The sequence below is a fragment of the Bradyrhizobium cosmicum genome (genome assembly GCF_032290525.1).
GTDB lineage: Bacteria > Pseudomonadota > Alphaproteobacteria > Rhizobiales > Xanthobacteraceae > Bradyrhizobium > Bradyrhizobium cosmicum_A.
Genome location: NZ_JASXTA010000004.1, coordinates 342,253 through 398,343 on the forward strand (window position 1 = coordinate 342,253; position 56,091 = coordinate 398,343).

The 56,091-nt window shown below is 65.3% G+C and carries 52 protein-coding genes and 1 pseudogene (2 of these 53 cut by a window edge); 26 read left to right on the forward strand and 27 right to left on the reverse strand.

Features of this window, described 5'->3' with window-relative positions; translation table 11 throughout:
- A protein-coding gene (locus tag QSV46_RS10045; protein WP_314949830.1) for a CusA/CzcA family heavy metal efflux RND transporter crosses the window boundary here: on the forward strand, positions 1-1,162 show its 3' portion. 1,955 nt of this gene lie to the left of the window's left edge; only the last 1,162 of its 3,117 coding nucleotides appear in the window; its start codon lies off the left edge, out of view; it ends in the stop codon at positions 1,160-1,162.
- A gap of 65 nt (positions 1,163-1,227) precedes the next feature.
- Here QSV46_RS10045 and QSV46_RS10050 read toward each other — a convergent pair whose 3' ends face one another.
- The 5 genes from QSV46_RS10050 to QSV46_RS10070 form a co-directional block, all read right to left on the reverse strand.
- Positions 1,228-1,854 (reverse strand): LysE family translocator, encoded by a 627-nt coding sequence (locus QSV46_RS10050; protein ID WP_314949831.1) that lies wholly within the window; start codon positions 1,852-1,854, stop codon positions 1,228-1,230.
- Positions 1,855-2,054: 200 nt separating this feature from the next.
- The gene (locus QSV46_RS10055) at positions 2,055-3,017 is read right to left on the reverse strand and encodes an amidohydrolase family protein (protein ID WP_314949833.1); all 963 of its coding nucleotides are present in this window, start codon (positions 3,015-3,017) and stop codon (positions 2,055-2,057) included.
- A 138-nt stretch (positions 3,018-3,155) separates the two neighbouring features.
- Complete coding sequence (locus QSV46_RS10060) at positions 3,156-4,586, reverse strand: TolC family outer membrane protein (RefSeq protein WP_409997161.1); 1,431 nt, start codon at positions 4,584-4,586, stop codon at positions 3,156-3,158.
- Between the two features lie 190 nt (positions 4,587-4,776).
- Complete coding sequence (locus QSV46_RS10065; protein WP_314949836.1) at positions 4,777-5,556, reverse strand: enoyl-CoA hydratase; 780 nt, start codon at positions 5,554-5,556, stop codon at positions 4,777-4,779.
- 182 nt (positions 5,557-5,738) lie between these two features.
- Positions 5,739-6,389 (reverse strand): hypothetical protein, encoded by a 651-nt coding sequence (locus QSV46_RS10070; RefSeq protein ID WP_314949837.1) that lies wholly within the window; start codon positions 6,387-6,389, stop codon positions 5,739-5,741.
- Between the two features lie 289 nt (positions 6,390-6,678).
- Between QSV46_RS10070 and QSV46_RS10075 the strand changes: the two genes are divergently transcribed.
- The 5 genes from QSV46_RS10075 (at position 6,679) to paoC (ending at position 11,878) form a co-directional block, all read left to right on the forward strand.
- Complete coding sequence (locus tag QSV46_RS10075; RefSeq protein ID WP_314949838.1) at positions 6,679-7,221, forward strand: sigma-70 family RNA polymerase sigma factor; 543 nt, start codon at positions 6,679-6,681, stop codon at positions 7,219-7,221.
- 2 nt (positions 7,222-7,223) lie between these two features.
- Positions 7,224-7,862 carry a DUF1109 domain-containing protein gene (locus QSV46_RS10080; RefSeq protein WP_314949839.1) on the forward strand — a complete coding sequence of 213 codons (639 nt, stop codon included), beginning with the start codon at positions 7,224-7,226 and terminating at the stop codon, positions 7,860-7,862.
- 204 nt (positions 7,863-8,066) lie between these two features.
- Positions 8,067-8,723, forward strand: a complete 657-nt coding sequence (gene paoA / locus QSV46_RS10085; RefSeq protein WP_314949841.1) for an aldehyde dehydrogenase iron-sulfur subunit PaoA — start codon at positions 8,067-8,069, stop codon at positions 8,721-8,723.
- Positions 8,720-9,670 (forward strand): xanthine dehydrogenase family protein subunit M, encoded by a 951-nt coding sequence (locus tag QSV46_RS10090; RefSeq protein ID WP_314949842.1) that lies wholly within the window; start codon positions 8,720-8,722, stop codon positions 9,668-9,670. Before paoA ends, QSV46_RS10090 begins: the two co-directional genes overlap by 4 nt.
- A 3-nt stretch (positions 9,671-9,673) precedes the next feature.
- Positions 9,674-11,878, forward strand: coding sequence for an aldehyde oxidoreductase molybdenum-binding subunit PaoC (paoC, locus tag QSV46_RS10095; protein WP_314949844.1), 2,205 nt, complete (start codon positions 9,674-9,676; stop codon positions 11,876-11,878).
- Between the two features lie 21 nt (positions 11,879-11,899).
- Here paoC and QSV46_RS10100 read toward each other — a convergent pair whose 3' ends face one another.
- Together QSV46_RS10100 and QSV46_RS10105 are read right to left on the reverse strand one after the other, a co-directional pair.
- Positions 11,900-13,003 carry a DUF2336 domain-containing protein gene (locus QSV46_RS10100; RefSeq protein WP_314949846.1) on the reverse strand — a complete coding sequence of 368 codons (1,104 nt, stop codon included), beginning with the start codon at positions 13,001-13,003 and terminating at the stop codon, positions 11,900-11,902.
- A gap of 63 nt (positions 13,004-13,066) precedes the next feature.
- Positions 13,067-14,224, reverse strand: a complete 1,158-nt coding sequence (locus tag QSV46_RS10105) for a GGDEF domain-containing protein (RefSeq protein ID WP_314949847.1) — start codon at positions 14,222-14,224, stop codon at positions 13,067-13,069.
- A gap of 435 nt (positions 14,225-14,659) precedes the next feature.
- Here QSV46_RS10105 and QSV46_RS10110 point away from each other — a divergent pair, with 435 nt between their 5' ends.
- From QSV46_RS10110 to QSV46_RS10125, 4 genes are all read left to right on the forward strand, one after another.
- Entirely contained in the window at positions 14,660-15,229 is a 570-nt protein-coding gene (locus QSV46_RS10110; RefSeq protein WP_314949849.1) for a sigma-70 family RNA polymerase sigma factor, read from the forward strand.
- Positions 15,226-15,918 carry a hypothetical protein gene (locus tag QSV46_RS10115; protein ID WP_314949851.1) on the forward strand — a complete coding sequence of 231 codons (693 nt, stop codon included), beginning with the start codon at positions 15,226-15,228 and terminating at the stop codon, positions 15,916-15,918. Before QSV46_RS10110 ends, QSV46_RS10115 begins: the two co-directional genes overlap by 4 nt.
- A gap of 15 nt (positions 15,919-15,933) precedes the next feature.
- Complete coding sequence (locus QSV46_RS10120; RefSeq protein ID WP_314949853.1) at positions 15,934-17,643, forward strand: S8 family serine peptidase; 1,710 nt, start codon at positions 15,934-15,936, stop codon at positions 17,641-17,643.
- A 479-nt stretch (positions 17,644-18,122) separates the two neighbouring features.
- Entirely contained in the window at positions 18,123-18,836 is a 714-nt protein-coding gene (locus tag QSV46_RS10125; RefSeq protein WP_314949855.1) for a TIGR03809 family protein, read from the forward strand.
- A 122-nt stretch (positions 18,837-18,958) separates the two neighbouring features.
- Here the strand turns inward: QSV46_RS10125 and QSV46_RS10130 are convergent, their stop codons facing one another.
- The 15 genes and pseudogenes from QSV46_RS10130 to QSV46_RS10200 all read right to left on the reverse strand — a co-directional run bounded on the left by QSV46_RS10130 (position 18,959) and on the right by QSV46_RS10200 (position 33,131).
- Positions 18,959-20,329 (reverse strand): TIGR03808 family TAT-translocated repetitive protein, encoded by a 1,371-nt coding sequence (locus QSV46_RS10130; protein WP_314949856.1) that lies wholly within the window; start codon positions 20,327-20,329, stop codon positions 18,959-18,961.
- Between the two features lie 200 nt (positions 20,330-20,529).
- Positions 20,530-21,186: a pyroglutamyl-peptidase I gene (locus tag QSV46_RS10135; protein ID WP_314949857.1), complete on the reverse strand. Its 657-nt coding sequence runs from the start codon at positions 21,184-21,186 to the stop codon at positions 20,530-20,532.
- Complete coding sequence (gene meaB / locus QSV46_RS10140) at positions 21,183-22,172, reverse strand: methylmalonyl Co-A mutase-associated GTPase MeaB (RefSeq protein WP_314949858.1); 990 nt, start codon at positions 22,170-22,172, stop codon at positions 21,183-21,185. Before meaB ends, QSV46_RS10135 begins: the two co-directional genes overlap by 4 nt.
- A gap of 51 nt (positions 22,173-22,223) precedes the next feature.
- Positions 22,224-23,735 (reverse strand): tripartite tricarboxylate transporter permease, encoded by a 1,512-nt coding sequence (locus QSV46_RS10145; RefSeq protein ID WP_314949860.1) that lies wholly within the window; start codon positions 23,733-23,735, stop codon positions 22,224-22,226.
- A gap of 4 nt (positions 23,736-23,739) precedes the next feature.
- Positions 23,740-24,231, reverse strand: a complete 492-nt coding sequence (locus QSV46_RS10150) for a tripartite tricarboxylate transporter TctB family protein (protein ID WP_314949861.1) — start codon at positions 24,229-24,231, stop codon at positions 23,740-23,742.
- Positions 24,232-24,406: 175 nt separating this feature from the next.
- A complete protein-coding gene (locus tag QSV46_RS10155; RefSeq protein WP_314949863.1) occupies positions 24,407-25,402 on the reverse strand; it encodes a tripartite tricarboxylate transporter substrate binding protein in 996 nt (331 codons plus the stop codon).
- Positions 25,403-25,548: 146 nt separating this feature from the next.
- Positions 25,549-25,764 (reverse strand): annotated as a pseudogene (locus QSV46_RS10160) (hypothetical protein); the annotation flags it as partial.
- An 80-nt stretch (positions 25,765-25,844) separates the two neighbouring features.
- The gene (scpA, locus tag QSV46_RS10165) at positions 25,845-28,001 is read right to left on the reverse strand and encodes a methylmalonyl-CoA mutase (RefSeq protein ID WP_314949865.1); all 2,157 of its coding nucleotides are present in this window, start codon (positions 27,999-28,001) and stop codon (positions 25,845-25,847) included.
- Positions 28,002-28,022: 21 nt separating this feature from the next.
- Positions 28,023-28,487, reverse strand: a complete 465-nt coding sequence (locus tag QSV46_RS10170; protein ID WP_314949867.1) for a GFA family protein — start codon at positions 28,485-28,487, stop codon at positions 28,023-28,025.
- Entirely contained in the window at positions 28,484-30,349 is a 1,866-nt protein-coding gene (locus tag QSV46_RS10175; protein ID WP_314949869.1) for a methylmalonyl-CoA mutase family protein, read from the reverse strand. The genes QSV46_RS10170 and QSV46_RS10175 overlap by 4 nt, the downstream gene beginning before the upstream one ends.
- Before the next feature lie 81 nt (positions 30,350-30,430).
- Positions 30,431-30,922, reverse strand: a complete 492-nt coding sequence (gene folK / locus QSV46_RS10180; protein ID WP_314949871.1) for a 2-amino-4-hydroxy-6-hydroxymethyldihydropteridine diphosphokinase — start codon at positions 30,920-30,922, stop codon at positions 30,431-30,433.
- Between the two features lies 1 nt (position 30,923).
- A complete protein-coding gene (gene folB, locus QSV46_RS10185; protein ID WP_314949872.1) occupies positions 30,924-31,292 on the reverse strand; it encodes a dihydroneopterin aldolase in 369 nt (122 codons plus the stop codon).
- Positions 31,289-32,140 (reverse strand): dihydropteroate synthase, encoded by an 852-nt coding sequence (gene folP / locus QSV46_RS10190; RefSeq protein WP_314949985.1) that lies wholly within the window; start codon positions 32,138-32,140, stop codon positions 31,289-31,291. Before folP ends, folB begins: the two co-directional genes overlap by 4 nt.
- A 193-nt stretch (positions 32,141-32,333) precedes the next feature.
- Complete coding sequence (locus tag QSV46_RS10195; protein ID WP_314949873.1) at positions 32,334-32,741, reverse strand: DUF4332 domain-containing protein; 408 nt, start codon at positions 32,739-32,741, stop codon at positions 32,334-32,336.
- 24 nt (positions 32,742-32,765) lie between these two features.
- On the reverse strand, positions 32,766-33,131 hold the full coding sequence (locus tag QSV46_RS10200) for a DUF2267 domain-containing protein (protein ID WP_314949874.1): 366 nt from the start codon (positions 33,129-33,131) through the stop codon (positions 32,766-32,768).
- 348 nt (positions 33,132-33,479) lie between these two features.
- Between QSV46_RS10200 and QSV46_RS10205 the strand changes: the two genes are divergently transcribed.
- From QSV46_RS10205 to QSV46_RS10215, 3 genes are all read left to right on the forward strand, one after another.
- Positions 33,480-35,105, forward strand: coding sequence for a helicase HerA-like domain-containing protein (locus QSV46_RS10205; RefSeq protein WP_314949876.1), 1,626 nt, complete (start codon positions 33,480-33,482; stop codon positions 35,103-35,105).
- Positions 35,106-35,234: 129 nt separating this feature from the next.
- On the forward strand, positions 35,235-36,563 hold the full coding sequence (locus QSV46_RS10210) for a glycosyltransferase family 87 protein (protein ID WP_314949878.1): 1,329 nt from the start codon (positions 35,235-35,237) through the stop codon (positions 36,561-36,563).
- 39 nt (positions 36,564-36,602) lie between these two features.
- Entirely contained in the window at positions 36,603-37,997 is a 1,395-nt protein-coding gene (locus QSV46_RS10215; RefSeq protein WP_314949879.1) for a M20/M25/M40 family metallo-hydrolase, read from the forward strand.
- 204 nt (positions 37,998-38,201) lie between these two features.
- On the opposite strand, the gene QSV46_RS10220 is transcribed toward QSV46_RS10215, so the two are convergent.
- A complete protein-coding gene (locus QSV46_RS10220) occupies positions 38,202-38,981 on the reverse strand; it encodes a class II aldolase/adducin family protein (protein ID WP_314949881.1) in 780 nt (259 codons plus the stop codon).
- 193 nt (positions 38,982-39,174) lie between these two features.
- Positions 39,175-40,824 carry an ArnT family glycosyltransferase gene (locus QSV46_RS10225; RefSeq protein ID WP_314949883.1) on the reverse strand — a complete coding sequence of 550 codons (1,650 nt, stop codon included), beginning with the start codon at positions 40,822-40,824 and terminating at the stop codon, positions 39,175-39,177.
- A 312-nt stretch (positions 40,825-41,136) separates the two neighbouring features.
- Between QSV46_RS10225 and QSV46_RS10230 the strand changes: the two genes are divergently transcribed.
- Together QSV46_RS10230 and QSV46_RS10235 are read left to right on the forward strand one after the other, a co-directional pair.
- Positions 41,137-42,003: a DUF308 domain-containing protein gene (locus tag QSV46_RS10230; protein ID WP_314949885.1), complete on the forward strand. Its 867-nt coding sequence runs from the start codon at positions 41,137-41,139 to the stop codon at positions 42,001-42,003.
- 159 nt (positions 42,004-42,162) lie between these two features.
- Entirely contained in the window at positions 42,163-42,579 is a 417-nt protein-coding gene (locus tag QSV46_RS10235; protein WP_270169114.1) for a MucR family transcriptional regulator, read from the forward strand.
- Positions 42,580-42,685: 106 nt separating this feature from the next.
- On the opposite strand, the gene QSV46_RS10240 is transcribed toward QSV46_RS10235, so the two are convergent.
- Both QSV46_RS10240 and QSV46_RS10245 read right to left on the reverse strand, forming a co-directional pair.
- Positions 42,686-43,114, reverse strand: coding sequence for a SufE family protein (locus QSV46_RS10240; RefSeq protein WP_314949888.1), 429 nt, complete (start codon positions 43,112-43,114; stop codon positions 42,686-42,688).
- Between the two features lie 68 nt (positions 43,115-43,182).
- Complete coding sequence (locus QSV46_RS10245; RefSeq protein ID WP_314949890.1) at positions 43,183-43,611, reverse strand: DUF5330 domain-containing protein; 429 nt, start codon at positions 43,609-43,611, stop codon at positions 43,183-43,185.
- Positions 43,612-44,019: 408 nt separating this feature from the next.
- Here QSV46_RS10245 and QSV46_RS10250 point away from each other — a divergent pair, with 408 nt between their 5' ends.
- From QSV46_RS10250 to QSV46_RS10270, 5 genes are all read left to right on the forward strand, one after another.
- Positions 44,020-45,876, forward strand: a complete 1,857-nt coding sequence (locus QSV46_RS10250; RefSeq protein ID WP_314949891.1) for a PAS domain-containing sensor histidine kinase — start codon at positions 44,020-44,022, stop codon at positions 45,874-45,876.
- A complete protein-coding gene (locus tag QSV46_RS10255) occupies positions 45,869-46,579 on the forward strand; it encodes a peptidoglycan-binding domain-containing protein (protein ID WP_314949893.1) in 711 nt (236 codons plus the stop codon). Before QSV46_RS10250 ends, QSV46_RS10255 begins: the two co-directional genes overlap by 8 nt.
- Positions 46,580-46,685: 106 nt before the next feature.
- Entirely contained in the window at positions 46,686-46,946 is a 261-nt protein-coding gene (locus tag QSV46_RS10260) for a BrnT family toxin (RefSeq protein ID WP_314949895.1), read from the forward strand.
- Positions 46,927-47,220 (forward strand): BrnA antitoxin family protein, encoded by a 294-nt coding sequence (locus tag QSV46_RS10265; protein ID WP_314949897.1) that lies wholly within the window; start codon positions 46,927-46,929, stop codon positions 47,218-47,220. The genes QSV46_RS10260 and QSV46_RS10265 overlap by 20 nt, the downstream gene beginning before the upstream one ends.
- A 3-nt stretch (positions 47,221-47,223) precedes the next feature.
- Positions 47,224-47,568, forward strand: a complete 345-nt coding sequence (locus QSV46_RS10270; protein WP_314949899.1) for a DUF1491 family protein — start codon at positions 47,224-47,226, stop codon at positions 47,566-47,568.
- Here QSV46_RS10270 and QSV46_RS10275 read toward each other — a convergent pair.
- Entirely contained in the window at positions 47,565-48,542 is a 978-nt protein-coding gene (locus QSV46_RS10275; protein ID WP_314949901.1) for a DUF2336 domain-containing protein, read from the reverse strand. The two genes, QSV46_RS10270 and QSV46_RS10275, sit on opposite strands and share 4 nt — an antisense overlap.
- Before the next feature lie 255 nt (positions 48,543-48,797).
- Between QSV46_RS10275 and QSV46_RS10280 the strand changes: the two genes are divergently transcribed.
- From QSV46_RS10280 to QSV46_RS10305, 6 genes are all read left to right on the forward strand, one after another.
- Positions 48,798-48,986, forward strand: a complete 189-nt coding sequence (locus QSV46_RS10280) for a hypothetical protein (protein WP_314949903.1) — start codon at positions 48,798-48,800, stop codon at positions 48,984-48,986.
- A gap of 15 nt (positions 48,987-49,001) precedes the next feature.
- Positions 49,002-49,763: a hypothetical protein gene (locus QSV46_RS10285; protein ID WP_314949905.1), complete on the forward strand. Its 762-nt coding sequence runs from the start codon at positions 49,002-49,004 to the stop codon at positions 49,761-49,763.
- A gap of 164 nt (positions 49,764-49,927) precedes the next feature.
- Positions 49,928-50,893 carry a tripartite tricarboxylate transporter substrate-binding protein gene (locus tag QSV46_RS10290; protein ID WP_314949906.1) on the forward strand — a complete coding sequence of 322 codons (966 nt, stop codon included), beginning with the start codon at positions 49,928-49,930 and terminating at the stop codon, positions 50,891-50,893.
- A 374-nt stretch (positions 50,894-51,267) separates the two neighbouring features.
- Complete coding sequence (locus QSV46_RS10295; RefSeq protein WP_314949908.1) at positions 51,268-54,684, forward strand: CHAT domain-containing tetratricopeptide repeat protein; 3,417 nt, start codon at positions 51,268-51,270, stop codon at positions 54,682-54,684.
- 30 nt (positions 54,685-54,714) lie between these two features.
- Positions 54,715-55,173 carry a hypothetical protein gene (locus QSV46_RS10300; protein ID WP_314949910.1) on the forward strand — a complete coding sequence of 153 codons (459 nt, stop codon included), beginning with the start codon at positions 54,715-54,717 and terminating at the stop codon, positions 55,171-55,173.
- Between the two features lie 274 nt (positions 55,174-55,447).
- A protein-coding gene (locus QSV46_RS10305) for a hypothetical protein (RefSeq protein WP_314949986.1) crosses the window boundary here: on the forward strand, positions 55,448-56,091 show its 5' portion. Its footprint extends 43 nt past the window's final position; the window shows 644 of its 687 coding nt (coding positions 1-644); it begins with the start codon at positions 55,448-55,450; the stop codon falls past the right edge of the window.

Consider the following 56,091-nt stretch of genomic DNA (forward strand, 5'->3'; position numbering starts at 1 on the left):
CGACCGCTTCCCCGGCGTCGAGTTCAACTTCTCGCAATATCTCCAGGACAACGTCTCCGAAGCGGTCTCCGGCGTGAAGGGCGAGAACTCGATCAAGCTGTTCGGCAGCGATCTCCAGGCGCTCACCGATACCGCCAACAAGATCAAGTCGGTGCTGTCGACCGTGCAGGGCGTGACCGATCTGGCGGTGTTCACCTCGCTCGGCCAACCGACCGTCCAGATCGACATCGACCGCGCCAAGGCCGCCCGCTACGGGCTCGCGCCCGGCGACATCAACGCCACCATCAAGGTCGCGATCGGCGGCGATACCGCGGGCGATCTCTACGAGCCCGGCTCCGACCGCCACTTCCCGATCATCGTCCGCCTCGCGCCGGAATATCGCCGGAGCGCCGAAGCGATCCAGAATTTGCGCATCGGCGCGCCCGGCCCGAACGGCACCGTCACGCAGATTCCCCTGAGCGAGGTCGCCACCATCAGCCTCGTCTCCGGTGCGGCCTATGTCTACCGCGAGCAGCAGGAGCGCTATCTGCCGATCAAGTTCTCGGTGCGCGATCGCGACCTCGGCAGTGCGATCCGCGAGGCGCAGCGGAAGATCGCCGAGCAGGTGCATCTGCCGCCCGGTTCGCGCATGGAATGGGTCGGCGAGTTCGGCAATCTCCAGGACGCGATCCGCCGGCTCTCGATCGTGGTGCCGATCTCGCTGGCGCTGATCGGCGTCCTGCTCTGGTTCAATTTCGGCTCGATGACCGACACGCTGCTCGCCATGAGCGTGATCCCGATGGCGATCTTCGGCGGCGTGCTCGGCCTCTTGATCACCGGCACCGCCTTCAGCGTCTCCGCGGCGATCGGCTTCATCGCGCTGTTCGGCATCGCGGTAATGGACGGCATCATCATCCTGTCGCAGTTCAACCAGCTGATCGAAGAAGGCATGGACCGCGTGAGTGCGGTGATACGCACCGGCGAGCTGCAGCTCCGGCCCGTGCTGATGACTTGCGTCGTGGCGGGCGTCGGCCTGTTGCCGGCGGCGCTGTCGGAAGGCATCGGCTCGCAGGTGCAGAAGCCGCTCGCCGTCGTCGTCGTCACCGGCATGATGCTCGCGCCGGTCGTGATCCTGGTGACCTTGCCGGTGCTGATCTCCTTCTTCTCCCGCCGCGCGCGCTGACGCTCATTGTTTGAGCATGATCTTGTCGGACAAGCGCTACACACTTTTCCGGATCATGCTCTCTCTCACAACATCCGCTGCGCGATCCGTATCAGCATCGTGGTGCCGAGCCCGAGCAGCATCAGGCTCGCGAACCGGCTGCTCAACGACAGCATCCGCGGCGTCAGCCGTGATCGCGCGGTGGCGACGATCGTGCTGAGCATCATCCACCAGACCGCGGAGCCGACGAAAACTCCCGCGAGCAGCGGTGCCGCCGCGGCCTGCGCAGAGAATGCGTGCAGAGCCGCCAGAAACAGGATGACCGTCAGCGGATTGGTGAACCCGAGCGCCATGGCGCTGAGATAGGCGCGCGCCAGACGCACTTTGTCGATCTCGCCGGTCTCCTCAAGCGCGATGGAACCGCGATGGGCCCGCATCGCGAACCACAGCAGCGTGAGAGCGGAGACGATGCCTACGGCCGCCGCGTTCGCCTCGACCCATGGCTGTGCGAGCGAGCCGAGGCCCAGAACCGCAAAGGCGCTGTAGGTGAGATGCACAGTTGCTGCACCGAAACCTGTTGCGAGGCCTGTGGCCATGCCCGATGCCAATGTGCGCTGAATGCACAGCATGCCCATCGGCCCGATCGGGGCGGCGACGGTGAAACCAATTCCCATGCCGGAGAAAAGCGCGGCAAGATAATGCGATAAAGGCATGCGACCGCACGAACAGATGAAATCTGTGCATGTGCGTACCGACGAAAACGAATTGCCGCTTCAACCATACGGGTGAGAAGCGAAAGCAAACACGAACACGTTCGTGTGAGTCCATTGTCGTTGTGCTCTCGCGACAACGGTTCCACTGCTCAATGTGGAACCGGTCGCATGTCGTTGAACCTGATCGCCCGTGTCGCGACTCAGAACCCGTAAAGCCGCGCCGGATTGTCGGCCAGGATCTTCTTGCGCACGTCCGCATCCGGCGCCCACACCGGAAGCTGGTTGAGCAGGCGGCCATCATCGATCTGGTAGAGCGGCGCGATGTCGGTGGCCTTGCGTCCCTCGACCCGGCTCGAATCCGGATGTGGCCAGTCGGTACCCCAGACGATGCGGTCCGCGTTCGCCGCGATCAGCGCCTGCGCGAACGGCACCATGTCCTGATAGTCGGGTGCAAGCTTTGAAGACCGGTAGGCGCCGGAGATCTTCACATAGGCCTTTCCGGACTTCACCAGCGCGACGAGATCGGAGAAGCCCGGCTGCTCCAGGCCGCGCGCGGCTTCGAGGCCGCCGAAATGGTCGAACACGACGGGCACCGGCGCCGTCTCGACGAGATCCTTGATCGCCGAGATCATGGCAAGCGTGGTGTAGAGCTGCACGTGCCAGCCGCGCGCCTTCATGCGCTCGACGGCGGCGGTGAAGCGCGGCCGGCCGACATTGGGATCGTTGACGCCGCCGGTCGCGAGATTGAGGCGGATGCCGCGGAAGCCGTCCTGGTGCATCGCGTCGAGCTGGGCCTCCGACGTCTTGTCGTCGATCACCGCGACCCCGCGCGCGGTTGTGCCGCGCGCCTTCATGCCGAACAGCGTCGAGGAATTGTCGGTGCCGTAGACACTCGGCGTGACGATCACCACGCGCTCGATGTGCAAAGCCTTGTGCAGCGCGGCCATTTCTTCGGGGCTCGCCGGCTCCGGCGTGTAGACGCGCCCGGCGAAGAACGGAAACTTTTCGACGTCGCCATGGATGTGCGTGTGGCAGTCGCAGGCATGCGCCGGGACGTCGAAATTCACCGGCATCGCGGGCTGCGCCGCGCGGGCCTGGGCTTTGCTGGTCATGGCTACTCCGGCGGCCAAAGAGGCAAGCAGGATGCTGCGTCGATTGAGCATAGTTTCTCTCCCGGTTTTATCGTTGCCGGAAGGATAGCATATTTCGCCCGTCGAGGGGGTGGTGGATGCCCTGTCCCGCAACCCGGCTGCGTCGCGTCGAGATACGAGGACCCGGGCACAGCAAATGCCGGCGAACGTCTACTGCCCCGACGGGGTGCGCAAACCGTGCCAGGCGTCGCGGACCTGCTGGTAGTGCACTTCGGGCAGGTAGTCCGGCGTGTTCAGGTTCAAGGTCTTGACGTCGAGATGGCCGACCGCGCTGAGCAGGGTGTAGGACGCGATCACGCGGTCCCGCAGCGCGCCGATCAGGCGGGCCTTGGCCTGGATCAGATCGGCCTGCGAGTTCAGCACGTCGACCGTCGTGCGCTGTCCGCCGGTGGCCTCGCGCTGCACGCCCTGGAGCGCGACGGTCGCCGCCTTCACCTCGGACTCCGAGGCCGAGACTGCGATCTTGGCACCTTCATTGGCAACCCAGGCACTGGTCGCTGCGGTGCGCGCCTGGTTGCGAATCTGATCGAGCACGAGCCGGCTCTGCGCCGTGATCTCCTTGGCCTGCCGGGTCTGTGCGGCGGCCTGGCCGCCGTCGTAGATCGGCGCGGTGACGTTGGCGACGATCGAGGCCTGGTCTTCGGCGAAAGTGCCGAGCGTCGGGTCGTTGTTGCGACTCTTGCTGGCGCTGCCCTGGACGCTGGCGCTCGGCAGCAGCGCGCCCTCGGCGATGCGGATGTTGGTGGAGGCGACATCAACGTCGAAGCCCGCCGCCATCACGGCCGGATGCTGGCGGATCGCCATCGTCAGCGCATCCTCGCGGCTCTTCGGCAGATAGCGGTCGACCACTTCGGCGGCCCGAAGCTGCGACGGAGCATTGCCGATCACCTGCGCGTACACCGCCTGGCTCACCGCCAGCGCGACTTCGGCGGCGTTGAGATCGGCAAGGCCGCGATTGAGACGCGCCTCGGCCTGGGCACTGTCGGTCGGCGTGACATCGCCGGCGTTGAGGCGGCGCTGGGTGACGGCGAGGGTCTCGCGCAGGAACGCGACGTTGGAACGTTGCGCCTCGACCAGCGACTGGTTGGCCAGCACGTTGGTGTAGGCGGTCACCGCGTCGAGCAGCACGCCCTGGCCCACGTTGCGCAGCGCCTCGCGGCCGGACTGCACCTGGAGTTCGGCGGCGCGCACGCTGTTGGCGGTGCGGAAGCCGTTGAACAGGGTCTGCGTCACGGTGACGCCGATGATCCAGGGTTTCAGGTTTCCGGTCTGGATGGTGTTGTCGGGCAGCAGGTTGCGCACCGATTGCAGGCCGGCGCTCAGGCTCGCCACGATCTGCGGCCGGTAGCCGGCGAGCGCCTGCGGCACGTTCTCATCCGTGGCGCGTTGCCGCGCACGCTCGGCATTGAGCTGAGGATTGGTCTGGTACGCCTTGGCGAGCGCCTCCGGCAGGGCTTCCGCCCATGCAGTGGAGGGCAGGGCGCAACAGAGCGCCAGCGCGGTCCATGTCGCAAGCACGGGACCTGCGCCCGATCGACGCCGCGTCATCACGCGACCAGCTCTGGCGGCACGCCCAATCATGTAATCCCGCTAAATCCCGGCTGTCCGCCCCCGCCGACGACGGCCCTCTTAACTGTTTAACCAGCCGAGGTCCCGCAGGCAAACTGCCGCGGGGAAAACCCCCATCTATTCCGTGCTTGTTGCAGGTCCGTCACAGCGGTTCTGCCGCGGAAGCGGCAGTGTCTTACACCAGCCTGACCGTTCGCCGGATTTACCGGTTCTTGTTCACCGGCTTGCGCTTCTCGATGAAGGCGGCCATGCCTTCGGAGCGGTCTTCCAGCGCGAAGGTTGCGTGGAACAGGTTGCGCTCGACGCTCATGCCCTCGGCGAGCGTGGTTTCGAAGGCGCGATTGACCGCTTCCTTGGCCATCGCGACCGCGGGCCGCGACATCGCGGCGATCTTCTCCGCCGCCGCCATCACCTCGTCCATGAGCTTGTCAGCGGGTACAATGCGGCTGACGAGGCCGCTGCGCTCGGCTTCCGCCGCATCCATCATGCGGCCGGTGAGGCAGAGGTCCATCGCCTTGGACTTGCCGATGGCGCGGGTCAGGCGCTGGGTACCGCCGATACCCGGAATGGTGCCGAGCGTGATTTCGGGCTGGCCGAACTTGGCGGTGTCGGCGGCGATGATGAAGTCGCACATCATGGCGAGCTCGCAGCCGCCGCCGAGCGCGTAGCCCGCGACCGCGGCGATGGTCGGCTTGCGGCAGCGCGCGAGGCGGTCGCCGCCAATCGCGGCGAAATCCTCGGAGAACATGTCGATGAAGCCCTTCGGCTGCATCTCCTTGATGTCGGCGCCGGCGGCAAAGGCTTTCTCGCTGCCGGTCACGACGATGCAGCCGATGGCATCATCGCTCTCGAGATCGTCGACGGCCGCTGCAATCTCGCGGAAGACGCCGAAGGAGAGCGCGTTGAGCATCTTCGGCCGGTTCAGCTTGATGATGCCGACCGCACCGATGCCTTCGACGATGATGTGTTCGAACGTGCTCATGCTCCACCCACGCGTTTGATTGGGCGGGCAATGTGCCCGCTGCCGCGGATGCCTTCAAGGGGGACCAAAGCTGGGAACGAGCCCGCCGGAACGCGCGGTGGGCGCGTTCCGGACGAGGTCCGCCGGACCAAAGATCAGGCCAAGATCCAGGCCGAGATCCAGGTCAAGATCCAGGCCGCGATTCAGGCCATGAACATCCGCGCCGCAGAGGCCAGCGTCAGCAGCGTGCCGACGCCGATGAAGATCTTGCCGATCAGGGAGCTCTGGTCCCAGGCCGAGTTCTGGCTGCTCGCCATGACCGGAGCCGGCCGCGGCTGCAGCTCGGTTGCAGCAATCACCGCCTTCTGCGGCGGCGGGCTGTCCTGTTGCAGCGCGCGGTCGATGTCGTTGAGCTGGTCGGGCTCGACGACCTGACTGTCGGCATTCGGGGCGGCGGTATTGTCGGCGGCGGCCTGCAAATTGTCGTTGGCGCGGCCCGTCATCGCGGAAGCCGCGGCAGCCGTCGGCGTGTCGGTGGCGGCAAGCTGCGCATTGGCGTTGGCGACTTGCGGCGGCATCTGGCTGGAGGCCAGCGCGTCGGTGTTGGCCTTCGCCTCGTCGGTCTTGGCCGCGGCGTCCTTCTCGGCCTTGTCGCCGGATTTCTGCACCGCCTTGCCGCTGTCGCCTTGGCGCGCGGTGTGGCGCCGCTGCTTGCTGGGCTTGACTGTGTCGGCCTGTTTGCCCGCGCTGTCCGATTTGCCGGCCGAGTTCGGCGCTGCCTGTACGGTGCCTCCGAACAGCAAGAAAAGCCCGGCAAGAAGGATCAATGCCGCGTGTCCGCTGGCTTTCATCATGTTGACGATCTCCCCAATTCCGCCCGTCCCGAGGGCGAACTGAGACCCCGGGGCGTGACCACAGCGGGGCAGAAAATGGGAATCTTCGGGCCAGACCGGGCAAAACCGCGGCAAATCATTTCGCAGGGGCCGGCCGCCGGGTGCGGAACGGACCGATCGGTGTTATGAGCCTCGAGGTTTTGCGGCTGCATCGGACAGTGAGGCGCCCATCGGATCACGAATTCGTGATCGAATGGATTCAGGCGTAACAAATTGAAAGAGCGGCCGAATTGCAATGGTGAGGGCGCGCGTGCGCGGACGTGAGGACGAGTGGACCGGCCTGATGCGGTCGGCCATGGCAGGCGATGACGCGGCCTATCATCGCCTGTTGAAGGCGGTCACGCCGGTGCTGCGCGCTGCCGCGAGGCGGGGCCTGGCGCGGGCCGGGCAGCCTCCCGATCAGGCCGAGGATATCGTGCAGGAGATTCTGTTGGCGGTGCATCTGAAGCGGCACACCTGGGACAGCGAAGCCCCGTTCGCCCCGTGGCTGTTTGCGATCGCCCGCAACAAGCTGATCGATGCGCTGCGGCGGCGGGGCAGGCGGATCTTCGTCAACATCGACGATTTCGCCGAAACGCTGCCGGGCGAGGTGCCGCAGGAGACGGCCTCGGCGAACGAGGTCGCCAGCCAACTCGGTACCCTGCCGCAGCGCCAGCGCGACGTGTTGCAGTCGATTGCGGTCGATAGCGCCTCGATCAAGGACACGGCGGCAAAATATGCGATGAGCGAAGGTGCGGTGCGGGTCGCGCTGCATCGCGGACTTGCGGCACTGACTGCCAAACTGCGGGACTAGTCATGGATACCGATCAACTCATTCGCACGCTCGCGGCCGACAACGCCCATCGGGCGCCGCGCGTCGGCGCCGTGCTGACCATGGCGCTGCTGGTCGCCGCACCCCTGTCGATCCTGATCTTCGCGACCTTTCTCGGCGTACGGCCTGACGTGATGAGCGCCATGCACAATCCGTTCTTCGACATGAAATTCGCGGTCACGCTGTCGCTCGCGATCCCGGCGATCATCGTCAGCCTGCATCTGTCGCGGCCCGAAGCCTTGATGCGCGGCTGGGGCTGGCTGCTGCTGCTTCCCGTCGGGCTGCTGGCGGTTGCGATCGGCAGCGAGGCGATGATGGCGCCGGCGATGCCGATGACGATGCGAATGGTCGGCAAGAACTCGCGGGTGTGCCTGTTTGCGATCCCGGCGATGTCGCTGCCGCTGCTTGCGGGCGCGCTGTTCGGCCTGCGCCACGGCGCGCCGTCGCGCCCCGCGCTGGCAGGGGCGCTCGCCGGCCTGGTCTCGGCCGGGCTCGCCGCAACGCTCTACGCCTCGCACTGCACCGACGACTCGCCGCTGTTCGTCGCGACCTGGTACACGACCGCGACCGCGCTCGTGACCGCGATCGGCGCTGCGGTCGGCTCGAGGGTCCTGCGCTACTGAAGTAGCCCGTGCAAGTTGCGGTACGTTGCGCATCCGCAACGTCCGGCTTCGACGGCCCCATCGCGCCTGCATTCATGAATGACGCTAATAGGCTCATGCGCTCGTGAACGGCTAATCCCGCTCACGTCGGGAAACTAACTTCGGCTGGACGATTTCTATCCGGGGCGTCGATGGACGCTGCTGTAGCGAGGGATATGCCCAGCCATGCGAAAACCCAGCGCGTTAGAAATGTCGCGGCGGAACCTCCTGATCGGAACCGCCACGACGGTTGCGATCGGAGCCGGCGCGCGAGCGGCCAGCGCTCAGAATTCCGCGACCGGACTCCCACTGCCTTCCGGGGAGGCCCCGGCGTCGGCAACGGTTTCCTTCAGCGTCAACGGCGAGGCCCGGGCGTTGAAGCTGGACACGAGGACCACGCTCCTCGATGCCCTGCGTGAACATCTTCATCTCACCGGCACGAAGAAGGGTTGCGATCACGGCCAGTGCGGCGCCTGCACCGTGATCGTCGGCGGGCAGCGCATCAATTCATGCCTGACGCTCGCGGTCATGCATGAGGGCGACAGCGTCACGACGATCGAGGGACTCGGCTCGCCGGAGCAGATGCATCCGATGCAGGCGGCGTTCGTCAAGCACGACGGCTTTCAGTGCGGCTATTGCACGCCGGGACAGATCTGCTCGGCGGTTTCAGTGCTCCAGGAGATCAAGGCCGGAATTCCAAGCCACGTCACCGCCGATCTCAACGCGGCGCCGCAACTGACGAACGCCGAGCTTCGCGAGCGCATGAGCGGCAACATCTGCCGTTGCGGGGCCTATTCCAACATTGCCGAGGCGATCACCGAGGTCGCCGGGAGGCCCGCATGAAGTCCTTTACCTATGAGAAGGCGAATTCGCCTGCGGCGGCGGCATCCGCGGCCGTCAGCAACGGCAATGCAAAATTCATCGCCGGCGGCACCAATCTGCTCGATCTGATGAAGCTCGAGATCGAGACACCGTCCCATCTGGTGGACGTCAACGGCCTCGGATTCGACAAGATCGAACCGACGCCCGACGGCGGACTTCGCATCGGCGCGCTCGTGCGCAACACGACGCTGGCTGCCGACGAGCGGATCCGGCGCGACTATGCCCTGCTGTCGCGCGCGCTGCTAGCCGGCGCGTCCGGACAATTGCGCAACAAGGCGACCACCGCCGGCAATCTGCTGCAACGGACGCGTTGCCCCTATTTCTATGACACCAACCAGAAGTGCAACAAGCGCAGCCCCGGCAGCGGCTGTGCCGCCATCGGTGGCGCAACCCGCCAGCATGCGGTCATCGGCGCGAGCGCCGCCTGCATCGCGACGCATCCGAGCGACATGGCGATTGGCATGCGTGCGCTCGATGCGACCGTGCAGACGGTTCGACCGGACGGCTCCATTCGGGATATCCCGATTGCCGATCTCCACCGTCTGCCGGGCGACACCCCGCACATCGAGACGACACTGGCGTCAGGCGAGTTGATCACGTCCGTGACGCTGCCAAGGCCGGTTGGCGGAACGCATATCTACCGAAAGGTCCGTGACCGCGCGTCCTACGCGTTCGCCTTGGTCTCGGTCGGAGCAATCGTCCAGCGCGACGGAACAGGGCGGGTCGCCATCGGCGGTGTTGCTCACAAGCCGTGGCGGGTCGAGGCGGCCGATGCCGAAATGCCGCATGGGGCCAACGCCGTTGCCACGCGCCTGCTCGAAGGCGCGAGGCCGACCAAGGAGAACGCATTCAAGCTCTCGCTGGTGGAGCGGACCCTTGGCGCAGTGCTGACCGAAGCGAAAGGCTGAGCCATGAAGTTCGACACGCCTGCGACCACCAATCCGATCGACCAGCTCAAGGTCATCGGTCATGCGACCAGCCGGATCGACGGTCCGCTGAAGACCACCGGACGGGCGACCTATGCCTATGAATGGCACGACGGTGTCGTGAAGCCTGCCTATGGCTGGATTGTGGGCTCGGCCATTGCCAAGGGCCGGATCCTGTCGATGGATCTGTCTCGTGCCAAGACCGCACCCGGTGTCTTCGCGATCGTCACGGCGGAGAATGCCGGCAAGCTCGACAAAGGCAATTACAACACGGCGAAGCTGCTCGGCGGGCCCGACATCGACCACTACCACCAGGCCATTGCGGTCGTCGTTGCCGAGACCTTCGAGCAGGCCCGGTCCGCGGCACAACTCGTCAAGGTCGACTACGCCGCGGCGAAGGGCTCGTTCGATCTGTCAGCCGGACGGGACGGTGCTGCAAAACCTCCCGGTCGCGGCGATGCCCAGTCAGACACGGCTGTCGGTGATTTTTCCGCTGCCTTCGCGTCCGCGCCGGTGCAACTCGATGCGAGCTACACCACCCCGGACCAGGCCCATGCGATGATGGAGCCGCATGCGTCGATGGCGGCGTGGAATGGCGACAAGCTCACGCTCTGGACCTCCAACCAGATGATTGCCTGGACCACCGGCGACGTCGCGAAGGCGCTCGGCCTGCCCAAGGAGAATGTCCGGCTGATTTCGCCATTCATCGGCGGCGGCTTTGGCGGGAAGCTGTTCCTTCGATCGGATGCGGTGCTCGCGGCGCTCGGCGCGCGTGCCGCCAACCGCCCGGTCAAGGTGGCTTTGCAGCGTCCGCTGATGTTCAACAACACGACGCATCGTCCGGCGACGATCCAGCGCATTCGCATCGGTGCCAACAGGGACGGCAAGATCACCGCGATCGGACATGAGAGCTGGTCGGGTAATTTGCCGGAAGGCAGGCCGGAGACGGCGGTTCAGCAGACCCGTCTGCTCTATGCCGGCGAGAACCGGATGACGGCGATGCGTCTTGCCATGCTGGATCTGCCCGAAGGCAACGCGATGCGCGCGCCCGGCGAGGCACCCGGCATGATGGCACTCGAGATCGCCATGGACGAGATGGCGGAGCGGCTGGGGATCGACCCGATCGAATTCCGCGTCCGCAACGATACCCAGGTCGATCCCGAGCATCCGAACCGCCCGTTCTCGCAGCGGCAGCTCGTCGAATGCATGCGGATCGGTGCGGAGCGCTTCGGCTGGAACAAGCGACATGCCGAGCCGGGCAAGCAGCGCGACGGCCGCTGGCTGATCGGCATGGGCATGGCTGCCGCATTCCGCAACAATCTTCTGATGAAATCGGGCGCTCGCGTTCGCCTCGATGGACAGGGACGCATAACCGTCGAGACCGACATGACCGATATCGGAACCGGCAGCTATACGATCATCGCCCAGACCGCAGCGGAGATGATGGGAGTGCCGCTGGAGAAGGTTATCGTACGACTGGGCGACTCGAGCTTCCCGGTATCCGCCGGCTCCGGCGGGCAGTTCGGCGCGAACAATTCGACCTCGGGCGTCTATGCCGCCTGCGTCAAGCTGCGCGAGGCGGTGGCGCAGAAGCTCGGCCTCAACTCCGCGGACGTTGCTTTCGCGAATGGCCAGGTGTCGTCGGGCAACCGCAGCGTTCCATTGGGGCAGGCGGCGTCGGACGGCGAACTGAAAGCCGAGGATTCGATCGAGTACGGCGATCTCGCCAAGACCCACCAGCAATCGACCTTCGGTGCCCATTTCGTCGAGCTCGGCGTCGACGTCGCGACGGCGGAAATCCGCGTGCGCCGGATGCTCGCCGTCTGTGCCGCGGGCCGGATTCTCAACCCGAAGACCGCACGCAGCCAGGTCATTGGTGCCATGACCATGGGCGTAGGAGCCGCGCTCATGGAGGAACTCGTCGTGGACAAGCGCGTCGGCTTTTTCGTCAATCACGACCTGGCCGGCTACGAGGTGCCCGTCCATGCCGACATTCCGCATCAGGACACGATCTTCCTCGACGAGACTGACCCGATGTCCTCGCCAATGAAGGCCAAGGGCATCGCTGAGCTCGGGATTTGTGGCGTCGCCGCGGCTTTGGCCAACGCCATCTACAACGCGACCGGCATAAGGGTGCGGGACTACCCGATCACGCTCGACAAGCTGCTGGACCACATGCCCGACGCCTGACGTCGTCCGCGGCCGTTGAGGTCAGGCTGCCGGCGTCGTGCTCTGCTGCATGCGGTGGAAGCGCAGCACCTGCTGCGCGGTCGAGCCGCGCAGAGCCTCGTAGGTGTCGCGCAGCGTCAGTATGTCGGTCTGCGAGCCGCCCGAGAGATTTTCCCGCATGGCGATGATCGCGCGCACGCTCGGCCATTGCATGCCCGCGACCTTGGCGAGGATCATCACGCCCTCGGTGCGGCTCTCGATCATCATGGCCTCGGCGGTCTCGACCGCGACGCCGGCGAGCGCCGCGAGTCCGGCATTGGTCTCGTCGAACTTGCCCTGCTCGGCGAAGGTTGTGACCTGGAATTCGTTGAGACGGCCGTCCTCGTGCAGCGACTTCACCAGCGCGCGTGCCATCTCGGTCTGCCTCGTCGTGGCAGCGGCGCGGACCCGCTGGGCCGCTTCCTGGACCACGCTGGACACTTCGTCGGCGAGCTCCGGATGCGCAGCCTCAAGCTTCCTGCGCACGCTCAATGACGCCTTCGCGACCAGCTTCAAATAGTGATGGCGCGGCAGGTCGGGCCGCACGCCGATGCAGGCGGCGAGTTCATCGTCGCGTTCGGCGCGCGTGACGAGGTCGGTGAGGCTTCCTTCGGAGAGCCGCGCGCCTGGATTACTGACGGTGGATTGCACCACGTCTTCGTTGCCGCGCGTCACCAGCACGTCGGTCAGCGCTTCCGACAGCACCCGGCGCAGCGAGATCGCCTTGAGATGCGCCTGGCCTCGCGTTCGCGCGATCTCGATCAGGGTCGCCTCGTCCAGCCGTTCCGACTTCGACAGCACGGGTCCTGCGACCTCGACGATCTCGTCGAGCGCGAGCGTGCGGATGATGTTCGGCGGCGCGGCCGCGATCGGCGCGAGGCGACCGGCGAGCAGCGCACGCGCCGACGTCTCGATCTTCTCGGTCAGGCATTGGAACACGTCGTCGAACACCTTCAGGTGCTCGTCGGAATAGTCCACTGCGTTGCCCACGAAGAGATCGGTGACCCGGCGCAGCGTCTCGACCCGGCGCGCAACGGTGCCGTTCGAGAGCGCGGCCTGCAATTCCTCCAGCAGGTTCTCGGATGGTTTGGCGGATTTGGATCTCATTGCCCTGTCCTGGAGCGTTCGGCCCGGCGGCGGATTCTCACGCGCCGGAAGAAAATGGATTGGTCAGCCCGTTGCAATTCGATCGCGCCCTTGCGCCTTGGCGGAATAGAGCGCGCGATCGGCGCGTGCGAGAAACGTGTCGGCAGTATCGTCGTCGCGCAGCGTCACGACGCCCGCGGAAATCGTCACCTGCATGCCCGGGGAAAATGCGCTCCAGTCGAGATCGGCGACGATGCCGCGCAACCGCTCGAGCATGCGCGAGGCGGCGTCGCCACCCGTACCGGGCAGCAGCAGCAGGAATTCCTCGCCGCCGTAGCGGCCGAAGCTGTCGGCCGGGCGGATATTGGCAAAAATGGTGATGGCGAAGGTGCGCAGCACCTCGTCACCGACGGGGTGGCCGTGGGCGTCGTTGATGCGCTTGAACCAGTCGAGGTCGATCAGCGCGATCGCGCAAGGTGCGGACGCCCGCCGGGAGTTCTCGATCTCGGCGTCGAGAAGCCGCATGATGCAGCGGCGGTTGTAGGAACCGGTGAGCTCGTCGAGCTCGGCCAGTTCCTCGATGCGCTGATAGGCGGCTTTGAGCTCGATGCTGCGGCGATACAGGATCTTGCGCAGGGTGGCGCCGAACAGGCCGAGGGTGGCGCACTGGCCGATCACCAGCACGAAGCACAGCATCGAGGCGGTCCGCTGCAGGCGGGTCGCGACGGGCAATCCGATCGGCAGATCGGAGGCCAGGAAGACGGTGGCGAGGCTCGCGGTCGCGATCGCCCACGTCAGCATCGCCTGGGCCGAGGTCATGCGAAGGGTGCCGAAAGCGAAGATCAGGAACAGCACGCTGATGAAGGCGACGCCGATGGTCGGCACGGACAGCAGGAACACGAACTGCAGCGCCATATGTGCCGAGATCTGGAACACGGTGAGATAGTGGTCGCTGAATCTGTCACCGACTCCGGCTTCCGACAGCACGGTGAAGGTGCCGATGATCAGCAGGCCGCCGAACCAGAACAGCGGGGCAACGTCGATCGAGATCGCGCCGTCAAAGGCGTAGAGCAACAGGACCGCGGCGGCGAGCGAGTAGCTTGCCACCTGGCCGACATACATCTGCCGGCGTTGTCGGACCCGGCGCGCTCGCACCGCGGGCGCAGCCGCGTCGGGCATGAGAACGAGATCCGCGACCTCAGCGGCATTCCTCTCCGGTAAGGACGTCGCGGCCGTGATCATTGTCCCGCCAATGGTGGATGTCAGCCCAAAAATCTACGTGCCAAGCCTTTAGGTTTGGTATCCTTTGAAACCGAATCCGAACGGTGCAGCGCAGAACAGGGTGATAGTGCCGGGCGGGCGGAATTTGCTGGCGATTAGGCATCGTTGGCGATGCGGTCGAGCCAAAGCAGGGCTTGGCGAGACATACGTCGCGCAGGGCTGCTATGGTTCCAGGCATTCGGCCGTTTGCGCCGGACCGCATTGCGCAGGAAAGTGCTTCACTACTATGTTACCGTTGTCGAGCGAGGCGGCCAACCGCCGCAGGTGGCAAAAGGAAAATTCGCGGATGTGGGGTAGATCACACAGGCCCCCGTACGACTGCGGTAGATTGGAGAATTTCGCTTCTCCCGTCGAACCGTCCGCCGCGTCGCCCCGACCAACTTTGCGAGACGGGCTTTGAGCGTGACACAGGCGGCTTCGGACGAGGTCCTGATCGCCAGGATCGCCCAAGGTGACCGGCTCGCGATGCAGGTGCTGTACGGGCGGCACCATGTCAGGGTTTACAGGTTCGGGCTGAGGCTCGTGCGCGACGAGCAGGCGGCGGAAGACCTCATCAGCGAGGTATTTCTCGACGTCTGGCGTCAAGCCGGCAAGTTTGAAGGCCGATCCGCCGTTTCCACCTGGCTGCTGGCAATCACCCGATTCAAGGCCCTGTCTGCGCTTCGGCGCAGGAAGGACGTTGGGTTGGACGACGAAGCCGCGAACGCGATCGAGGACCAGTCCGACGATCCGGAAGTCGCGGTGCAGAAGAAGGATACGAGTGAAGCGTTGCGGGAGTGTCTGACGGGCCTCTCGCCGGATCATCGGGAAATCGTCGATCTCGTCTACTACCACGAGAAATCCGTGGAGGAAGTGGCCGAAATCGTAGGCATCCCGGAGAACACCGTGAAGACGCGCCTGTTCTATGCGCGCAAGAAATTGGCCGAACTGCTGAAGGCAGCCGGCATTGAGCGAGGCTGGCCATGATGGCATTGAGCAAGAAGATGCTGGAGCACGAGCCCAGTGAAATTGAACTGCTGCTGCCTTGGCACGCTGCCGGCACGCTGAACGGGCGCGACGCCCGCCGCGTCGAGGAGGCGCTGGCGCGTGATCCGGAACTCGCCAAGCAATATGCCGTGATCCGCGGCGAGTACGAAGAGACTATTCATCTGAACGAGAGCCTGGGCGCTCCGTCGGCGCGCGCGATGCAGAAACTGTTCGCCGCGATCGACGCGGAGCCGGCGCGGGCAAGCACTTCGCTGCCGCTGTCGGCGCGCATCGCGACCTTCTTCTCGACCCTGTCGCCGCGCACGCTGGCCTGGTCGGCGAGCCTCGGTGCCATCGCGCTGCTGCTCCAGGCCGGCATCATCGGCGCGGTGCTAATGAAAACCCAGACCGCGACCTTCCAGACCGCTTCGCTGTCGGTTGGCGCGCCGATCACGCGCGAGCTTGGAGCCGCTGCGCCGTCGCGTGCGCTGGTGCGCTTCACGCCCGAGGCGCGCGTTGCCGACATCACGGCGCTGCTCGACAGCTACCAGGCGTCGATCATCGGCGATGCCAAGGGCGGCATGTTCCGTCTCCAGTTCGACAAGGCGATGAGTCAGGACGAACTCGCCTCGCTGCTCAGCAGGATGCAGCGCGAGAAGTTCGTCAATCTCGCCGTCGCGGCGCCGTAAGGCGCCTCTGCACCGATGACGCGCAGGTCCGAGAGTAAGGTACGAGCCGGGGCTTACGCTTCCTCGGTCGGGGCCGTGCTGCTGCTCGCCGCCTGTCTCGGCGTCGAGGTCGCGCAGGCGCAGGCGATCATGCGAACGCCAACGATCAGCGTCCCGACGCGCACGCCGACCATCTCTCCGAGCATCGCCGCGCGCGTGAGCCCCAGTGTCGGCGTGCGGGCCATCGGTGTCGCCCCCAGCCCGCGCGCGCCTGCCACGACGCCCCGGATCAGCGCGCGGATTCGGCCGACGCCGGTGCTGCCTTATGCGCGTTACTCGCCGAACCTCTATCCGGCCTGCACCGCGCCCTATCGCGATGCCGGTGGTGAATGCCTGGCGCAGCCGAACGCAGGCGGCGATGGCCCAGGCAAGCCGGGCAAGAAGAGCGCCGGCAGGGGGCGTGGCAACAGCACGCCTGCCGCTTTGAACCTGCGCACCTTCGCCGACGAATTCGTCGCCGAGATCGACGGCGCGCTGTCGGCGGCGGAGGCTGACGAGCTTGCCCGGCGGCACGGCTTGACGCGCATCGCTTCGGAAAATTTTCCGCTCGTCGGGGCCACGCTCGGCCTGTTCCGCATCACCGACGGCCGGCCGTATGAGACGGTGCGGCGCGAATTCGCCGCCGACGGCAGCGTTCGCTCGGTGCAGGCGAACTTCCGTTATGTGCTCCAGGACCAGAAGGCGACGACGCCGACCGAAGGCGATCCTGCGCAATATGCGCTGACGAAACTTCGCCTGCCGCAGGCGCATACGCTGGCGCATGGTGCCAACGTCACGGTTGCCGTGATCGACTCCGGTATCGACGCCAACCATCCCGAGCTCGCCAATTCCGTCGCCGACAATTTCGATGCGCTGGGCAGCCCCGAGGGGCCGCACGTCCACGGCACCGGCGTTGCAGGCGCCATCGTGGCGCATGCCAGGCTGATGGGCAGTGCGCCCGAGGCGCGCATCATCGCCATCCGCGCCTTCGGCGGCGCCACGGGCGGCGCCCAGAGCTCGTCCTACATCATCCTGCGCTCTCTGAATTACGCCGCCGAGCACGGCGCGCAGATCGTCAATATGAGCTTTGCCGGTCCGAAGGACGCGGTGATCGAGCGCGCCATCGCGGCGACCGCTGCGCGCGGCCTCGTGCTGATCGCGGCCGCCGGCAATGCCGGCGAGAAATCGCCGCCGCTCTATCCTGCTGCCAATCCCAACGTGATCGCGGTCAGCGCGACCGATCGGCAGGACAAGCTGTTCCCGGCGTCCAACCGCGGCAATTATATCGCGCTGGCGGCGCCCGGCGTCGACATCTTCGTGCCCGCGCCTGACGGCAAATATCAGATGACGTCGGGAACCTCGTTCTCGGCCGCCTATGTCTCCGGCGTCGCGGCGCTGCTGCTCGAGCGCAATTACACCTTGAAGCCGGAAGCGCTGCGCATGACGCTGGTGAAGACCGCGCGCGACCTCGGTTCACCCGGCCGTGATGATCTCTTCGGCGACGGCCAGGCCGATGCATTTGCCGCGGTGATGTCTGTTCCCGCCGACAGTGCGACGCCGGTTGCGGCAGCGTCCGGGACAACAAAACGTGAAGATGCGGGGAAGCGTCGCGAGGAGCCCGGCATCCGCGCAATTGAACAACCTTCTCTTTCGAGTGCCGGCGATAAATCCGCGATTTCTCAGGCGGATAGGCCGGCGACGCGATAGCGGCTGCGACAACTTTGCGCGCAGGCCAAAGCTCAAAAAATCGAACGCCGCTTTGAACGTTCGGCTTCCTGCCACGACCAAATTATGTGGGAGCGGTTATCCCTCCCCATCGGTCATATCAGGCGCGAGCGCCCATCCACCCCAAGCGCCCATATGGCTTGACCCGTCCGGTTGTCCCCCCGGACGGGTCTTTTCTTTTCGGCATCCGATTTCTTGAAGCGGCACACGAGATCAGCTTCCGGTTGAGGTGCGCGCCCGGGGTCGCCGTCATCTATCGGCCGGTGCGGCACACGTCCGCTATGCTTGTGCGAAGCTTGACACGGAAACCGCCGGAAACTCCGCACGACTACGGTGTTTTGTGGCGAGAGCTGTGTCGTTGCTGGACAAGTCAAAACTTTTCCACAAAATATTCAGGTCGCGTCTAAATTGATTCGTGTGCGTTGCGTCGCGTCCGTATTTTTCTCCTCGCGGGCAGGTTTATGACACATCGCCAAAGCGCGGCTGGTGGCCGCGACGTTGCAGCGCGCTGGTGCGCTCTCGCCGAACAGCGGCTGGAACATCTCTCCGAAATGTTCGAGACCGGACGCTGGCGCCGCTATCACTCCGAGATCGCATTCCTCGAAAACATCCAGGAAGCGAAGCGTGCCGTCCAGACCTGGCGCGCGCTCGCAACCGGTGGTGACGTAGCCGTGGCGGCCGCGAGTGTCTCGCCCGTATTCGGCTGGTCGCCGGCGACCATGCCCCGCGTGTTTCCGCGCGAGCAGCAGGCCCAGACCGTGCAGCCGAAGGCCGTTCATATTGCGCCCGAGAGGGCCGTGCCGGTCAGGCTCGATCCCAAGCCGGATGCGCTGGCCGAGGTGACCGAAGCCCCGCTTGCGCCGATCGCGCCGCCTGCTGCAGTCGCCTCGTTCACGGCGCCTGCTGCCCTCCCGCCGCTTAGGGCGCCCGCTGCGAGGGCGCCGCTGACCGCACCTGCCGTGAGGCCCCCGGTCGTCGCGCCCGCTGCAATGGCACCGTCCACCGCGCCTGCCGTGAGGCCGCCACTAACCACGCCCGCCGCTATGGCAACGCTCCTGCCGCAATTCGCCCCGCCGGCCGCCGAAATCGTCGCGGCCCCCGAACGCGTCGTCGAATTTACCTTCAGCCTCGACGGGCTGCAGGCGAAGTACCCGCTGCTGCGGAACGCGTTCTAAGGGATCACTTGCGGGCGACCATGCCTTCTCCAACCCCGTCATCCTGAGGTACGAGACACTTGGCGCAGCGCGCCGCGTGGGGAGCCTCGAAGGATGCACGGCCCATCTTCCGCCGCACGCACCTACCGCCGCACCGCATTTCCGCCGATCATCACCTGCGCAAAGCGTTGCGCGCCGTCGAACGACAGGTCCGAGGTCACCGCACGGGCGTGGTCGAGCCCGACCACGGCGCCGCGCGGGGTTTCCGAGATCATGTTGTTGTTGACGAGGGCGGTCCCTGCGCCGGGCACCACGGAGACGCCGACGCCCGCCAGGGCCTTGCGGATCACGTTGCCGGTGATTGCGATATCCCGCAGATATTTGCCCCAGCCGGCGACAATGCCGTAGGACGGCGCGTTCTCGATCACGTTGCCGGTCACCGATGTATCAGCCTCGATATAGATGCCGACGCCGGCATCGTCATCCGGCGCGGTGCCGATCGGCCGCTTCGGGATCAAATTGCGGATGATGTTGCCCTGGACCACGGCGATGCGGCCGCCTTCGTTGAAATTGCACACGGAGACGCCGACGGCGGCGCCGTCGACGGTGTTGTTGGCGATCACCGCGGCCTCGAACGCGAACTCGGAATAGAGCGCGACCTCGCGCACGTCGCTGACGCTGTTGCCTGATATTTGGATATTGGAGGCCGAGTTGCCGCGCACGGCGGAGTAATCGCAGTTCCTGATGCGGTTGCCGCGCACGATCACATTGCCGGCGCGGAAGGCGTTGATGGCGTTGCCGTACTGGCCGGAGCCGCCGGGGCCGGCCTTGACGTCCTCGATGCGGTTGTCGGCGACCAGCGTGCCGTCGTCGCCGATCGCGGTGCGCAGGATCTCGATGCCGTTGTCGTTGGTGCCGATGATGGTGTTGCGGGACACGCTCAGCCCCCTGGCGTCGAACGAGACTACCGCCGTCACCGCGATATCGGTGAAGATGTTGCCGGAGATGTCGCCCGAGACCTGCTCGAGCCAGATGCCGCTGCCGCCGGAGCCGGTGATCTCGCAATCGCTGATGCGGACGTCGCGCCCGCCGAGAACGTGAATCAATCCGCGTCGCGTCGGCAGCGGAATGCCGCCGCCGTCGAAGGTGATCCCGGTGAGGCCGATCGCATCGGAGCCGTCGCTCTGGATCGCCGAGGCTCCGCCGGTGAAAACGAATTTGGTCGCGCCGCGCACGCCGATCAGTTGCGCGCGGTTCGGCAGCCGCAATAGCCCGGTGCGATACACGCCCGGCGGCAGCGCCAGCGGCACCTGCACCCGCGCGGCCTCGTCGATCGCGCGCTGGAGCGCGCGGGTCTGGTCCTCGCTGCTGCCGGGCCGCACGCCATATTGCGTGGCATCGCGCCCGAGCAGGGATATCAGCGGCGCCGCGCGCGCGGCATCGGCCGGCATGGCCAGCGCGCCGGCGATGCCTGCGGTGGAAGCCCCGATGAGATGACGGCGATTGAGGTCCATGACGCGTCCTCCTGCGGACGCGGGAGGTCCGCGGGGATTAGGTAGCGCAGGGCGGCCGGGGCCGTGAGGATTGTTGGCGGTAGGGTTAAATGTTTACCGCAAAAGCAGCGCCGTAGGGTGGGCAAAGCGAAGCGTTCCCACCATTGTCACAACCAATGCGAATGCGTGGTGGGCACGGCGCAAATGCGCCTTTGCCCACCCTACGAACCCGGCGTGGCCCGCGCCTTCCGCGCCAATCCCACCATCTCCATCAGCATCGCTTCCCCCGCATCCACCAGCTCCTCCAGCGTGATCCGGGCTACGCCCTTGCGGCGCACCGCACCGCTGCGTGCCAGCAGCGGAATGTGGATGAACGCGGCAAGCAGCGGTCCGCCAGCCCTGACGTTCTCGATCGCGCGCCAGCTCAGATAATTGCAGAGATAGGCGCCGGCATCACGCGAAGAACGCGCGTCGATGCCGGTGAGGCGCGCGGCGCGCAGCAGCCTCGTTGTGTGCGGACCGAATGTCATCGCGTCCGCGTGGCCGGCGATGCCGCGCTTGCTCGAGCGGGTGTTGGCGGCATCTGGCCAGAGCATGGTGACGGCGTTGCGCGCACGGGTCTCGATGCGCAGGTAGGGCGTGCGTGCTGCGAGGCCGAACATTAGCAGCGCATCCGGTTTCTCTTTCGCGAGCACCTCCGGCAATTGCCGGTCGACCGCGGCATAGGTCACCGGAAAGATGTGGCTCGTGATCGCGACATCGTCGAGGGAGGGGCGACGCAGCCGCGCCAGCCGCGCGACCAGCGGCTGGGTCGGATTAAAGGGAGCGCCGGGGAACGGGCCGAAGCCGGTGAGGAGAATGCGGAGCCTTTCGCTCATTGCAGCAACTCCAGGATTTGCTCGGCGGCGAGCGCCGGCGTGAGATGGCCGTCGGCCACTTCAGCCTCGATCTTCCGGACCTTGCTCCGCACCGATGCCTCGCTGCGCAGCCGCGCCAGCATCCGCTGCTCCAGCATCGACCACATCCATTTCACCTGCTGCTCGCGGCGCCGCGCGGCGAAATCGCCGGATGCGTTCATCGCCTTGCGGTGATCCACGATTTTTTGCCAGAGCTCGGCGATACCGGTGCCGGCCAGCGCCGAATAGGTGATGACCGGTGGGTGCCAATGCTCGGAGCGGGGGCTGAGAATATGCAGCGCGCCGCGATAGTCGGCGGCGGTGATGTTGGCGCGCTTGAGATTGTCGCCGTCGGCCTTGTTGATGGCGATCATGTCGGCGAGCTCGACCAGGCCCTTCTTGATGCCTTGCAATTCGTCGCCGCCGCCCGGCAGCATCAGGGCGAGGAAGAAATCGGTCATGTCGCAGACCGCTGTCTCGGACTGACCGATGCCGACGGTCTCGACCAGCACGACATCGAATCCGGCCGCCTCGCAAAGCAGCATCGCCTCGCGCGTCTTGGCCGCGACGCCGCCGAGCGTGCCAGAGGACGGCGAGGGGCGGATAAACGCATCGTCGGACGCCGACAATTGCGCCATCCGCGTCTTGTCGCCGAGGATCGAGCCGCCGCTGCGCGCCGAGGACGGATCGACCGCCAGCACCGCGACCTTGTGGCCCTGTGCGATCAGATACGTGCCGAGCACATCGATGGTGGTGGACTTGCCGACGCCCGGCGATCCCGTGATGCCGACGCGAAACGCCTTGCCGGTGTCGGGCAGCAGCATCTGCACCAGCTCGCGCGCCAGCGACTGATGATCGCCGCGCCGGCTCTCCACCAGCGTGATCGCCCGCGCGAGAGCCGCGCGGCTGCCGGCGCGGAGGTCGCGGGCAACGGATTGAATGTTCAGCGAGGCCTTCTTCTCAGTCATGCCCTGCTTTACAACGCCCGGGCGGGGCAGGCGAGAGCCGCCCGCCCCATATCACCGGGATGTTGCTGCGGCCGCCTGCACTGGTTTCACCTTCCGCCATCCCCACACCATCACCGGCCAGAGCAGCGCGCCGATCGCCATGGCAGCGAGGATCGCGGCGACCGGCCGCTCGAAGAACGGCAAAATGCTGCCGTCGGACTTGATCAGCGAGGTGACGAAGGCCTGCTCGACCATGGTGCCCATGACGATGCCGAGCACCATGGCGGCGACGGGATAACCGTTGGCTTCCATGACGTAGCCGATCACGCCGAAGGCGGCGACGGTGACGACGCCGAACATGTTGTTGCCGATCGCGAACGAGCCGACCGCGCAGCACAGCATGATGATCGGCATGATGGAGGAGCGCGGCGCCAGCAGGATGTAGGCAGCGACGCGGATCATGGCGATGCCGAGCGGGATCATCATGATGTTCGCGATGATGAACATCAGGTAGATCGCGTACATGCTCGACGCCTTCTCGGTGAACAGCGTCGGGCCCGGATTGAGGCCCTTCATGTAGAGCACGCCGATCGCGATCGCCGCGATGGTGTCGCCGGGGATGCCGAACAGCAGCGACGGCACCCAGCCCGAGGCGATGCTAGCGTTGTTGCTGGCGCCGGCCTCGACCAGACCCTCGACATGGCCGGTGCCGAACTTCTCGGGTTCCTTGGAGAAGCGTTTCGACATCGCGTAAGACACCCAGGCGGCCATGTCGGCACCGGCGCCGGGCAGCACACCGATGATGATGCCGACGATATTCCCGCGCGTCATCTGCCAGTGATACTTCTTGGTCAGCTTCCACTGGCCGGCCATGATGCTTCCGAATTTTCGTCGCGGCAGCGGCGGCGGTTCCGGCGTCAGCATCGCGCGCATCACCTGCGCCACCGCGAACACGCCGACCAGCGCCGGGATCGGCTCGATGCCGCCGAACAGATCGGTGATGCCGAAGGTGAAGCGCGGCACGCCGCCGGGGTTCTCGATGCCGATGCAGGAGACCAGGAGGCCGAGGAACATGCCCGCGATCGCCTTCACCGGCGATGAGCGCGCGACCAAAGTGGCGCACATCAAGCCGAGCAGCGCCAGCCAGAAATATTCGAAGGTCGAGAACGACAGTGCGACCTCGGCGAGCGGTGGCGCCAGGATCATCAGCGACAGCACGCCGGCGATGCCGCCGACCGCGGAGAACCAGACGCCGGCGCCGAGCGCGAGCTCGGCCTGGCCCTTGCGGGTCATGGCATAGGCCTCGTCCGCGTAGGCGGCGGAGGCGGGTGTGCCGGGAATGCGCAGCAGCGCGCCGGGGATGTCGCCGGAGAAGATCGCCATCGAGGAGGCCGCGACGATGGTCGCGATCGCCGCGATCGGCGACAGGTAGAAGGTGACGGGGACGAGCAGGGCGGTCGCCATCGTCGCCGACAGGCCTGGCAGCGAGCCGATCACGAGCCCGTACACGGAGGCCGCGAACATCGCGATGATGACCTCCCAGGTGGAGATCAGGGCGAACGCGTCAATCAGGGTTTTCAGCATGGGATTACCAGGGCGTCGGCAGCAGGCCGGCAGGCAGCGGCACGCGCAGCAGCTTGCCGAAGATGAGGTGGATGGCGAACGGCGACAGCGCCGCGAGCGGCAGCGCCAGCTTCCCTTTTGCGCCAAGTGCGGTCGAGGTGACGTAGACCATGATCGCCGCGGTGATGATGAAGCCGAGCCGGTCCGCCGCGGCGACGTAGAACAGCAGCAGCGCCGGCGGCAGCAGCGCGCGCAGGCCGTAGAGCTTGCCCTGCGGCTGCTGCGCCGCCACTTGGCCGTCCTCGAGCGGGACCAGCTCTTGCTCCTCCTCGAAGGAGTGGCCGATGCCGAACACGATCGCGAGCCCGCACAGCGCGAGTCCGATGCCGATCACGAGCGGAAACACGTTGGGGCCGACCGGCTGCCCCGGCACCGGTGGCAAGATATAGCCGCCATAGGCGGCGGCTGCGCCCAGCACGACGAGGAACGATCCCGTGACGGAGTCGGGAAGACGCATGGGAGAAATCCTGTGAGAGAAGTTCCCCCTCGCCCCGCTTGCGGGGGGAGAGGGTTGGGGTGAGGGGCTCTCCGCGGGGATGGTGAGAGTTGGATTCGCGGATACTCCCCCTCACCCGGATCGCATCTGCGATGCGATCCGACCTCTCCCCGCAAGCGGGGCGAGGTGAAAACAATCACGCCTTGCTCAGGCCCGCGGCCTTCATCGCCTCGCCCATCTGGGCGTCGCCCTTGTCCATGAAGCCTGCGAAGTGAGCGGCATCGCCCCACACGGTGCCGAAGCCGCGATTGCTCATGAAGTCCTTGAACTCGGCGGAGTCGTAGACCTTCTTCAGTGCCGCCGTGAGCTTCGTTGCGAGCTCCGGCGGCAGGTTCTTCGGTGCGCCGATGCCGCGCCAGGCGCCGGTCGCGTAATCGATGCCCATCGCCTCCTTCAGTGTCGGCACGTCCTTGAAGATCGGATTGCGCGCCGGCGCCATGATGGCGAGGCTCCTGGCCTTGCCGGCCTCGATGATGGCGCGCGCTTCCGGCACCGAGCACGTCGTGAGGTCGAGGCCGCCGGCAGCGAGATCCTGCATCGCAGGCGCCGCGCCGTTCGAGGGCACCCAGGCGACCTGATTGGCAGGCAGGCCCATCGCCTGCATCCAGCCGACCAGCGCGAGGTGCCAGATGCCGCCCTGGCCGGTGCCCGACGCCTTGAACTTGCCGGGAGGCGCGGCCTTGATCGCCTCGGCGAGCTCCTTCACCGTCTTGTAGGGCGAGGAAGAGGAGACCTGGATGCCCGGCGGATCCTCGTTCATCAGCGCCAGCGGCGTGTAGCTCTTCGGCGTCAGGTCGGTGAGGCCCTGCCAGTGCATCATCGAGATTTCGACGGTGAGCATGCCGATGGTGTAGCCGTCCGGCTGCGCGGTCGCGATCGCGGTATGACCGACGACGCCGGAGCCGCCGGTACGGTTGACGACGTTGAAGGGCTGGCCGAGATCCTTCTCCAGCAGCGCTGCGACGATGCGCGCGGTCGCGTCGGTGCCGCCGCCCGCGCCCCAGGGCACGATCACGGTGACCGGCCGCGCTGGATAGGCTTGTGCGCGTGCGGGTGTGAGGCCGAACGCGGCGGAAGCCGCGACTGCTGCGGTCGAGGCCGCAAAGGTGCGGCGGGTGATCTTCTTGGACATCAATGCCTCCCAGCGGCGCCCGTGACACCGGGCGCTCTTGTCAGGCATTCTAGTCGGCTTTGCAGCGTCGCTGCAAGGTAGCGCTACCACAGCGTTGTGAGCAATGTGTCGCTGCTCAAACCATGGTCACTGCGGCTCGTCGGCGTCGGATCCGCCTTGCGCGAGGCGGCGGACTCGGCCGCATTCTTGTTGAGCCACTTCCTGCCTTCGGCCAGGCAATCGGCCGCAAGTGCCGCGTCCGCCTTGATCCTGTCGTCGAGGAAGATTCGCGCCTCGATGCTCTTGGTCTTGACGATGGCATCCGGGGGGTCGCCGGCACACGAAGGTGAGGTTTGAATGATGGTAAGGACCGCAAGGAAGATCGCAACGGCATGCTCGAGCAACCCCGCGCGTACCGTTGCACGATGAAATGTCACGTTGGCCCCCATGAACGGCGGCGGAATTACTCCGCCGCCTCGCTATGGCCGAGCCGGGCGTTCAGCTTGCGGATCAGTTCCTCGGCGGCTTCCGCGATGACGGTACCCGGCGGGAAGATCGCCTCGGCGCCGGCCGCATACAGCGCGTCGTAGTCCTGCGGCGGCACCACGCCGCCGATGATGATCATGATGTCGTCGCGGCCCTGCTTCTTCAGCGCGGCCTTCAATTCCGGCACGGCGGTGAGGTGGGCTGCGGCGAGCGAGGAGACGCCGAGGATATGGACGTCGTTCTCGACCGCCTGTCGCGCGGCTTCATCGGCTGTTGCAAACAGCGGCCCGATGTCGACGTCGAAGCCGATGTCGGCGAAGGCCGATGCGATCACCTTCTGGCCGCGGTCGTGGCCGTCCTGGCCGATCTTGGCGACCAGGATGCGCGGGCGGCGGCCTTCGGCCTCCTCGAACGCATCGATCAGCGCCTGAACCTTTTCGACCTGGTTGCCCATGGTGGACGCCTCCCGCTTGTAGACGCCGGTGATGGACTTGATCTCGGCGCGGTGCCGGCCGAACACCTTCTCCATCGCGTCCGAGATTTCGCCGACTGTCGCCTTCGCCCGTGCCGCGTCAATGGCGAGCGCGAGCAGATTGCCATTGCCTTCGCCGGCCGAGCGCGTCAGCGCGGCGAGCGCGGCGTCGACGTCCTTCTGGTTGCGCTCGGATTTCAGCCGCGTCAGCTTGTCGATCTGCAAGCGCCGGACATTGGTGTTGTCGACCTTGAGAATGTCGATCGGGGCCTCGTCCGTCGGCTTGTACTTGTTGACGCCGATCACCGCCTGCCTGCCGGCATCGATGCGCGCTTGGGTCTTGGCCGAGGCCTCCTCGATGCGCAGCTTGGGCACGCCGGCCTCGATGGCTTTCGCCATGCCGCCGAGCTCCTCGACCTCCTGGATGTGGCTCCAGGCTTTCGCCGCGAGGTCGCGCGTCAGACGCTCGACGTAATACGAGCCGCCCCAGGGATCGATGATCCGGGTGGTGCCGCTCTCCTGCTGGAGGAAGAGCTGGGTGTTGCGGGCGATGCGCGCCGAGAAATCGGTCGGCAGCGCCAACGCCTCGTCGAGCGCGTTGGTGTGCAGCGACTGGGTGTGCCCTTGCGTCGCCGCCATCGCCTCCACCGTCGTGCGCATCACGTTGTTGAACACGTCCTGCGCGGTCAGCGACCAGCCCGAGGTCTGGCTGTGCGTGCGCAGTGACAGCGAGCGCGGGTCCTTCGGATTGAACGGCTTCAGCAGCTTCGCCCAGAGCAGACGGGCGGCGCGCAGCTTGGCGACTTCCATGAAGAAGTTCATGCCGATCGCCCAGAAGAACGACAGGCGCGGCGCGAAGCGGTCGACGTCGAGACCGGCCGCAAGACCGGCGCGCAAGTACTCGACACCGTCGGCGAGCGTATAGGCGAGCTCGAGGTCCTGCGTCGCGCCGGCCTCCTGCATGTGATAGCCGGAGATCGAGATCGAATTATACTTCGGCATCTTCTGCGAGGTGTAGGCGAAGATGTCCGAGATGATCCGCATCGAGGGCGCGGGCGGATAGATGTAGGTGTTGCGCACCATGAACTCTTTCAGAATATCGTTCTGAATGGTGCCCGAGAGCTTCTCCGGCGGCACGCCCTGTTCCTCGGCAGCCGCGACGTAGAGCGCGAGGATCGGCAGCACCGCGCCGTTCATCGTCATCGACACGCTCATCTGGTCGAGCGGAATGCCTGCGAACAGCGTGCGCATGTCGTAGATGGAATCGATGGCCACGCCGGCCATGCCGACGTCGCCGCCGACGCGCGGATGATCGCTGTCATAGCCGCGATGGGTGGCGAGATCGAACGCCACCGAGAGGCCCTTCTGTCCGGCCGCGAGATTGCGGCGGTAGAACGCGTTGGAATCCTCCGCCGTGGAGAAGCCGGCATATTGCCTGACGGTCCAGGGCTGGTTGACATACATGGTCGGGTAGGGGCCGCGCAGGTACGGCGCGATGCCCGGATAGGTCTCGAGGAAATCGAGCCCGGCAACATCCGCCTCGCCATAGGCGGGCTTCACCAGAATGCCCTCGGGCGTCAGCCACGGCTCGGCACTGCCGCTTGGTGTGGCGGTGGTGGCACGCTCGAACGCGACCTCGGCGAAATTGGGAATGCGGCTCATGGTTTCAACCATCATAGGCGCTCAATCATGGTCCGGATGCTGATGGCTGACGATGGTCGCCATCTTCTCCGGTCCGTAATTCTGTTGCGTGGTCTGGCTCGGCAAATTGGCGATACCCACCACCCAGCCGAGGCGGGATTCGGTGCCATATTGTCGGGTCGGTACCACGTGATCCGGGCGGTCGAAGGTGCCGGTCATGATCTCGATGCGAGGGCCGTCGATGCGGCGGAAGCTGAGCGGCGTGCCACAGGCAGCGCAGAAATCGCGCATTGCGATCGAGGAGGACTGGAACACTGACGGCGCGCCCTTGGTCCAGGCAAAGTCGGTTTTCTCGATATCGGCAAAGGAGGCGAACGGCGCGCCCGTCGCCTTCTGGCACATCCGGCAATGACAAATGCTGATCTTGGCAGGTGCCGCCGTGACCGCGAAGCGCACCGCGCCGCACTGGCAGCCGCCGGTCAGAACTGGTTTGGTGGCCTCGGTCATGCCTGCTCCATCCGAAGGTAAGCGTCCTGCAACGTCGCAAGCGCATCGCCACCGGCGAAGATGAAGCCCGTGACGCCGGCCGCACGCAGCGTCGCCTCGGCCTCGGCCGGACGGCCCGCCAGATAGATATGTCGCGCACCAGCGCTTTGCAGGGCCTTCGCCGCAGCTTCGGCGTGTTCCGCATAGAGCTTGTCGCTGGAACACAGGCAGGCAAGCTCCGCGCCCGAAGCCTTGAAGTCGTCCGCCAGCTTGGCCGGATCGGCAAAACCGTCGCTGTCCACGGCCTGGATGCCGCCGACCTCAAAGAAGCTCTTGGCAAAGGTCGCGCGCGCCGTGAAATCCGCGGGTGTGCCGAGATTGGCCAGAAATACTCTTGGCCGGGCGCCGCGCGCCTTCACCGCCGCGTCGGATTTATCGCGCAGCGCCTCGAACGGTTCCGCCAGCCGGATCGGCGGCATCGCGTCGAATTTGTATTTTTGTTCGCCGTACGGTGCGAGCGCGACCGGCGTCGCCTTCAGCACCGCCGTCTCGCGCTCATGCAGGTTCGGAAACTCGCTGGCGCCGGTCAGGACGTCGCGGCGTTTTGCGATGTTGGCATCGCGCGCCTTTCGCGCGGCCGCGACCTTGCTCTGGAACACGCCCTGCTGGAGTGCGGCGAAGGCGCCGCCGGCTCTCTCGCTTTCCTGGAACAGCGCCCAGGCGGCGTCGCAAAGCTGCGCCGTCAGCGTCTCGATGCCGCCGGCGCCGGCGGCGGGATCGCTGACCTTGGCGAGGTTGCTTTCCTCCAGCAGCAGAAGTTGCGTGTTGCGCGCCACCCGCCGCGCGAACGGATCGGGCAGGCCGAGCGCCAGCGTATGCGGCAGCACCGTGATCGCATTGGCGCCCGCGAGCCCGGCCGCGAATGTGGCGATGGTCGCGCGCAGCATGTTCACGTAGGGGTCGCGCTGCGTCAGCATGCGCCAAGCCGTGTCGGCGGCAATGAAGAAGGGCTTCGGCGTCAGCCCGCACGCTGTCTCGATGCGCGCCCACAGCAGCCGCAGTGCGCGGAATTTGGCCAAGGTCAGAAACTGGTCGGCGTCAGCGGAAAGCCGCGCATAAACCATGTCCCGCGCCTGCTCCAGCGGAACGCCGGCGCTTTCGATCGCGCGCAGATAGGCGATCCCGCAGGCGAGCACGAAGGCGAGCTCCTGCACCTCGGAGCCGCCGGCATCGTGGATCACGCGTCCGTCGGCGGAGGCAAACGGGCCCTTGAAGCCGAGCGCGGCGAGACCCTTGATGGCGCCGGTGACCGCCGGAACGATCTCCTCCCAGCTATAGGGGCTGTGGCCCCACACAGCGCCGGCCGCGAGCGGATCGAGCCCGAAGCGGATGTTGCAGGCGGCGGGATCGAGGCCGTTGCTCTTCACATATTCCGCGACATGGATCGCGGCCATCCGCGATTGCGGGCCGATCTGAAGCTCGATGCCGATGCCGGCGTCGAGATGGACGTCTTTCAGGACTCTTGCGACCGCGTCGGCCGCCAGGCCGAAGCCGTAAGCGCCGTTGCCGCCGGCGAACACCAGCGAAAGCCCCGTCGCGCCATTCTCGAGATCGGTCAGCGCCTGCGCATTTGCCACGGCCGCATCGGGATGGTCGATCCGCTGCATGATCTGCCACGGCGCGGCTGCTGCCCGTCCCACCACCGGCGCAACGCCCCTGGCGCGCGGATAGAGCGGGTCGATCCTGATTCCGTCATAGGTCTTGCCGACCAGCTTCTCGAACGGCGCGCCCTTCAGCACGCCGTCGACCAGCTTGCGCCAGTCCTCGACGGTCGCCTTGGGAAAGTCGGCCGCCAGCGGAAGGTCGTCAGTCACGGAGGTCATACGGCCTAGGGCTCCCAAACGGCTTGTTATTCGCAGGCGAAATTGCCACGGCGGGCGGTCGCTGCAAACGGTTGTTTTTGGTTAACCGGTATCCGGAAGCCGCTCAATGCCTTGCGTCGAGACGCTGGCGAGCCCGTCACGCACACGAATGCCAGAGATGACGCGGTCCGGCGCGATTTCCGCGAGCGGCACGAGCACGAAGGCGCGCTCGAACAGGCGCGGATGCGGCAGGGTCAGATCCGGCTTCTGCAGGCTGATATCGTCATAGGCGATCATGTCGAGATCGAGCGTGCGCGGGCCCCATTGTCGTTCCTTGTTCCGCATGCGGCCGAATTTCTGCTCGACCTTCTGCATCACGAACAAGAGCGCATGCGGATCGAGGCTGGTCTCGATCTCGATGCAGGCATTGATGAAGGCTGCCTGGTCCTCGTCGCCCCAGGGCGGCGTCGCATAGTCCGACGAGCGCGCGATCAGCGCGGCTTGCGCCATGCCGCAGATATGGGCGATCGCCTTGGTGAATGTCGCGCGGACATCGCCGACATTGCCGCCGAGTGCGATCAGCACGCTTGCCATGTCAGGGATGCCGCGAGCGCGTCAGCATGATGCCGACGTCGTCGAAGATCGCGGCGATCGGTGCATGCGGCTTGTGCACGGTGACCTTCACCGCGCGGATGCGGGGGAAGTGCGAGAGGATGGCATCGGCGACCGCGCCGGCCGCACGTTCAAGCAATTTGTAATTGGTGTTCTTGAACGCTGCCGTCGTGGTCGCGACCACGTCGGCGTAGGACACCGTGTCGGCCAGCCGGTCGCTGCGCGAGGGCTCCGACAGGTCGGTATAGAGCTCGAGGTCAATGACAAACCGCTGGCCGACCTCGGTCTCGTGATCCATCACGCCGTGGCGCGCATGGATCGACAGGCCGGCGACGAAAATCGTATCAGTCATTGCTTGCTCTCGATTGCGTTGGCGACCCGCAGGGCCTGCAAGGTCTCGGCGACGTCATGGGTCCGGATGATCCTGGCGCCGCGTTGCGCGGCGATCAGATGCGCGGCGATCGAGCCGGCGAGCCGCTCTTTCGGCTCCGACGGCGACACCGAGGCGATGAAGCGTTTTCGCGAGGCACCCACGAGGATTGGCAGGCCGAACATGTCGAGCTCGCGTAAGCGCGCCAGCGCGATCATGCTCTGCTCGGCCGTCTTGCCGAAGCCGATCCCGGGATCGAGCACGATTTTTTCGCGCGCAATGCCGGCCCTTGCGGCGATATCCAGCGAGCGCAGGAAGAATGCCTTGATGTCCGCGACGATGTCGATGGCGGGATCGACGCTGTCGCGGTTGTGCATGACGATGACCGGAACGCCTCGCGAGGCGACCAGCGGCGCCATGGCGGCGTCTCGTTGCAAGCCCCAGACGTCATTGGCGATGGCCGCGCCCTGGTCGAGCGCGAAGCCTACGACTTCGGCCTTCATGCTGTCGATCGACACGGGAACGCCGAGCGCCGCCACGCCTGCCAGCACCGGCTTCAGCCGGGCGAGTTCGTCCGCTGCCGTGACGGCCTTGGCGCCGGTATAGGGCCGGGTGGACTCGGCACCGATATCGATGATGTCGACGCCATCAGCGACCATCGCCCGCGCCCGTTCGAGCGCCAGCCCGGGCGCGATGAACTCGCCGCCGTCGGAGAAGGAGTCCGGGGTGACGTTGAGCACGCCCATCACCGCCGGAAGCGGCCGTTCCAGCAGCGTCCGCAGCACGTCGGTCCCGGCCGTCGGGACGGATGGGGAGAGCGAGGCATTCATGCGGCCCGCTTTAGCGGTCGGGGAGGGGGAGTCAAGACCAATGCCCTCGCCGTCATTGCCCGCGAAGGCGGGCAATCCAGTATTCCGAGGCATTGCGATGATACGGAGGGGCCGCGGCGTACTGGATACCCCGCCTTCGCGGGGTATGACACCGAGACCTAATGCTGCAGGTCGTATGCCGAGAGAGGACGACCTAGTACGAAATCTTCGGCGGCAGCTTCTTCGCCTTGGCGATGATGTCGCCGACCGACTTTTCCGACGGCAGGATGCGGACCAGCTTCTTCTTCTCGTTGGCCTCGCGCATGCTCTGGGCGAGCCTTGCCGGATTCCGATAGGCGAGCTCGCGCACGGTGGTGACGCCGGCGGCGCGGACGAGACCGACCTTGGCCCGGCCCATGCCGGGAATGCGCATGTAGTCGGAGACATTGGCCCATTCGAGCAATTGCTGCTCGCTGATGCCGGTCTTGGTGGAGAGTGCCTTGCGGCCCCTCACGGTCGAGGCTGCCTCGAGCAGCGCGTCGGTCGTGCGGATTCCCTGTGCCTTCAACTTGTTGGCGGCAAAGGCCGGCAGGCCCTCAATCTCGGAAATCGGATATGTCATGATACTCGATATGAAATGCGTCGCTCAGGCGAATTGGCTGAGGCCCGGCGTCCCCGCGATGATCTTGCCCATCTGATCCGCTCCGATTTTGTCTCGGCCGTAGCGGAATAGTTCACGCGCAACGTTCTGAATCTCGGCCATGCCAAGTCCCAGGCCCATCAGGCGCGTGCCGACGGCCATCAGGCCGCCGCCCATCAGCCGCGACAGACCGCCACCGCTGCTGGACGCCTGGATCGCCGCTTCCGCACCGGGAATTTGATCGATCAGGGCTTCGACGTTCTCGGAGGGACCTTCGCTGCGGAGGAAGCCGAGGATAATGCCGACGGTCTTTTCGGCGACAGCACTGTCTATCCTGGCGTTTGTCGCCAGCCGCCCGATCAGCTCGTCCATAAGCCCGCCCCTCAGCCGGTTACACGCCGGAGTATTGCTTTCGAAAAATGATCTTGAGCCGGTGTGGTGTGAAATACAAGCGATGAACGCACGCAACGTTCGGATTCATCTGCGAACGCTCGGAAAGTGTTGCAGCGATGCAAGAGCGGAGATGGAATCGGCGAAAAATTGCCGCGGTGCAAATGCACCGTTCCGACTTTCGGCTGATGTCGTCCGCTTCTTTTTCGACGATGTCGCATGCCCGGATCGCGTTGAACGGTTTTAATCGGCACGCGACATGCGTTAAACTGCGGAACAGGCGCGTTGAGTTTCAACACGCGAAACGCGGCAGAAAGATCAGAGAAAAGAATGACGGCACAGGACAGCAAGCTCGGCGATACCGACGACAAGATCTTCGTCGGCAAGGGAAACGAGCAGGCATGGCTGACGCTGGCGCTCGCCAATCGCCACGGCCTCGTCACCGGTGCAACCGGAACCGGAAAGACGGTGACGCTGCAAGTCATGGCGGAAGGATTTGCGCGCGCCGGCGTCCCGGTCTTCGCGGCGGACATCAAGGGCGACCTCTCCGGCATCTCAGAGGTCGGGGAAGCCAAAGACTTCATCGTCAAGCGCGCCACCGAGATGGGGCTGACGTTCCAGCCTGATCAGTTTTCAACGGTATTTTGGGACGTTTTCGGCGAACAGGGCCATCCTGTGCGCGCGACCGTCACCGAGATGGGGCCGCTTCTGCTCGCGCGCATGCTCGACCTGAACGACGTGCAGGAAGGCGTGCTCAACGTCGCCTTCCGCGTCGCCGATGACAACGGGATGACCCTCATCGACATGAAGGATCTGCGCGCGCTGCTCGATGCCATCGTGCCGGATGCCGGCAAGAAGGGCGCGGATGCCGAGGAAAGTCCGCTGGCCGACATCAAGAAGGCGGCGCAGGGATTTGGCAATGTCACCAAGGCCACCGTCGGCACCATCCAGCGCCAGCTTCTGGTGCTGGAGAACCAGGGCGCCACAAAGTTCTTCGGCGAGCCGGCGTTGACATTGAAGGACTTCATGAAGACCGACCGCGACGGCCGCGGCATGGTCAACATCCTCGTCGCCGACAAGCTGATGCAGAGCCCACGGCTTTACGCGACATTCCTGCTGTGGATGCTGTCGGAGCTGTTCGAGGAGCTGCCCGAGGTCGGCGACCTGCCGAAGCCGAAGCTGGTGTTCTTCTTCGACGAAGCGCATCTGCTGTTCAACGACGCGCCGAAGGCGCTGATGGACAAGATCGAGCAGGTGGTGCGGCTGATCCGGTCCAAGGGCGTCGGCGTCTATTTCGTGACGCAAAACCCGATCGATGTGCCCGATCGCGTACTCGGGCAGCTGGGCAACCGGGTGCAGCATGCGCTGCGCGCCTTCACCCCGCGCGACCAGAAGGCGGTCGCCGCCGCGGCGCAGACGTTCAGGCCTAACCCGAAGCTCGACACCGCCAAGGTGATCATGGAGCTCGGCAAGGGCGAGGCGCTGGTGTCCTTCCTCGAAGGCAACGGCACGCCGGCGATGGTCGAGCGCGTCATGGTCCGGCCGCCATCGGCCCGCATCGGACCGATCACGCCGGAAGAACGCAAGGCGATCATGGATGCAAGCCCGGTGAAGGGCAAATACGACACCGCCGTCGATGACGAGTCCGCCTACGAGATGATCCAGAAGCGCATCGCCGGCACCGCGGCGACAGTCGATGCCGGCGCGGCCGGTGCAGGTGGGGGCGGCATTCTCGGCCAGATCGGCTCGATCGTCGGCACCATCTTCGGCACCAACGTCAAGCGCGGCCGCCTGTCCGCGGGCCAGGTCATCGCGCGCGACGTGACGCGATCGGTCACCAACCAGGTGATCGGCGGGATGGCGGCCAATATCGGCAAGTCGGTCGCCGGCCAGTTCGGTGGCTCGATCGGCCGCACGCTGGTCCGCGGCGCGCTTGGCGGGCTGCTGCGCAGGTAGGCAGACAAAGCTTGCGGCACTATTGCCCCCGGCAGGCGGGGCGAGGCCGAACACTACAAATTCGGGTGAGGGGGCTCTCCAAGCGTCCGTCGGTCTGCTAGATCCTAGCTTCCCTCACTGGACCCCATTGTGACCTCAAGCGACCCGTTTCCCAAACCCGGCGCGCTCAGAACCCTCTCGCTGCGCGCGCCGCTCGATCTGCTATTCCTGTTCTGCTGCGTCCTGCTGACCGCGGACGTGCTCGTTCCCGAGATCTTCGGCCACGGCAAGACCAAGGATTACGGGCTGTGGTACTGGGCCGGACAGCAGGTTCTCAATGGTGGGGCCCTCTATCCCGACAACATCCGCGCGTATTTCGAGTTCATCTATCCACCGCTGCCGGCGATCCTGCTGGCGATCCCGAGCTGGTTCGGCAAGATCCCGCTCTATGTCGTGCTGTCGATCCTGAATGCGGTGGCGTGGTGGTACACCGGCATGTTCTCCAATGCCATGACCGGATCGGGCCGCAGTCCCGGTCCGTGGCTCGAGGCGCTGCCGGCCGTGGCCACCGTGACCTTCGTGTTCGACCAGTTCGACCTCGGCCAGCCGAACCTCGTTCTGCTGGCGATGATGCTCTGGGGCTTCTGGTGCCTGCAACATCAGCGGTCCTGGCTCGCAGGATTCCTGTTCGCGCTTGCCACCGCCATCAAGGTGTTTCCGATCGCGGTGCTGCCTTATCTGGTCTGGCGGCGGAAATGGGCAGCGGTCGTCGCGACGGTCGCCTTCACCGGCATCCTTCTTTATGTCGTGCCGGCGCCGATCCGCGGCTTCGAGCGCAACGCGGCCGAGCTCAAGACCTGGTATCAAGGCATGGTCGGCACGAGCTCGGAAAAGGGTTTCGGCCAGCGCGACGAGCAGAACTGGTCGTGGGTCAACCAGTCCGTCATTGCCGTCACGCACCGCCTGGTCCGGCCGATCAACTACAATCAGGAAGATCCCAACAAGCCGCCGCGCACGATGAACGTCATCGACGTCGACTACAGGACGGCGAACTGGATCGTGCTGGCGATGTCGGCCCTGCTCGGGCTCGGCTTTCTCGCGGTGATGCCGCCACAGCGGCGGCGAACGGCGCGCTCGGATGCAGAGGAGCTCGGCATCCTGTTCTGCCTGATGACGGTGGCATCGCCTCTGGCGCGGCAATACTATTTCATGTGGCTGTACTTCCCGATGACGGTGCTGATGCATCGCGCCGCATTCGACGAGCGGGCGAATGTGCGGCTTGGAACCTGGCTCGCGCTGGGCGCCGCCGGCATCCTGATGCTGCTGTCGCTGCCGTGGTTTCCCAATGTGATTCAAGCCTGGGGCAATAACCTCATTGCCACGGCGATCCTCGCAGGTAGCCTCGCATGGCACATCCGGCATCCACCGGTTGCGGCTGGTCCCGAGACCGCGACAGGGCTAAAAGCGCAGACACCTTGAGCCCCCGATTTATCGAGACCCAAAGTAGGGAATACGACCATGGCCAATGCGCAGCTCCAATCCGTGCTCGACCACATCGACAAGGACTTTGACAACAGCCTGGAGCGTCTGTTCTCGCTGTTGCGGATCAAGTCGATCTCGGCGGACCCGGCCTTTGCCGCGGATTGCAAGGCGGCGGCCGAGCATCTGGCCAAGGACATCGCGAGCCTCGGCGTCGCGACCGAAGTGAGGCCGACCGCCGGCCATCCCGCCATCGTCGGCAAGACCGAGGCAGGCGGACGGCCGCATGTGATCTTCTACGGCCATTACGACGTGCAGCCGGTCGATCCGCTGGATCTCTGGCATCGTCCGCCGTTCGAGCCCGTCGTCACCGACCATGCCGACGGCCGCAAGATCATCGTCGCGCGCGGCGCCGAGGACGACAAGGGTCAGGTCATGACCTTCGTCGAGGCCTGCCGCGCCTGGAAGAAGGTGACGGGATCGCTGCCGATCGACGTCACCTTTCTGATCGAGGGCGAGGAGGAGGTCGGCTCGAAGAATTTCGTGCCCTTCATCGAAGCCAACAAGGACGAGTTCAGGGCGGACTACGTGCTGGTCTGCGACACCGGCATGTGGGACCGCAACACGCCGGCGATCACGACGTCGCTGCGCGGCCTGCTCTACGAAGAGCTGAAGATCACCGCCGCCAATCGCGATCTGCATTCCGGCGTGTTCGGCGGCAGCGCGATGAACCCGATCCGGGTGCTGACGAGGATTCTCGGCGGACTGTTCGACGACGACAACCGCATCACCATCCCCGGCTTCTATGATGGCGTGAAAGATCTGCCGCCGGACATTCTCGAGCAGTGGAAGAAGCTCAACCTGACGCCCGAGATGTTTTTGAAGCCGATCGGCCTGTCGATCCCGGCGGGCGAGAAGGGCCGGCTGCTGATCGAGCAGGCCTCCTCGCGTCCGACCTGTGACGTCAACGGCATCTGGGGCGGCTACATCGGCGAGGGCTCCAAGACGGTGATCCCCTCGCACGCTTCAGCCAAGGTCTCGTTCCGCCTGGTCGAGGGACAGGATCCCCAAAGGATCCGCAAGGCTTTTCGCAATTACGTGAGCGCCCGCATTCCCGGCGACTGCAAGGTCGAGTTCGGCGACCATTCCGCCGCGCCCGCGGTCGCACTCGACTGGAACATGAAGCCGCTCGCCGCCGCCAGCAAGGCGCTGACGGAGGAGTGGGGCAAGGAAACCGTGCTGATGGGCTCGGGCGCCTCGATTCCGATCGTCGCCGATTTCAAGCGCACGCTGGGCCTGGACTCGCTGCTGGTCGGCTTTGGATTGGATGACGACAACATCCACTCGCCGAACGAGAAGTACGACCTGCGAAGTTTCCAGAAGGGCATCCGCTCCTGGGCAAGAATCCTCGCAGCGCTGGCGGAGGTGAAATAGGGCACGGTGCCGTAAGGGTGGGCAAAGGCGCAATGCGCCGTGCCCACCATCGCTCCGCGTTCGCAAGAGAAGAGGTGGGCACGCTTCGCTTTGCCCACCCTACGAGATCTTGCAAACAAAAACGCCGCCCGGAATTGGGCGGCGTTTCATTCCAAAAGGCGTAGAGGTCAGTTGCCCGCTAGCCTACACGAAATCCGCAAAATCTCAAGACCGGTAGCCCGGAAGCTCGCGGTCGAGCTTGCGCAGCAGCGGCGGCCAGACGAGGTTGGTCGCGCGCAGCTCGGCGCGGTCGCGGTTGGCGAGCAGCTCGGTGTTCTTGTCGATCGCGACGTCGTCGACCGGATAGATCGGCGTGCCGAGCGCGCGGGTGCGCACCTGCATCGAGCAGGCGCGCTCGAGGTGATACATGCGCTCGAAGGCGGAGGCGACCGAGCGGCCGACCGTCAGCGTGCCGTGGTTCCGCAGCAGCATGTGGTTGTGGTCGCCGAGATCCTTCTGCAGCCGCGGCCGCTCGTCGTGGTCGAGCGCGATGCCTTCATAATCGTGATAGGCGAGGTCGTGGGTGACGAGCTGGGCGGTCTGGTTCAGCGGCAGCAGGCCTTCCGCGCTGCTCGACACCGCGGTCCCGTCGAGGGTGTGGAGATGCAGCACGCAGATCGCGTCCTCGCGCACCTCGTGGATCGCCGAATGGATGGTGAAGCCGGCCGGGTTGACGCTGTACTCGCTCTCGGAGAGCTGGTTGCCGTGCAAATCGACCTTGACGAGGCTCGACGCCGTGATCTCGTCGAACATCAGCCCGTAGGGATTGATGAGGAAGTGATGCTCGGGGCCGGGCACGCGGGCGGAGATGTGGGTATCGACCAGATCGTCCCAGCCGTACAGCGCGACGAGGCGATAGCAGGCGGCGAGATTGACCCGTTGCTGCCACTCGGCCTCCGTCATGTTCGACGGCACTTCCTTCAGGCGGGCTTCCGCTGGCGACATGGCAAATCTCTCCGAACATCGTTGTTGCGGGGCGGGAGCGTAGTCGCGGTTGGGGGCGGCGGCAAGGCGCGGGCGGCGCGCGGCAGTCCAGCGTAGCCCGCATGCAGCGACTTGCCCGCCCTAGCCCGAAGCGCAAAGGTGGAAGCGGAATGCGGGAGGCTGTCGCGGATTTCGCTTCGCCTGGAGAACAATATTATGGCGCCGGGATCGACAGTAGGCTGGAAATGCTGCGGCCGCGGATGTCGTAGACGCGGGCGAACACCACGTCGTCGCGCTTGATCTCGACCATCACGGGCGCAGTGAGGCCCTTGCAGTAGAACTCGCCGAGCGTCATCGCGAAATCGGCCGCGTTGGAATCCCAGCCGATGGTGAAGTCGGGTCCGAGCGCGACCTGGGCGGGGCGCTGCGGACCGCACACCGCGACCTTCCATTTGCGATTGCCGGGTGCGATTTCCTGCCGTTCGACGATCTGCTCGCGCAGCTCGTCCGAGGCCTGCTTCAGCGCGAGGCCCCAATAGTCCAGCATGAAGCGGTCGTCGGCGCCGCGCACCGTGCCGGCGATGTGGTTGAAATGGGTGTACTGATAGGGATGCAGCCGGATCATCTCGGCGAGGGAGAGCGCGAGACCGAAGCAGAAGGTGGCGAGCACGACCGGTTGCCAGGTGCGGTGATTGGCGCGCAGCCGCTCCATCGCCCAGCCGAAGCCGACGCCGCCGAGCACCGCCATCGGCGGGATCACGAAGATGAAATGGCGGATGCCGTTGTAGAGCGCCGGCCGCTTCACCATCGCGATCGCGAGCGGCAGGGTCGCGGCAAGCGTCAGCATCAAGAGGATGGTCTTGCGGCGCGCCGGAACCTCGCTTCGCGGCAGTATCGCAAAAGTGCTGACCACGGCGCCGCCCATCAGCACCAGCATCACCTCGGGGAGCTGGAGCGCGAACAGCGTCGGCAGATAGGACCACGGCATGTCCGGCACGGACACGATCGCGCCGTCGAACATCTCCTTCCAGGGCTTTTCGAAGAAGTGCGAGAAATAGGTCAGCGCCTCGAAGGGATTGCCGGGCTCCATGATCGACCACGGCCAGATCAGGCCCATCACGAGATAGCCGAGCACGAGGCCGGGCAGCAGCACGTAGACGACATGGGCGAAACGGCGGACCGATTCGCGCAGGCCTTCGTTGCGCAGTTCCTCCAGGAACAGCGGCAGGAAGCCGATCACGGCGTAGACCAGCGAGAGGCCGCCAAGGATGCGCGTGCCGAGCGCGAGGCCGGCACCGAGGCCGACGATCAGGATCGTGCGCGGCGACGGCTGCGGATATTCCTCGGCGAGCCGCACGAGGCCGAGCATCAGGATGATCATGGCGACCGCGAAGGGCGCATCCTTCGGGTTCATGAACATGTGGCCGTAGAAGATCGGGCACAGCGCGAGCAGCAGGAGCGAGGCAAGACCGGCAAGGGGCCCGCCGATGCGGCGACCGAGCCGCCACGTCACCGCAAGTCCGATCACGCCGACGATCGCGCCGACCAGGCGTCGCGTCTCGAACAGCTCGAGCGGAATGACCTTGTGCAGGAGGGCTGCGACCATGTCGAAGCCGCCGCCATACATGTAGAGATTGGCGAAGGAGAGCGCCGCGGTGTCCTTGAAGCCGGAACCGAACATGCGCAGCAGCAGGTCGGCATATTCAGCGTGAGTATAATCGTCCCAGCCGAGCCCGTAGTCGCGGAAGGTCAGGCCTGCGATGACGGCGACCGCGGCCAGCACCAGCATGGCAAGATCGTCGCAAGTCCGTTCAACCGAGCGCCGCAGCGGCGTGTCGATCGCTGACGTCGTGATGGATGTCATGGCTATTGGTGACCCGGAATCCCCTCTTGGCCCTGCCGGTGCGCGTGGGCCACTTCCCCGGAATCCCTATAGCGCAGTTCCATTACCAAGTAATTGGGCATTATGGCTAAATTCCTGATGCGACGCAGCAAATCCGACCACTTGAGAGCACGTTAACAGTAGCGAGCCGTAGCTGAAGGGAATGTGAATAAGTCCCTGATTTCCTTCCCTTTAGGAACGCTGCCCACAATTGGCCGTTGGCGTGGAACATCGTATGACGGTATCGTGGCGCAACGGGTGTCGCGTGTGGATGCGCGGCCGGGGGTGAGTTCGATGACGTTGGCATTGTTGATCACGGGGATTTTCGCCGTCGTGGCGGGCCTCCTTGCGATCCTGTTCGGCTACACCGTCAGGGACTTCAGTCTCGGCAGCACTCTCATAATCTCCGGCACCATTGGCGTCTGCTCCGGAATGTTACTGGCCGGCCTCCACGTCGTGGTGATGGAATTGAAGGGCATCGCCCGCCGGCTGGCCGGATCAGCCGTGCCATCCGACGTTCGGGTCAGGCCCGTGCTGCCGGGTCTCGCAATGCCTGGTGTGCCCCCGCCCGAGCCGTCATCGGCAATGAGGATCGAGCCGGCACCGCCGCCACCGCCCGCCGGAGGGCCGCCGCCGTGGCAGAACGAAGCCGCCGCGCGCGAGCGTCCGCGCGTCGAAGCGCCGCCGCCGTCGGAAGGCCCGCCGCCGTCTGCGGCCCCGGAGGCACCGCGCCGTCGCAACCTGCTGTTCGCCTCGACGTCCCGCAGGGAGCGCGAGCGGGCAGAGGCGAAGGGAAGCGAGGGCTTGCCGCCGCAGCCCCATGACGAATCCCCGGGGCCCGGCGCCCCGGAAAGTCCGCCCGCGAGCTTCGACGACGCCTGGCCCAGGCCGGACCGTATGCGGCCACCGGAGTCGCCGTCCGCCGCGCGTCGTCCGCCGCCGCATTCGCCATCGACCTTTGCGGAAGCAACGCCGCCGCCTGCATCCGAACCGGCTCCGGCGGTCGAACCGGCGCCCGTGACCGTGCTGAAATCCGGCATCGTCGACGGCATGGCCTATTCGCTCTATTCCGACGGCTCGATCGAAGCGCAGATGCCGGAAGGCATGATGCGCTTTGCCTCGATCGACGAACTGCGTGCGCATCTGGACCAGCGCGGCTGAGACCGGCATTGTCCAAGTAGAGCGGCATCGATCTTTTCAGGTCGTCAGTAACCAGTTCATATTCGTCAGTCGTCTTGTTTCAGCCGAACGTATTGTTGACACGGAATACTTTGGCGTCGTCAATCCCGCGGGACGCAAGGCGAGAGAGAGATCGGGACCATGTCGGATGCCGGGGCAAAGAATTTCATTGAGCTGACGGCGAGCATCGTGTCGGCCTATGTCGGCAACAATCCGACGCCGGCCGCCGAGATTCCGAACCTGATCAGCCAGGTGCATGGCGCCCTCGTGCGGGTTTCGTCGGGCCGTACAGAGGCGGCACCGCTCGAACCGTCGAAGCCTGCGGTGTCGCTGAAGAAGTCGATCGCCCCGGACTATCTGGTGTGCCTCGAAGACGGCAAGCGCTTCAAGTCGCTGAAGCGCCATCTGCGCACCCAGTACAACATGACGCCCGAGCAATATCGCGAGAAATGGGGCCTGCCGGCCGACTACCCCATGGTCGCCCCGAACTACGCAGTGGCGCGCTCGCAACTGGCGAAGCAGATGGGCCTCGGACAGCAGCAGCGCAAGCGGAAGTAGTTCAGGCCTCGGATCTCGTAGGGTGGGCAAAGGCGCTCTTGCGCTGTGTCCACCAGCTCTCGTCGATCGCACTTAGAAATTGGTGGGACGCTTCGCTTTGCCCACTCTACGAAGCTTCCGCGAGCGCTTCTTTCGCGTCGGTCTTGATACGCTCGACCATCGAGCGCAGGCCGTTGGAGCGCTGCGGCGTCAGATGATCGCGGAAGCCGAACTCGTCGAACACCGCGATCGCATCGGTCGCAAGAATCTCCTGCGGCGTGCGGCCCGAATAGAGCGCGAGCACGATCGCGACCAGCCCGCGCACGATATGCGCGTCGCTGTCGCCGCGATATTTCAGGATCGGCACGCCGCCATCGCGGTCGACCAGCTTCTGAAGCCAGACCTGGCTGACGCAGCCATTCACCTTGTTCTCGGCGGAGTGCTCTGCCTCGGGCAAAGGTTCCAGGGTACGGCCGAGCTCGATGACGTACCGGTAGCGGTCGTCCCACTCGTCCAGAATCTCGAAATTGTCCCTGATTTCGTCAATCGTCGTCATGCTGGCCCAAAGTTCCCGTTCAGACCAATATAGGGACGCAAGGGCGTGAAATCGATAGGGCTTGGGGCCTAATTGGCCGCCGTTGGTCCGCGCCATTCCAGCGCGAGGTCGTCCTGGCTCAGGGTGTCGCGCAGCGTCTCGCTTGCAGCCATGTCGCCTTCGCCGGCCAGCGCGATCGAGCCGGTGTGGTCGGGCGCCTTCTTGTCGTTCTTGTCGGTCTTCTCGAGCTGCTCCTTCTTGTCGTTGATGATCTGGTAGAGCTTCTTCGCGCCGTCCTGGGCGCGCTGGCCGATGATGGTCGCGGCCTGTCCGCCGACCTCGCAGGCCGCCGGCTGGCGCTTGCAGAACTGGGTCACGTCGGAGACGGCCGCGGTCGCAGCCTGCACCGCATCGGCAGCGCCGATCTGCGGCAGCTTCTCCGATTCGGGCGTCTTGTCCCGCGGCAGGAGCACCAGCACCAGCCCGAGCCAGAATGTGATGCGGAGCAGAAAGCGCATCTTGTCGACCTGTATGTTAGATCCCGCCGCGGCGATCCCCGCGAGGCGTCGGACCTAGCAACTCTCGATAAATCGCAAGTGATTGCCTTCCGCTTAATTCGCGGAAAATTTACGCAGAAATCTTCGCAAGCGCCGGCCTCGTAAATTTTCGGTTGACGGCAACGCTCGTAATTTCGCCGGATTTGCCCATCCACGAATTCGAAACCATGACGGGCGTGGTGAAACTCCGTGTTCACCATCCTCGATGATGACATCGCCAAATCGCCTAAAAATCTCCGCGATGACACGGTGTCCGGCCGCGCGCCGCCTCGCCTTAGCACTCGTTTAAGGTCGCTCTGACACGGTGGCTCAACGATAAGGAGGCGTTCCGGCGCGTCTTCCAGACGAGTGAGCCGAAGCGCGAGACCCGTGACAGTTTTGAGTATCATCCGCGATTGTCTCGATGCGCTGCTGCATCCCTCCGCGCGCTACGACGCGCTGACGCGAGCACGCCATCGTGCCTTCATGGCGCCGCGGCTGCTCGGCAGCCTGGCGGCGTTTGCCGCGTTCCCGGTCTATCTTGCCATGCGCGGCGCGCCGAGCGCGATCGAGGTTGCGGCCTTTGCCTGGCTGATCGCGCCCATTCTCTTGTCCTGGTTCCTGTCGCGCACCGGCCGCTACGAAGGCGCGCATGTGTTGTCGTCGCTGGCGCTTGCGGGTCTGATCATGGCGATCGCGGGCAGCACCGGCGGTATCGAATCTTTTGCTGCGATCTGGCTGGTCGTGGTTCCCCTCGAAGCCGCGCTGTCGGCCTCGCGCCGCGTCGCGGCCTTCGCTTCCCTGCTTGCGCTGTCCTGCGCCGGCGTCCTGATTTTCGTCAGCCAGCTCGGCTGGCTGCCGTCGGCAGACACCAGCGCCGCAGAACGCGGCGTGCTGATGGCGTTCGGCGTCGCCTTGGGGACGCTCTATGCCGCGGGTCTCGCCTTCGGTGCCGAGTCACTCGCGCGCACTAGCGTCGCGCTGTTGTCGCGCGAGGAAGAGCGCTATCGGCTGCTCGCGCGCAACATGAGCGACGTCATCTCGCGGCATCAGCGCAACGGCGCGGTGCAGTTCATCTCGCCGGCGGCGGAAGCCATGCTCGGCCTATCAGTGGCGCAGTTGCTCGGCCACGGCCTGTTCGACCGCGTCCATGTCGCCGATCGTCCGGCCTATCTCACCGCTTTGTCGGATGCCGCGCGCGGCAACCTGCGCAGCGTCGAGTTCCGGCTGCGGCGGGAGCCTGCCGGCTCCGAGCGCGGTCAGGTCGATTTCATCTGGGTCGAGATGCGCTGCCGTCCGCTCGACCGGGATATGGCGCGCCAGAATCCTTACGGTGATGCCACGTGCGAGGCCGAAGTCGTCGGCGTGATGCGCGACGTCACGGATCGCAAGCTTTCGGAGCAGGCGCTCGATCAGGCCCGCAGCGCTGCGGAGGCGGCCGATGCCGCCAAGACGCGCTTCCTCGCCACCATGAGCCACGAGCTGCGCACGCCGCTCAATGCCATCATCGGCTTCTCCGAGATGATCGCGCAGGAGCAGACCCTGATGCTGGGCCCGGCCCAGCGCAAGGAATATGCCCAACTCATAAACGATTCCGGCCAGCACCTGTTGTCGCTGGTCAACGGCATCCTCGACATGTCGAAGATGGAGTCGGGCAATTTCGAGATCGCGTCGGAGCCGTTCGCGCCGCGCGCCTCGCTGATGCATTGCTGCAATCTGCTCGCGCTGAAGGCGCGGGAGAACGGCATCGACCTCATCACCGATGCGCCGCAGGACTTGCCGGTCATGACGGGCGATCCGCGCGCTTTCAAGCAGATCGTGCTCAACCTCGTCGCCAACGCCATCAAGTTCACCGAGCGTGGCGGTCAGGTCTCGGTCAGCGCCGCGGTGACGGGCGCGCAGCTCACATTGCACATCAGTGATACCGGCGTCGGCATCGCGCCCGACGACCTCGAGCGCATCGGCGCGCCGTTCTTCCAGGCCGGCAAGACCTATCAGCGGCGCCACGAAGGCACGGGCCTCGGACTTTCCATCGTGAAGAGTCTGGTGGCGTTGCATCTCGGCGAATTGACGGTACAAAGCAGGCTCGGGGAGGGCACGGCCGTCACCGTCAAGCTGCCGCTTGTCTACACGCCTCCGCAAGCCAAGGTGCCCGAGAACAAGATCGCGACCTTGACGCCGGTGCCGCGCCAGGAAACTCTGGAACACCTTCACGACCAACCCGCTCTGGTGAAGAAAAGTGCCTAAGAAGTCTGCCAAGGACCAAGCCGCTCCGCGCCGCCGTGGCGCCAAGGCCGCGGCCATCGATGTCGAGACCGAGCGCAACCTCGTGATGCGCGTGCTGCTGCACAGCCCCAAGGATACGCTGGCCGGCCTCGTCGCCGTCGCCGCGATCGGCGCTATCGTTGCCAACGCGCTGTTCCTGCAGACCGGCCGGCATCCGGCGCCGATGTTCGGCACCGTGATCAATCTTCCCGCGCCGTCCTCCGTGCCGCTGTCGAACCCGTTGCCGCGTCCGCGACCCGTCGGGGCTGATACCTCGCCGCTCGAGCCGAAGGCGACCGAGTTTCGCGTCGAGCCGAAGCCTGTCGAGCGTGCCGCCGAGAAGCCGCCCGAAAGGCCCGTCGAGGCGACCGCGTCGACGCCGCGCTCGGGCAGCGATCCGATGACCAATCTGGTCAAGCAAACAACCGCGGCGTCGCCATCCGTGATGCGTCCGCCGGCGCCGGTCCCGGTGCAGCAGAGCCCGGCCGCGCGGCGCATCGCCGGCGTGCAGCGCGCGCTGTCCGAATACGGCTACGGCAATTTGAAGATCACGGGCACGATCGGCGCCGAGACCCAGTCCGCGATTCAGAAATTCGAGCGCGAGCACAAGATGCAGGTTACCGGCCAGGTGTCCGACCGCCTGCTGCGCGAGCTCGCGGCCGCGATTGGCCATCCCGTCGAATAATCGTCCTGCTTGCGCGCATCCATAATCCAATCGTCGCCGTTGCCATTGCGCGGCGGGTGACGGGCACAATTGACTTCAGGTTATTTTGTAGTTACAAAATAACCTTGTGAAGATCGTTTGGGATGAGCCAAAGCGCCGAGCCAATCTCGACAAGCACGGGATGGATTTCGCTGATCTCAACGAAGCCTTCTTCGAAAATGCCTTGGTCTTGGCCGCATATCGCAACCGCTGGCGCGCGATCGGCCTCAACATTCGTGGCGCCGTCGCGGTTATCTTCGCGACCCGCGGGACCGAGGGCGTCAGCATTATCAGCATGCGCCCTGCCAGCAAGAAGGAAAGGGAGCTCTATGAAGAGAGTCGCCGCTAAGAAGGGTTACACCCCGCGGGACATGCGCGCGGTGAGTGATAATCCGGAATGGACACAGAAGGACTTCGCCAGGGCCAAGACTTTCGACGAGGTCTTCCCGGGCCTGCGAAAGGGCCGCGGCCCCAATAAAGCCCCCACAAAGCGACAGGTAACCTTGCGCCTGAGCCCTGTCGTAGTCGACTATTTCAAGGCTGAGGGCCCAGGTTGGCAGAGCCGGATTGACGAAGCGCTCGTCAAGGTGGTGAAGCGCAAGCGCAGCTCTGCCACCGGTTAGTTCATGCGCTTGAAATCAAACATCTGGGTCTCCGCTTACTTGCGCCGGTGCCAGACCGAGGGCGTGTACGGCGCGGTTCGGCGTCGCGGCGCCGAGGAGGCGGGCGCGGTGTTCGTCAAGGTGTCGCTGCTCGATGGCAACGCGATGCTCTACGTACCGGCGCCGCAGACTTCCTATGACGATGGCCGGCCGGTCGATCGCTTCTTCGTGCCACTTGCCTTGCAGCCGATGCCGGAGCAGGCCGTCGAGGAGCGTCTAATTAAGGAAATCCGCTTCGATCCGGACGCCTGGATCGTCGAGACCGAAGACCGCGCGGGCCGGCATTTTCTTGAACTGGCGAAGACCTAGCGATCCGACGATCCGTCGGTGCCGGTCCGCACCGCCGGGCTGGAGCCGGGCTGCACGGTCGGCCGCGTCTGGCTTGCACCCGCGCGCGCGCGCTGGCGTTCGTCGTCATGCAGCGATGACTGGTATTTTGCGCGCGTGACGGCGAGCGTGGAGCCGCGCCAGGCCGCCAGCATCACCAGTGCCGCGCGATCGCTCAGGCGGTCGTAGAGCCGCGACAGCCGGTAGACCGCGTCGACCGAATTGCCGATCTCCGGCTTGAAGAATAAGAGGATGCGCTGGAAGTTGGGGCTCGGCATGTCGAGTGCGCGCGCGGCGACCGCGAGCGCTTCGCCACCGGCATCGTCGACGATCTGGGCTGCGACGCGCGAGGGCAGGATCAGGCTGTCGCCGAGCTCGAAGGTGAAATTCTCGATATCGCCCGCGATCGCCGCCATCTCCAGGATCTGGATCGCGCGCCTGGCGCGCACGGTCGGAATCCGCGGCGCGGCCTTCAGCGGGGTCTGCGCCAGATTGTGCAGGACCAGCGCGCGTTGGGACGCATCGGCGCTGAAGAACATGTCGTGGATCTCGGCCGCCTCTTTCGGCTGCATGGCCATGTTCGCCGCCACGCGCAGCTCGGCGTCGGTCTGCGCGCGGGCCGGGGAAGCTGCTTTTGGCGGCGCGGGAATCCCGCGGGCGAGCGGAACCCTGCGGCCTTCCTGGGCCGCGACCAGCCCGAGCTTCTGCAAGACCGGGACGGGCGTCTGCGCGTAGATCGCAAGCTTCGCCTTGACGGAGGAACGCGTCGCGTCGTCGACCTGATCGATCAGCCGCGTCGCGAGTTCGACGAACTGGCGCTGCTCGTCGTCGCTGTGGGTGGGCGCCTGGACATAAAGATCGGTCAGCACGCGCAGCAGCGTCGGGCGAACATCCACGCCTTCGCGACGGGAGAGGCTCATCAGCCCGTCGAATCCGGGAAACAGCGACTTGGTCATGGAGAGTTACGCGACCTGAAAAGATACTCGGCCGCCAGCCTATCGCAGGTTCCTTTAAAGCCTCGTTAAGGAAAACGAGCCGTGAAGTTTCTCCTGCAATTTAGGGCGTTGCCGTGCCGCAACGGGACGGCGCGATGCCGCCCGTGCGGTTACGGTCCGCCAGGCCCGTTTACATCCCGTTAACCATGAACTGATCTTAATGAACGCACGTTGCAGGGGCGCGCTCGGTCGCGCGGCAATTGATAGAGAGCTGATATGGGGACCATTATCGAATTTCCGGCCGGTCGCCGGGCAGGCTCGTCGGGGGACGCCGCACCGCGCACGGAAACGGCAACGATTTTGATTCTCCCCGTGATCCGCATCGAGCGCGAGAGCGACGAAACCAGCGGCGATCGCGGGCCGGAGCAGGGCACAGCGCCGGGGCGCCGTCGTCGGCGCCGCTAGCATGCGGCATTTGCAATGCCGGAATCCATCCGCCAGATCCGGCCTGTGTTAAGGGTCGTCCTGCTTGCATTGTTGGGCGCGAGCCTCGCCGCCTGTAGCGGCGGCGATTTCGGCCGCACCCGCGAGAGCATGCGCAGCGACGACATGCATCGCTGGTTAGGGGCGGAAGCCACCGGCAGCCTCGGCCTGAAGGCCTCGCAATTCCAGCTCACCGACGCCGAACGCCAGCTTCGCGATCTCGCCTATCCCATGATCGAGCCACCGCTGTCGCGGCCGGCGTGGAAGAGCGTGTTCGGCGACTACAAGGCGCTGCCGTCGCCCTGGCAGCAGAAGGTCGTGTTCGACCGCACCATGTATGGCCGCACTCTGATCGACGAGCCGCACCGCTCGCACTCTTCGCGCTATGCCCAACTGATCGAGGACGTGCGCAACGACACGACCCGCTTCGAGCCGTTCTTCGCCTCGGCGATCCGCGTCATCGATCTCGACAAGAAACGCAATGCCAGCATGGCGCGCGTCTCCGAGCTCTCGCCGAGAGAGAAGGAGGATGCGGTCGCACGCATGCAGGAGAACTCGCTGATCATCCAGTGGGTGCAGCAATGCCTCGAGCAGCGCGTCGCATCCTATCGCTGGGCGCTGGAACGCCTGGTGATCCAGGCGCCCGACGGCGTGGCCGCCGACGCCGATCGTCTGATCGGCGAGCTTGCCGCCCAGACCGCCAACCCGCCGGTCGCAGCCCAGCCGCCTTACGGCCGCGCAGTCGTCTCGAAGGGCTGATCGCAAAAGCCCGGTGCCTGTCCCGTCCCTCGATGCTGTCGCGTGAGCGACCGTGCTCGGTTCCGCGATCATGATCGCGACCGTCGCGGCTTGATGACGCGTTTTCCCGATGGCAGCGGGGCCGGAAATGCGCTCAAATGGGCAAACGATAACCGGAGGAAAACATGCGTTTCATCGCCATCTTGGTGGCTCTGCTTCTGCCCCTTGGTTCAGCGGTCGCCCAGGACTATCCGACCAGGCCGATCACCATGCTGGTGCCGTTCGCCGCCGGCGGGCCCACCGACACCATCGCGCGGCTGACCGCGGCAGGCATGGCGAAATCGCTCGGCCAGCAGGTCATCGTCGAGAACGCGACCGGCGCCGGCGGCACCATCGGCACGACCCGCGCCGCGCGCGCCCAGCCGGACGGATACACGCTGCTGATCCATCATGTCGGCATCTCGACCGCCGCCACGCTGTACCGCAATCTGAGCTATGACACGAAGACGGCCTTTGCGCCGATCGGGCTCGTGACCAATGCGCCGATGACCATCATCGCGCGTCCCGATTTCCCGGCCGACACGCTCAAGGAACTGGTCGCCTACGCCCAGCAGCAAGGCGATAAATTGACTTACGCCAATGCCGGGCTCGGCGCGGCATCGCATCTCTGCGGCATGCTGTTCATGACGGCGATCCAGAAGCAGCTCACCACGGTGCCCTACAAGGGCAACGGTCCGATCATGAACGATCTTCTCGGCAGGCAGATCGATCTCACCTGCGATCAGGCGACCAACACCACCGGGCCAATCACGGCCAAGCAGGTCAAGGCCTATGCGATCACCACCAAGGAGCGGCTGAAGAGCCTGCCCGACCTGCCGACGGCCGACGAGGCCGGCCTCAAGGGTTTCGAACTTGGCGTCTGGCACGGTGTCTATGCCCCCAAGGGCACACCGCCGGCGGTGATTCAGAAATTGACGGCGGCGCTCCAGGCGGCTCTCAAGGATCCCGCGCTGATCGCGCGGTTCAACGACATCAACACGGAGCCGGTCGCGCAGGACAAGGCGACGCCGGAAGCTCTGGCGGCGGTGCTGACGAGCGAGATCGATCGCTGGGCACCTATCATCAAGGCGGCCGGCCAGTTTGCCGACTGAGCCGCTGCGGCTTGCGAAGCTGACGAAAGACGCGCAGCCCGACCGCCGACCCGCCGGTCGGGGCTCGCCCGATTGACGAATCCTGTGCGAGCGTTGCAGCGCGGTAAACGGCCGCCGCACTCCAGACCTCAGCCTTCCATTCCGGGCCGTCCAGCGCGCTCGCATGGCCGACCCCAATCCGCAAGCAATCCTGAAATCAGCGTGATCAGTGCGCGCTGACCCCGGCGGCGCTCGAGCCTCGGGAGCCGGTGCCTGCCGCCGCCGACCCTCGTAAGCATATTGGGGTACCGCGGTGATTGGCGCTTGTTCTCCCAAGCCATAAGGATAGGATTATTTCGTTGCATCAAGTCATTTTGGCCAAAAGGTCTTTCAAGATGAGCTTAGACGCCACAAATCCGTTTGAAATCCATCTGGAATTCACCCTGCCGCGGAAGCTGCTGGCACTTGCCATTCTGCTCGGAACGACCGGTTCAGCCGCCGCGCTGACCAAGGAGGCGGCGCTCGAGAACTGCCGGATGACCGTGGGCAAGCCGATCGTGCATGCGTGCATGCAGGCCCAAGGAGGCCGCAAGGCCGGTGCCGACATAGAGGCCTGCCGCGCCAAGGCATCCCCGCAGGTCAGGGCCTGTGTGATGGCGGCCCTCAACGCTGCCAACGGCCGCGCGAACGTTGCGGTCGAGCTTCCGAAGGAGGTGGCGCCCAAGCTGGATCCGGCGGCTGCTTTGCCGAAGGGCTTCGTCGCGCCGCCGCGCAGCATCGCAGACATCACCACTGTCCTCGACGGCGAGAAGCCTGACGAGAAGATGCTGGCAGAGCTGAGGTCAGATGCCGATGCTGCACCCATCGGCAAGGAGTCGCGCCAGGATCTCGCACAATTCTATTTTGATCGCGCCAATGCGCGCGCGCAGCTTGGCCGGCTCGCCGAATCCATCGCCGATGCGGACAAGGCCGTTGACGCGGCGCGCGGGCTCGTCGGCCCGAACATGCTGGGGCGGATGATGCAGCTCCAGTCACTGCAGCACTCCCTTGCGGGCGATCCGAAGCGTTCGCTCGACATCATGCAAAGGCTGCTGCGCGAATCGGCCAGCATGCCGGGCGCCAAGGGATTGCAGTTCAATACCAACCGTGGGATCGCGTCCGTTCTCATCCAGATGGGCGACGTGGCGCAGGCGGAAGCGTATATGCGCCGGAGCCTGACCGCGATTCAGGAGGCGCGAACCAGCGGCCATCCCAATTGGCGGGCGTCCTATGCCAAATTCGGCCAGAGCTGGGAAAGCGAGCTGGAGATCTCCCGTGCCCAGATCTTCGAGGCGCGCGGCCAGTTTGCGGAGGCAGAGGCGGCCTATCGCACCGCGGAGCTGCGCAAGCGGTCGAGCACAAAGGCAATCCTGGCGGCGGACAACCCGCCGGCGGAAACCATTCTGCTGCAAGCCATCGACGGCATGGTGTTGAATCAGGCCCGCATGAAGGCAAGGCAGGGGAGGCTCGCCGAAGCCGAAGTCGACGCGCGCCGTGCGCTGCTGTCGCGGCTGAAGGACACCGGCAAATACAATCCCGTCACTCCGCGCTTCGTGATGGGGCTGGCGAGCATCCTGGTCGATCAAGGCCGCTACGATGAAGCCGAGAAGCTCGGTCGTGTCGCGCTGGAGATCAACAGGACGGTCGGGGTGCCCGAGGATTCGCAGGCGACAGTACAATTGTTCTCGCAGCTTGCGGGCATTCTGACGCTTCAGCGCAAGAACGCCGAAGCGGGCGAGATGTTTGCGAGAATCGACAAGGCGATCGCCAATTGGGAGCCTCAGCGCCGCCAGGCATTCGAGTTGAACCCGTCCCGCATCATGTCGCTGTACGGCGCCGGGCAGTTGGATGCAGGTATCGCCGCCGCTGAGCAATTGGTGAAGAAGCAGATTGGACGCGTCGGCGAAAACCATTTCGATACCGCTTCGGCGCGCGGTACGCTGGCGGTCGGCTTGATGCGGGCGCGGCGCGATGCCGACGCGATCCGTGAATTCAAGGCGGCCATCCCGGTCCTGATGGCGAGCGCCAACGAAAATGCGGATGACGAGAACACAAGCGTGGTCGCCGCGCGCAGCCAGCGCCTACAGGCAATCGTCGAAAGCTATCTTCTGCTGCTCGGGCGCGCCGACGGAGCCGGCGGGATTGGTGAAGAAACCTTTGGTCTTGCCGATGCCGTCCGCGGCCGGTCGGTGCAGCAGGCGCTTGCTGCCTCCAGTGCCCGGGCGGCGGCAAAGGATCCGGCGCTGGCCGAGCTCGTGCGCAAGGAGCAGGACCTGACCAAGCAGGTCAATGCCCAACTCGGCACGCTCAACAATGTGCTCGCACTTCCTTCCGCTGAGCGCGACGAGAAGGGTGTTCAGCAGATCCAGGCCTCGATCGTGTCCCTGCGCGGGGAGCGCGACAAGGCGCGTCAGGAGATCAAGCGGAAGTTTCCGAGCTATGCCGATCTCGTCTCGCCGAAGCCCCCGACCGTCGCCGAAATCCGCGCGACCCTCGGCGACAACGAGGCGATGCTGTCCTTCTATTTCGGTCAGAGCGCCAGCTTCGTCTGGGCCGTGCCGAGGTCGGGCCCGGTGGCATTCGCTGCCGTCAAGGCGAAGATCGGCGACATCGAGACCAAGATTCGCAAACTGCGCGAGGCGCTGGAGCCGCCGGCTGCGATGATCTCCGATATTCCGCCGTTTGACCTCAAGCTCGGCTACGAATTGTACGAGCTGCTGCTAAAGCCGGTCGAGAGCGGGTGGAAGCCGGCCAGCAACCTGATTGTTGTGACCAACGGCGCACTGGGCCTATTGCCGCTGTCCTTGCTGCCGACAGCACCCGCGGAGGTGGCCGAGGACGAGGATCCGCTGTTCATCGGCTATCGCAACGTTCCATGGCTCGCGCGAACCCATGCCGTGTCGACGGTCCCATCGGCCGCGGCGCTGCGTACGCTGCGCCAGCTACCGCCGGGCAAGCCCGGCCGCGGCGATCTCGTGGCGTTCGGCGATCCCTACTTCAACAGGGATCAGCACGCCGAGGGGGAAGGCGGCGAGGCCAAGGTTCAGGTCGCCGACGCCAGCGCAAGCGTGATGCGCGGTGGGCCGCTGAAGCGGCGCAACAGTCCGAAGCTGGAAGGCGTCGACAGTGCCGAGCTCGGTCTGCTGCCCCGCCTACCCGACACGGCGGACGAGTTGAAGTCGATCGCGCTGGCGCTGCAGGCGGATCCCTCGAAAGTGTTGTTCCTTGGCAAGAGCGCGACCGAGAGCGCGGTCAAAACCATGAATCTTTCCGGCTTCAAAATCCTGGCCTTTGCGACCCACGGTCTGGTTCCGGGCGAGCTCAACGGATTGACGCAGCCGGCGCTGGCCTTGTCATCCCCGACGGTGACCGGAGAGAGCGGCGACGGCCTCCTGACTATGGAGGAAATTCTCAGCCTCAAGCTCGATGCCGACTGGGTCATCCTGTCGGCCTGCAACACCGGTGCAGGGGCTGGTGCTGGTGCCGAGGCGGCATCGGGGCTTGGCCGCGCGTTCTTCTACGCCGGGACGCGCGCGTTGCTGGTCACGAACTGGTCGGTGCACTCGCAATCAGCGCGGCAACTGGTGACCGACCTGTTCAAGCGGCAGGCGGACGATCCGAAGCTGTCACGGAGCCAAGCGTTGCGCGAGGCGACAATGGCCCTCGTCGATGGACCCGGCTATCTCAACAGCGAAGGCAAAACTGAGTTTGCCTATGCGCATCCGCTGTTCTGGGCGCCGTACACGATCATTGGCGATGGCGGCGTACGTTGATCGCCGGGAGCGGAGGGGGCAGGCGAGGGGATGGGTGAATTCACAATGAAGCGTCATGTACTGCTGGGGTTGTTTGGTGCAGGTCTGTTGTTTTCGGGCGCATCGCGAGCGACACCTTTCATCACGGAAGAAGAGGCCAAATTGCCGCCTCCAAAGGGGGCGATCGCGGCGGACCGGCGCGGTATCATGCGCGGTCCAAAGGTGGAGTTTGTCGCGCCGGCCGACTCCGTCAGCTCGCCCATGCGGCTCATATTGAAATTCGAGTCGTATGGAGGGGCAAAGATTGATCCGGAGTCGGTGAAGGTGATCTTTCTTAGAACGCCGAATGTCGATCTCACTTCGCGGGTGAAGCCGTTTGTTCAGTCCGACGGCATCAACATGCAGGACGCGGAGTTGCCACCGGGTGAGTACACGGTTCGGGTCGACATCAAGGATAGCGATGGCAGGCCGGGCACGACCATCTTCACGCTGAAGGTCGCGCCCAAATGATATGTCCATTCTGCCAATCTGCGAATGCGGATGGTGCGCTGGTTTGCGCGGCCTGCGCGCGCGACATCGCCGTCCCGGCGACACTGATCGCGGAGCGTGACGATCTCCTGCACAAGCGAGATCAGCTGCGTGACGAGCTGAAGCGGGCCAGAGGCGAGATCGAGGCCATCATGCTCCGCCGGAAGTCGCGCTGACGATGGAATGTCCGTTCTGCGCCGAGACGATCAAGGACGAAGCCATCGCGTGCAAGCACTGCTCGCGGGACTTGCGCGTTGTGCGGCCAACGCTTCTCGAGATTGACGACATCGTTTCCGAACTGGACAAGCTCAGGCGCGATCTAGACCGCGTCAATGTCCGCCTTGAGCGATACAATAATCCGCTGCGCTATTTCGGAACTCATGCGCTGCTCTACGTGGTGATCCCGGCGGGGTTGCTGACCGCGGCGCATGTCCTCGTGACCATCGCCTTCAACCTGTCCCCGATTCCGCTCCGGATTGCATCGATCGTCATCCCGCTGCTCTTCGGGTTCGTCGCCTATCCCTTGCACAGGGTTTCGGCGATGGGGGCGTTCCTGCTGGCGTTCCTGGCCGCGAGCGTCAGCATCCTGGCGATGCTGACGGTCACGGGAATCCACGATCGCGTCCCGATCCTGCCGGCAGTCTGGATTGAATGGCGGGAAGTGTTCGAATACGGGGCGAGCATCCTGTTGGCGTTCGTCTCCGGAAATATCTTGGGTGTCTTGATCTTCCAGGTGCTACCGCGTGTGCTTGCTCATGGAGGCAAGCCGAACGCATTTGCCTTCAGGATGGCGCGCTTGCTTGGACAGCATGTCGGCGAGGAACAGTTGCGTCGCAGGGCTCGTTTGATCCAGGACCTCATGCAGACTGTTGGGCCGCTGGCCGGCATCGCCGCGACGGC

Excerpts from the sequence above, each read along its gene's own strand:
- QSV46_RS10245 (WP_314949890.1), bottom strand. The coding sequence starts at position 43,611 with ATGCGCTTTCTGCTCCGCATCACATTCTGGCTCGGGCTGGTGCTGGTG.
- QSV46_RS10070 (WP_314949837.1), bottom strand. The coding sequence starts at position 6,389 with ATGATGAAAGCCAGCGGACACGCGGCATTGATCCTTCTTGCCGGGCTT.
- QSV46_RS10150 (WP_314949861.1), bottom strand. The coding sequence starts at position 24,231 with ATGCGTCTTCCCGACTCCGTCACGGGATCGTTCCTCGTCGTGCTGGGC.
- QSV46_RS10220 (WP_314949881.1), bottom strand. The coding sequence starts at position 38,981 with ATGTCGCCAGCGGAAGCCCGCCTGAAGGAAGTGCCGTCGAACATGACG.
- QSV46_RS10050 (WP_314949831.1), bottom strand. The coding sequence starts at position 1,854 with ATGCCTTTATCGCATTATCTTGCCGCGCTTTTCTCCGGCATGGGAATT.
- folB (WP_314949872.1), bottom strand. The coding sequence starts at position 31,292 with ATGACTGATACGATTTTCGTCGCCGGCCTGTCGATCCATGCGCGCCAC.
- meaB (WP_314949858.1), bottom strand. The coding sequence starts at position 22,172 with ATGACTGAGAAGAAGGCCTCGCTGAACATTCAATCCGTTGCCCGCGAC.
- paoA (WP_314949841.1), top strand. The coding sequence starts at position 8,067 with ATGCGAAAACCCAGCGCGTTAGAAATGTCGCGGCGGAACCTCCTGATC.
- QSV46_RS10090 (WP_314949842.1), top strand. The coding sequence starts at position 8,720 with ATGAAGTCCTTTACCTATGAGAAGGCGAATTCGCCTGCGGCGGCGGCA.
- QSV46_RS10170 (WP_314949867.1), bottom strand. The coding sequence starts at position 28,487 with ATGACCGAGGCCACCAAACCAGTTCTGACCGGCGGCTGCCAGTGCGGC.
- QSV46_RS10200 (WP_314949874.1), bottom strand. The coding sequence starts at position 33,131 with ATGGACGAGCTGATCGGGCGGCTGGCGACAAACGCCAGGATAGACAGT.
- QSV46_RS10115 (WP_314949851.1), top strand. The coding sequence starts at position 15,226 with ATGATGGCATTGAGCAAGAAGATGCTGGAGCACGAGCCCAGTGAAATT.
- QSV46_RS10175 (WP_314949869.1), bottom strand. The coding sequence starts at position 30,349 with ATGACCTCCGTGACTGACGACCTTCCGCTGGCGGCCGACTTTCCCAAG.
- QSV46_RS10205 (WP_314949876.1), top strand. The coding sequence starts at position 33,480 with ATGACGGCACAGGACAGCAAGCTCGGCGATACCGACGACAAGATCTTC.
- QSV46_RS10240 (WP_314949888.1), bottom strand. The coding sequence starts at position 43,114 with ATGACGACGATTGACGAAATCAGGGACAATTTCGAGATTCTGGACGAG.
- QSV46_RS10105 (WP_314949847.1), bottom strand. The coding sequence starts at position 14,224 with ATGATCACGGCCGCGACGTCCTTACCGGAGAGGAATGCCGCTGAGGTC.
- scpA (WP_314949865.1), bottom strand. The coding sequence starts at position 28,001 with ATGAGCCGCATTCCCAATTTCGCCGAGGTCGCGTTCGAGCGTGCCACC.
- QSV46_RS10080 (WP_314949839.1), top strand. The coding sequence starts at position 7,224 with ATGGATACCGATCAACTCATTCGCACGCTCGCGGCCGACAACGCCCAT.
- QSV46_RS10265 (WP_314949897.1), top strand. The coding sequence starts at position 46,927 with ATGAAGAGAGTCGCCGCTAAGAAGGGTTACACCCCGCGGGACATGCGC.
- QSV46_RS10280 (WP_314949903.1), top strand. The coding sequence starts at position 48,798 with ATGGGGACCATTATCGAATTTCCGGCCGGTCGCCGGGCAGGCTCGTCG.
- QSV46_RS10195 (WP_314949873.1), bottom strand. The coding sequence starts at position 32,741 with ATGACATATCCGATTTCCGAGATTGAGGGCCTGCCGGCCTTTGCCGCC.
- QSV46_RS10100 (WP_314949846.1), bottom strand. The coding sequence starts at position 13,003 with ATGAGATCCAAATCCGCCAAACCATCCGAGAACCTGCTGGAGGAATTG.
- QSV46_RS10225 (WP_314949883.1), bottom strand. The coding sequence starts at position 40,824 with ATGACATCCATCACGACGTCAGCGATCGACACGCCGCTGCGGCGCTCG.
- QSV46_RS10120 (WP_314949853.1), top strand. The coding sequence starts at position 15,934 with ATGACGCGCAGGTCCGAGAGTAAGGTACGAGCCGGGGCTTACGCTTCC.
- QSV46_RS10290 (WP_314949906.1), top strand. The coding sequence starts at position 49,928 with ATGCGTTTCATCGCCATCTTGGTGGCTCTGCTTCTGCCCCTTGGTTCA.
- paoC (WP_314949844.1), top strand. The coding sequence starts at position 9,674 with ATGAAGTTCGACACGCCTGCGACCACCAATCCGATCGACCAGCTCAAG.
- QSV46_RS10270 (WP_314949899.1), top strand. The coding sequence starts at position 47,224 with ATGCGCTTGAAATCAAACATCTGGGTCTCCGCTTACTTGCGCCGGTGC.
- QSV46_RS10145 (WP_314949860.1), bottom strand. The coding sequence starts at position 23,735 with ATGCTGAAAACCCTGATTGACGCGTTCGCCCTGATCTCCACCTGGGAG.
- QSV46_RS10275 (WP_314949901.1), bottom strand. The coding sequence starts at position 48,542 with ATGACCAAGTCGCTGTTTCCCGGATTCGACGGGCTGATGAGCCTCTCC.
- folK (WP_314949871.1), bottom strand. The coding sequence starts at position 30,922 with ATGGCAAGCGTGCTGATCGCACTCGGCGGCAATGTCGGCGATGTCCGC.
- QSV46_RS10130 (WP_314949856.1), bottom strand. The coding sequence starts at position 20,329 with ATGGACCTCAATCGCCGTCATCTCATCGGGGCTTCCACCGCAGGCATC.
- QSV46_RS10235 (WP_270169114.1), top strand. The coding sequence starts at position 42,163 with ATGTCGGATGCCGGGGCAAAGAATTTCATTGAGCTGACGGCGAGCATC.
- QSV46_RS10125 (WP_314949855.1), top strand. The coding sequence starts at position 18,123 with ATGACACATCGCCAAAGCGCGGCTGGTGGCCGCGACGTTGCAGCGCGC.
- QSV46_RS10055 (WP_314949833.1), bottom strand. The coding sequence starts at position 3,017 with ATGCTCAATCGACGCAGCATCCTGCTTGCCTCTTTGGCCGCCGGAGTA.
- QSV46_RS10060 (WP_409997161.1), bottom strand. The coding sequence starts at position 4,586 with ATGATTGGGCGTGCCGCCAGAGCTGGTCGCGTGATGACGCGGCGTCGA.
- folP (WP_314949985.1), bottom strand. The coding sequence starts at position 32,140 with ATGAATGCCTCGCTCTCCCCATCCGTCCCGACGGCCGGGACCGACGTG.
- QSV46_RS10285 (WP_314949905.1), top strand. The coding sequence starts at position 49,002 with ATGCCGGAATCCATCCGCCAGATCCGGCCTGTGTTAAGGGTCGTCCTG.
- QSV46_RS10135 (WP_314949857.1), bottom strand. The coding sequence starts at position 21,186 with ATGAGCGAAAGGCTCCGCATTCTCCTCACCGGCTTCGGCCCGTTCCCC.
- QSV46_RS10230 (WP_314949885.1), top strand. The coding sequence starts at position 41,137 with ATGACGTTGGCATTGTTGATCACGGGGATTTTCGCCGTCGTGGCGGGC.
- QSV46_RS10065 (WP_314949836.1), bottom strand. The coding sequence starts at position 5,556 with ATGAGCACGTTCGAACACATCATCGTCGAAGGCATCGGTGCGGTCGGC.
- QSV46_RS10300 (WP_314949910.1), top strand. The coding sequence starts at position 54,715 with ATGGGTGAATTCACAATGAAGCGTCATGTACTGCTGGGGTTGTTTGGT.
- QSV46_RS10295 (WP_314949908.1), top strand. The coding sequence starts at position 51,268 with ATGAGCTTAGACGCCACAAATCCGTTTGAAATCCATCTGGAATTCACC.
- QSV46_RS10215 (WP_314949879.1), top strand. The coding sequence starts at position 36,603 with ATGGCCAATGCGCAGCTCCAATCCGTGCTCGACCACATCGACAAGGAC.
- QSV46_RS10155 (WP_314949863.1), bottom strand. The coding sequence starts at position 25,402 with ATGTCCAAGAAGATCACCCGCCGCACCTTTGCGGCCTCGACCGCAGCA.